This is a genomic window from Mucilaginibacter rivuli, assembly GCF_019391655.1.
Classification (GTDB): Bacteria; Bacteroidota; Bacteroidia; order Sphingobacteriales; family Sphingobacteriaceae; genus Mucilaginibacter; species Mucilaginibacter rivuli.
On record NZ_JAHXPQ010000003.1, the window covers coordinates 576,713 to 634,383 of the forward strand.

At 42.2% G+C, this 57,671-nt stretch carries 48 protein-coding genes (2 of these 48 running past the window's edge); 24 read left to right on the plus strand and 24 right to left on the minus strand.

Translation table 11 applies throughout. From position 1 onward, the window contains the following. Positions 1-33 carry the 5' end (the start) of a glycoside hydrolase family 3 C-terminal domain-containing protein gene (locus tag KXQ82_RS09665; RefSeq protein ID WP_219487994.1) on the minus strand. The gene continues 2,130 nt to the left of window position 1, outside the view, so only the first 33 of its 2,163 coding nucleotides appear in the window; its start codon is at positions 31-33; its stop codon lies off the left edge, out of view. A gap of 153 nt (positions 34-186) precedes the next feature. On the opposite strand from KXQ82_RS09665, the gene KXQ82_RS09670 reads away from it, so the two are divergent. From KXQ82_RS09670 to KXQ82_RS09680, 3 genes are all read left to right on the plus strand, one after another. Then, positions 187-993 (plus strand): SDR family oxidoreductase, encoded by an 807-nt coding sequence (locus KXQ82_RS09670; RefSeq protein WP_219487995.1) that lies wholly within the window; start codon positions 187-189, stop codon positions 991-993. Positions 994-1,191: 198 nt separating this feature from the next. After that, the gene (locus KXQ82_RS09675) at positions 1,192-3,141 is read left to right on the plus strand and encodes an alpha-L-arabinofuranosidase family protein (protein WP_219487996.1); all 1,950 of its coding nucleotides are present in this window, start codon (positions 1,192-1,194) and stop codon (positions 3,139-3,141) included. A gap of 143 nt (positions 3,142-3,284) precedes the next feature. Beyond that, positions 3,285-4,295: a phytanoyl-CoA dioxygenase family protein gene (locus tag KXQ82_RS09680; RefSeq protein ID WP_219487997.1), complete on the plus strand. Its 1,011-nt coding sequence runs from the start codon at positions 3,285-3,287 to the stop codon at positions 4,293-4,295. Positions 4,296-4,394: 99 nt separating this feature from the next. Here KXQ82_RS09680 and KXQ82_RS09685 read toward each other — a convergent pair whose 3' ends face one another. Then, entirely contained in the window at positions 4,395-4,838 is a 444-nt protein-coding gene (locus KXQ82_RS09685) for a cupin domain-containing protein (protein WP_219487998.1), read from the minus strand. A gap of 215 nt (positions 4,839-5,053) precedes the next feature. On the opposite strand from KXQ82_RS09685, the gene KXQ82_RS09690 reads away from it, so the two are divergent. Next, positions 5,054-7,861 (plus strand): M14 family metallopeptidase, encoded by a 2,808-nt coding sequence (locus KXQ82_RS09690; protein ID WP_219487999.1) that lies wholly within the window; start codon positions 5,054-5,056, stop codon positions 7,859-7,861. A gap of 542 nt (positions 7,862-8,403) precedes the next feature. Here the strand turns inward: KXQ82_RS09690 and KXQ82_RS09695 are convergent. Both KXQ82_RS09695 and KXQ82_RS09700 read right to left on the minus strand, forming a co-directional pair. Then, on the minus strand, positions 8,404-9,147 hold the full coding sequence (locus tag KXQ82_RS09695) for a WecB/TagA/CpsF family glycosyltransferase (RefSeq protein WP_219488000.1): 744 nt from the start codon (positions 9,145-9,147) through the stop codon (positions 8,404-8,406). 255 nt (positions 9,148-9,402) lie between these two features. Continuing rightward, positions 9,403-9,615: a DUF6434 domain-containing protein gene (locus tag KXQ82_RS09700; protein ID WP_219488001.1), complete on the minus strand. Its 213-nt coding sequence runs from the start codon at positions 9,613-9,615 to the stop codon at positions 9,403-9,405. Positions 9,616-9,723: 108 nt separating this feature from the next. Here KXQ82_RS09700 and KXQ82_RS09705 point away from each other — a divergent pair, with 108 nt between their 5' ends. The 3 genes from KXQ82_RS09705 (at position 9,724) to KXQ82_RS09715 (ending at position 12,138) form a co-directional block, all read left to right on the plus strand. Then, complete coding sequence (locus KXQ82_RS09705; RefSeq protein ID WP_219488002.1) at positions 9,724-10,302, plus strand: Crp/Fnr family transcriptional regulator; 579 nt, start codon at positions 9,724-9,726, stop codon at positions 10,300-10,302. A gap of 100 nt (positions 10,303-10,402) precedes the next feature. Continuing rightward, on the plus strand, positions 10,403-11,272 hold the full coding sequence (locus KXQ82_RS09710) for a pirin family protein (protein ID WP_219488003.1): 870 nt from the start codon (positions 10,403-10,405) through the stop codon (positions 11,270-11,272). 11 nt (positions 11,273-11,283) lie between these two features. After that, positions 11,284-12,138 (plus strand): pirin family protein, encoded by an 855-nt coding sequence (locus tag KXQ82_RS09715; protein WP_219488004.1) that lies wholly within the window; start codon positions 11,284-11,286, stop codon positions 12,136-12,138. A 121-nt stretch (positions 12,139-12,259) separates the two neighbouring features. Here KXQ82_RS09715 and KXQ82_RS09720 read toward each other — a convergent pair whose 3' ends face one another. Further along, complete coding sequence (locus tag KXQ82_RS09720; RefSeq protein WP_219488005.1) at positions 12,260-12,751, minus strand: molybdopterin-dependent oxidoreductase; 492 nt, start codon at positions 12,749-12,751, stop codon at positions 12,260-12,262. 3 nt (positions 12,752-12,754) lie between these two features. Further along, a complete protein-coding gene (locus KXQ82_RS09725; RefSeq protein ID WP_255563572.1) occupies positions 12,755-13,867 on the minus strand; it encodes a cytochrome-c peroxidase in 1,113 nt (370 codons plus the stop codon). Positions 13,868-14,042: 175 nt separating this feature from the next. Between KXQ82_RS09725 and KXQ82_RS09730 the strand changes: the two genes are divergently transcribed. After that, positions 14,043-16,208 (plus strand): catalase, encoded by a 2,166-nt coding sequence (locus tag KXQ82_RS09730; RefSeq protein WP_219488007.1) that lies wholly within the window; start codon positions 14,043-14,045, stop codon positions 16,206-16,208. Positions 16,209-16,449: 241 nt separating this feature from the next. Here KXQ82_RS09730 and KXQ82_RS09735 read toward each other — a convergent pair whose 3' ends face one another. The 3 genes from KXQ82_RS09735 to KXQ82_RS09745 all read right to left on the minus strand — a co-directional run bounded on the left by KXQ82_RS09735 (position 16,450) and on the right by KXQ82_RS09745 (position 20,639). Beyond that, a complete protein-coding gene (locus KXQ82_RS09735; protein ID WP_219488008.1) occupies positions 16,450-17,085 on the minus strand; it encodes a 5'-nucleotidase, lipoprotein e(P4) family in 636 nt (211 codons plus the stop codon). Between the two features lie 194 nt (positions 17,086-17,279). Next, complete coding sequence (locus tag KXQ82_RS09740) at positions 17,280-20,114, minus strand: carboxypeptidase-like regulatory domain-containing protein (RefSeq protein WP_219488009.1); 2,835 nt, start codon at positions 20,112-20,114, stop codon at positions 17,280-17,282. A 150-nt stretch (positions 20,115-20,264) separates the two neighbouring features. Then, positions 20,265-20,639, minus strand: coding sequence for a DUF3574 domain-containing protein (locus KXQ82_RS09745; RefSeq protein WP_219488010.1), 375 nt, complete (start codon positions 20,637-20,639; stop codon positions 20,265-20,267). Between the two features lie 324 nt (positions 20,640-20,963). Here KXQ82_RS09745 and KXQ82_RS09750 point away from each other — a divergent pair, with 324 nt between their 5' ends. From KXQ82_RS09750 to KXQ82_RS09765, 4 genes are all read left to right on the plus strand, one after another. Next, positions 20,964-21,830, plus strand: coding sequence for a phosphoribosyltransferase-like protein (locus KXQ82_RS09750; protein WP_219488011.1), 867 nt, complete (start codon positions 20,964-20,966; stop codon positions 21,828-21,830). Further along, positions 21,830-22,174 (plus strand): hypothetical protein, encoded by a 345-nt coding sequence (locus tag KXQ82_RS09755; protein ID WP_219488012.1) that lies wholly within the window; start codon positions 21,830-21,832, stop codon positions 22,172-22,174. Before KXQ82_RS09750 ends, KXQ82_RS09755 begins: the two co-directional genes overlap by 1 nt. A 173-nt stretch (positions 22,175-22,347) precedes the next feature. Further along, positions 22,348-23,397 (plus strand): reverse transcriptase family protein, encoded by a 1,050-nt coding sequence (locus KXQ82_RS09760; RefSeq protein WP_219488013.1) that lies wholly within the window; start codon positions 22,348-22,350, stop codon positions 23,395-23,397. 412 nt (positions 23,398-23,809) lie between these two features. After that, entirely contained in the window at positions 23,810-24,967 is a 1,158-nt protein-coding gene (locus tag KXQ82_RS09765; protein WP_219488014.1) for a terminase small subunit, read from the plus strand. A 52-nt stretch (positions 24,968-25,019) separates the two neighbouring features. Here KXQ82_RS09765 and uxuA read toward each other — a convergent pair whose 3' ends face one another. After that, complete coding sequence (gene uxuA, locus KXQ82_RS09770) at positions 25,020-26,216, minus strand: mannonate dehydratase (protein ID WP_219488016.1); 1,197 nt, start codon at positions 26,214-26,216, stop codon at positions 25,020-25,022. A gap of 9 nt (positions 26,217-26,225) precedes the next feature. Then, positions 26,226-27,797: a GH39 family glycosyl hydrolase gene (locus KXQ82_RS09775; RefSeq protein WP_255563575.1), complete on the minus strand. Its 1,572-nt coding sequence runs from the start codon at positions 27,795-27,797 to the stop codon at positions 26,226-26,228. Between the two features lie 275 nt (positions 27,798-28,072). Between KXQ82_RS09775 and KXQ82_RS09780 the strand changes: the two genes are divergently transcribed. From KXQ82_RS09780 to KXQ82_RS09790, 3 genes are read left to right on the plus strand one after another with little or no spacing between them, the layout of a single operon-like run. Beyond that, positions 28,073-28,351 (plus strand): PqqD family peptide modification chaperone, encoded by a 279-nt coding sequence (locus KXQ82_RS09780; protein ID WP_219488018.1) that lies wholly within the window; start codon positions 28,073-28,075, stop codon positions 28,349-28,351. A gap of 8 nt (positions 28,352-28,359) precedes the next feature. Further along, positions 28,360-29,250, plus strand: coding sequence for a serine kinase (locus KXQ82_RS09785; protein ID WP_219488019.1), 891 nt, complete (start codon positions 28,360-28,362; stop codon positions 29,248-29,250). A 1-nt stretch (position 29,251) separates the two neighbouring features. After that, positions 29,252-30,097 (plus strand): sulfotransferase domain-containing protein, encoded by an 846-nt coding sequence (locus tag KXQ82_RS09790; protein WP_219488021.1) that lies wholly within the window; start codon positions 29,252-29,254, stop codon positions 30,095-30,097. Positions 30,098-30,287: 190 nt separating this feature from the next. Here the strand turns inward: KXQ82_RS09790 and KXQ82_RS09795 are convergent, their stop codons facing one another. The 7 genes from KXQ82_RS09795 to KXQ82_RS09825 form a co-directional block, all read right to left on the minus strand. Then, the gene (locus tag KXQ82_RS09795) at positions 30,288-30,425 is read right to left on the minus strand and encodes a hypothetical protein (RefSeq protein WP_219488022.1); all 138 of its coding nucleotides are present in this window, start codon (positions 30,423-30,425) and stop codon (positions 30,288-30,290) included. Positions 30,426-30,520: 95 nt separating this feature from the next. Beyond that, positions 30,521-32,410, minus strand: coding sequence for an asparagine synthase-related protein (locus tag KXQ82_RS09800; protein WP_219488024.1), 1,890 nt, complete (start codon positions 32,408-32,410; stop codon positions 30,521-30,523). Between the two features lie 8 nt (positions 32,411-32,418). Further along, positions 32,419-32,829 carry a lasso peptide biosynthesis B2 protein gene (locus KXQ82_RS09805; protein ID WP_219488027.1) on the minus strand — a complete coding sequence of 137 codons (411 nt, stop codon included), beginning with the start codon at positions 32,827-32,829 and terminating at the stop codon, positions 32,419-32,421. Then, on the minus strand, positions 32,829-33,728 hold the full coding sequence (locus tag KXQ82_RS09810) for a phosphoenolpyruvate carboxykinase (ATP) (protein ID WP_219488028.1): 900 nt from the start codon (positions 33,726-33,728) through the stop codon (positions 32,829-32,831). Before KXQ82_RS09810 ends, KXQ82_RS09805 begins: the two co-directional genes overlap by 1 nt. A 39-nt stretch (positions 33,729-33,767) precedes the next feature. Beyond that, positions 33,768-35,009: a nucleotidyltransferase family protein gene (locus tag KXQ82_RS09815; RefSeq protein ID WP_219488030.1), complete on the minus strand. Its 1,242-nt coding sequence runs from the start codon at positions 35,007-35,009 to the stop codon at positions 33,768-33,770. A 165-nt stretch (positions 35,010-35,174) separates the two neighbouring features. After that, positions 35,175-37,226, minus strand: coding sequence for a tetratricopeptide repeat-containing sensor histidine kinase (locus KXQ82_RS09820; RefSeq protein WP_219488031.1), 2,052 nt, complete (start codon positions 37,224-37,226; stop codon positions 35,175-35,177). Positions 37,227-37,402: 176 nt separating this feature from the next. Beyond that, positions 37,403-38,425 carry an acyltransferase family protein gene (locus KXQ82_RS09825; protein ID WP_219488033.1) on the minus strand — a complete coding sequence of 341 codons (1,023 nt, stop codon included), beginning with the start codon at positions 38,423-38,425 and terminating at the stop codon, positions 37,403-37,405. A 1,126-nt stretch (positions 38,426-39,551) separates the two neighbouring features. Here KXQ82_RS09825 and KXQ82_RS09830 point away from each other — a divergent pair. From KXQ82_RS09830 to KXQ82_RS09845, 4 genes are all read left to right on the plus strand, one after another. Next, entirely contained in the window at positions 39,552-39,893 is a 342-nt protein-coding gene (locus KXQ82_RS09830) for a hypothetical protein (protein ID WP_219488035.1), read from the plus strand. A gap of 255 nt (positions 39,894-40,148) precedes the next feature. Then, positions 40,149-40,889 carry a dioxygenase family protein gene (locus tag KXQ82_RS09835; protein WP_219488036.1) on the plus strand — a complete coding sequence of 247 codons (741 nt, stop codon included), beginning with the start codon at positions 40,149-40,151 and terminating at the stop codon, positions 40,887-40,889. A 71-nt stretch (positions 40,890-40,960) separates the two neighbouring features. Beyond that, on the plus strand, positions 40,961-41,464 hold the full coding sequence (locus KXQ82_RS09840; RefSeq protein WP_219488038.1) for a hypothetical protein: 504 nt from the start codon (positions 40,961-40,963) through the stop codon (positions 41,462-41,464). A gap of 74 nt (positions 41,465-41,538) precedes the next feature. Further along, positions 41,539-42,702 carry a GAF domain-containing sensor histidine kinase gene (locus KXQ82_RS09845; RefSeq protein ID WP_219488039.1) on the plus strand — a complete coding sequence of 388 codons (1,164 nt, stop codon included), beginning with the start codon at positions 41,539-41,541 and terminating at the stop codon, positions 42,700-42,702. On the opposite strand, the gene KXQ82_RS09850 is transcribed toward KXQ82_RS09845, so the two are convergent. The 3 genes from KXQ82_RS09850 to KXQ82_RS09860 all read right to left on the minus strand — a co-directional run bounded on the left by KXQ82_RS09850 (position 42,695) and on the right by KXQ82_RS09860 (position 46,906). Next, positions 42,695-44,479 (minus strand): aromatic amino acid hydroxylase, encoded by a 1,785-nt coding sequence (locus tag KXQ82_RS09850; RefSeq protein ID WP_219488040.1) that lies wholly within the window; start codon positions 44,477-44,479, stop codon positions 42,695-42,697. The two genes, KXQ82_RS09845 and KXQ82_RS09850, sit on opposite strands and share 8 nt — an antisense overlap. 6 nt (positions 44,480-44,485) lie before the next feature. After that, positions 44,486-45,610 (minus strand): 4-hydroxyphenylpyruvate dioxygenase, encoded by a 1,125-nt coding sequence (gene hppD, locus KXQ82_RS09855; protein ID WP_219488041.1) that lies wholly within the window; start codon positions 45,608-45,610, stop codon positions 44,486-44,488. 141 nt (positions 45,611-45,751) lie between these two features. Then, on the minus strand, positions 45,752-46,906 hold the full coding sequence (locus tag KXQ82_RS09860; RefSeq protein ID WP_219488043.1) for a homogentisate 1,2-dioxygenase: 1,155 nt from the start codon (positions 46,904-46,906) through the stop codon (positions 45,752-45,754). Positions 46,907-47,310: 404 nt separating this feature from the next. Here KXQ82_RS09860 and KXQ82_RS09865 point away from each other — a divergent pair, with 404 nt between their 5' ends. From KXQ82_RS09865 to KXQ82_RS09875, 3 genes are all read left to right on the plus strand, one after another. Then, positions 47,311-47,610 carry a hypothetical protein gene (locus KXQ82_RS09865; protein ID WP_219488045.1) on the plus strand — a complete coding sequence of 100 codons (300 nt, stop codon included), beginning with the start codon at positions 47,311-47,313 and terminating at the stop codon, positions 47,608-47,610. A gap of 252 nt (positions 47,611-47,862) precedes the next feature. After that, a complete protein-coding gene (locus KXQ82_RS09870) occupies positions 47,863-48,861 on the plus strand; it encodes a fumarylacetoacetate hydrolase family protein (protein WP_219488046.1) in 999 nt (332 codons plus the stop codon). 3 nt (positions 48,862-48,864) lie between these two features. Further along, positions 48,865-49,734 carry a flavin reductase family protein gene (locus KXQ82_RS09875; protein ID WP_219488047.1) on the plus strand — a complete coding sequence of 290 codons (870 nt, stop codon included), beginning with the start codon at positions 48,865-48,867 and terminating at the stop codon, positions 49,732-49,734. A gap of 3 nt (positions 49,735-49,737) precedes the next feature. Here the strand turns inward: KXQ82_RS09875 and KXQ82_RS09880 are convergent, their stop codons facing one another. Together KXQ82_RS09880 and KXQ82_RS09885 are read right to left on the minus strand one after the other, a co-directional pair. Beyond that, positions 49,738-51,000 carry a PAS domain-containing protein gene (locus KXQ82_RS09880; protein WP_219488049.1) on the minus strand — a complete coding sequence of 421 codons (1,263 nt, stop codon included), beginning with the start codon at positions 50,998-51,000 and terminating at the stop codon, positions 49,738-49,740. Positions 51,001-51,109: 109 nt separating this feature from the next. Continuing rightward, on the minus strand, positions 51,110-52,531 hold the full coding sequence (locus tag KXQ82_RS09885; RefSeq protein ID WP_219488050.1) for an arabinose isomerase: 1,422 nt from the start codon (positions 52,529-52,531) through the stop codon (positions 51,110-51,112). A 94-nt stretch (positions 52,532-52,625) separates the two neighbouring features. On the opposite strand from KXQ82_RS09885, the gene KXQ82_RS09890 reads away from it, so the two are divergent. Further along, on the plus strand, positions 52,626-52,829 hold the full coding sequence (locus tag KXQ82_RS09890) for a DNA-directed RNA polymerase subunit alpha C-terminal domain-containing protein (RefSeq protein WP_219488052.1): 204 nt from the start codon (positions 52,626-52,628) through the stop codon (positions 52,827-52,829). A 30-nt stretch (positions 52,830-52,859) separates the two neighbouring features. Here the strand turns inward: KXQ82_RS09890 and dcp are convergent, their stop codons facing one another. Beyond that, positions 52,860-54,992: a peptidyl-dipeptidase Dcp gene (gene dcp / locus KXQ82_RS09895; RefSeq protein WP_219488053.1), complete on the minus strand. Its 2,133-nt coding sequence runs from the start codon at positions 54,990-54,992 to the stop codon at positions 52,860-52,862. A 171-nt stretch (positions 54,993-55,163) separates the two neighbouring features. Here dcp and KXQ82_RS09900 point away from each other — a divergent pair, with 171 nt between their 5' ends. Continuing rightward, on the plus strand, positions 55,164-57,671 hold the 5' portion of the coding sequence (locus KXQ82_RS09900; protein WP_219488055.1) for an exo-rhamnogalacturonan lyase family protein. 264 nt of this gene lie beyond the right edge of the window; only the first 2,508 of its 2,772 coding nucleotides appear in the window; it begins with the start codon at positions 55,164-55,166; the stop codon falls past the right edge of the window.

Sequence of the window (57,671 nt, forward strand, 5' to 3'; positions counted from 1 at the left end):
AGATATTGCAAAACTTACAACGCGTTTTCTCATTACGGGTATTATTGGATTATGGTTTGGTTTATGCTGTAAAGCTAAACTTTTAGCTATCAATATCAACGTAACTGTTACAAAAAACAGGTTTTAACCTTATTGATAAATTCGCATCTTTACCACTCAAACATCAACAACAAATAACATTTATTTATGGCAAAGGTAATTTTGGTAACGGGCGCTTCATCGGGTATTGGTTTGGCATGCGCAACAGCATTGCAGGCAGCAGGGCATATTGTTTATGGCTCGGCACGCGATGTAAAACGTATAAGTGGCTCTTTCAAACCTATCCAACTGGATGTTACAGATGATGCATCGGTAAAAACAGCTATCGATACCATAATAAAAGCCGAAGGCAAGCTTGATGTATTGGTAAACAACGCCGGTAACGGTGTAACCGGCCCGGCCTACGCTATGCCTGTTGAAAGTGCAAAACAGCAATTTGAAGTTAACTTTTTTGGCGTAGTGCGCATGTGCAGCGCGGTATTGCCACACATGATAGATGCTAAACAAGGCCTTATCGTTAACATCAGTTCGTTAGCCGGATTGTTTGGCTTGCCTTATCAAAGCATGTACGCGGCATCAAAATTCGCTATTGAAGGTTACTCCGAAAGTTTGCGCATGGAGTTATTGAACACCGGAGTAAAAGTATCGTTAATTAACCCCGGCGATTTTAAATCCGATTTTACCCAAAACCGCGCTAAAGTATCTTTCTCACTAAAAAACGAAGCGCTGGAAAAAGAATATAACGCCGCTGTTGCCGCTATGGAAAAAGATGAAAGCGTGGGCTCTGACCCGGCTCTGATAGGCAAAACATTATGCAAAATAGTTGATGCATCAAACCCTAAACACCGCTACCTGGTGGGTAAATTTGACCAAACGATGGTGCCGACGCTGAAAGCCATTTTACCGGGCGGTTTGTTCAATAAGCTAATGAACGATCATTACGGGATAAAATAGGCCTCATCTTATTTTTATAACACCCCAACGAGTATCTGTAAAATTATTTACGGTCTGTAAAGGAGTATTTGCAAAAGGTTAGCCATGGTTAGCCTTTTTGCACATTTGTAGCATACAATCATAAATTGTTAACTTGACAGTTATTATTTTTTAACTACTTTTGTCAAAGTAAAAACCAATTACAAACCGATTACCCACATGCAAAAATTAAAGTACTGCGTATTTATCGCCCTGACCTGCCTTTGCCCTTCCCTGCACGCTCAAAACAAACAGGCAAAACCGATCAGTACCGATCTTTTTGGTGTTTTTTTTGAAGACCTAAGTTACTCGGCGGATGGGGGTTTGTATGCTGAGCTGATACAAAACCGCTCATTTGAATATAGTGCCAGCGATAAAAGAGAATGGCACCCTTTAACCGCCTGGGAATATACAACGCAAGGCTTTGGCTACGGTACCCTATCGGTTGAGAGTGCACAACCCTTAAATACAAATAACCCGCATTATGTATTACTGAACATTGAAGAAGAAGGGCAGCAAGGCATCGGCCTCACCAATTCGGGCTATGATGGGATAGCTCTTAAGGCCAATGAGAAATATAACTTTTCGGTATATATCAATCAGCTATCGGCAAAACCGGTGAGCATGCAGGTGCAGTTACGCGGTAAAAAGGATGCGGTATACGCCACGGCCACCTTTACAACTACAGGTTCGGGATGGAAAAAATACACAGCTACGCTTACCACCGACCAGACTGCCGACTCGGCGAAGCTGGTATTATTAGCCAAAAACAAAGGTAAACTGGGTATAGATGAGGTATCACTCTTCCCGCAAAAAACATATCATAATGAGCAAAATGGTTTACGCGCCGATCTGGTCGAGGCCATTGCAGGCTTACAGCCAAAATTTATGCGCTTTCCGGGCGGTTGCCTGGTGCATGGCGATGGTTTAGGCAATATGTACCGCTGGAAAAACACCATTGGCCCTGTAGAAGAACGTATACAACAACGCAATATATGGAACTACCACCAAAGCGTAGGCCTCGGCTTTTATGAGTACTTTAGGTTTTGCGAAGATATTGGCGCCAAGCCATTACCTGTAGTTTCCGCGGGTGTGAGCTGCCAAAACTCGGGTGGTACGTGGCGTATAGGCGGCACTGGGCAAAAAGGCTTGTCAATGGCCGATATGGCCGATTATATACAAGATGTACTCGACCTGATAGCATATGCCAATGCCCCTGTAACTTCAACCTGGGGTGCAAAAAGAGCTGCTGCCGGTCACCCCAAACCGTTTAATTTACAATATGTTGGTATTGGTAACGAGGATAAGCAAACTGCGGACTTTAGGGAACGCTTTAAAATGATATATGATGTAGTGAAGGCCAAACATCCCGAAATTACAGTTATTGGTACTGTTGGGCCATCCCCATCGGGTGAAGATTATGACTTGGGATGGAAATTTGCCAATCAATTAGCCGTACCCGTTGTTGATGAACACTTTTATGAAAAGCCCGATTGGTTTTTAACCAACAATGCAAGGTATGATAATTATAACCGCGCAAACTCAAAAGTTTATATTGGCGAATACGCTTCGAAAGGAAACGCCTTAATAAACGCCATTGCCGAAGCAGCTTTTATGACATCCATAGAACGTAATGGCGATGTAGTAAAAATGGCATCGTATGCTCCGCTGCTGGCTAATACAAAGCATACTTCGTGGAACCCCAATCTGATCTATTTTGACAATAAGGGCATTTCCCCTACCGTTAATTACTATGTTCAGCAATTGTTTTCGGCCAACCAGGGTAATTTATTTTATCCGGATGTGGTAAGCTTTGATGGTAAAACAGGTAAAGACCTGGTACTGGCTGCATCCTGTGTAAAGGATAGCAAAACAGGCGATATTATCCTTAAAATTGTAAATGCAGGCCCTGGCGCTGCTGTTGCCAAAGCTAATCTGTCGGCTTTTAAAGGATTGGGCAATGATGCCAGCCTACAGGTACTATCGGGCACACCCGACCAAAAAAACAGCATGGCCGAGCCGGGCAAAGTGCTGCCGGTAGCATCAGTTATAAAAACAGGCGCTTTAGCTGCATACACTGTGCCTGCATATTCGCTAAGTGTTATCCGTATCAAAAGCAAGTCCAAATGATCAGAGCAAAAGTCTGCGAAGAAAAATTTAAAGGAAATAATAAACAATACGCTCTTTAATGTAATTTTGGTTAAACCCGGGTATGGTATTGATGGCGATGTAACAGATAAATACCGGGCAAAATAAAACCTATCCGTCATACTATGCAGGCAAATACTATTCCTTCGTCGCACGAAACAGGCAAACTACAGGTTAAACACCTTAAGCGTTATTGGACAAAGGCTTTGCTAAAACGCGATAGTAAACTGGGCTTTGATGAACTTATGGATGAGTGGACCACGGATACTACACTGTTAAACATTTTAGGTATCGGTTTAGAACAAACCACAAAATATGTATTTCAAAACAGCCCGGCATTTGATGAATTTGAAGATTGGATAATAACCGTTACGGGTGGGCCCGATAGTGAAAAAATAAACCGATTTAATCAATTATTTGAAGTTGGAGATCGCCCCCATGCTCCGATCGAAAAAGTATTGAACGAAGAAGACCTTGCCTTTTGGGAAGAGAATGGATACCTCATCATCCGCAATGCGGTAAGCAAAGAAAACTGCGACAAAGCAATTGAAGCACTTTGCCATCATATTGGTATTGAGCGCCATAATAGCGCAACATGGTACAGTCATCTTATTGATAAGCAGGGCATTATGGTGCAATTATTCCAGCACCCTGCATTAGAGCATAACCGCCAGGCTGATACCATACGTAAAGTGTATGAGCAGTTATGGAACCGTACCGATATTTGGCCAACTACCGACCGGGTAAGTTTTAATCCGCCCGAAACAGTTGCATATCCGTTTCAGGGACCGCGCCTTCACTGGGATACCGAAACGGTGCTGCCTATACCCTTTGGTTTACAGGGCTTGTTATACCTGAGCGATACCGCCGAAAACCAGGGAGCATTTACGTTGGTACCTGGCTTTCAGCACCGTATAACATCCTGGATAAACAGCTTACCAGCAGGTGCCGTTCCCGGCGCGCAAGACCTGTATGCCTTAGGCCCAAAACCCATCGCGGCCAATGCAGGCGATTTTATTGTGTGGCACCATGCCTTACCGCATGGCAGCAGCCCTAATACCTCGGCTTTGCCACGTTTTGTACAGTATATAAATTATACCCCGGCTGATGGGAAGCAGGGTAACGTGTGGAGTTGAGAAGATAAGGTATACTAAATTTTTGTTTTGATTGGACAATACGGTAATAAAGTATTCATAAACACCCGATCAAAAAAGCTCATGATCGGGTGTACCCTATTAGTCGAGTCTTCCAACGCAACAGCATTGATAACAGTAAAACATTGTAGCTCCTAAGTTTCCAACTTCAAAAGAATATTTTTTTCCTTGCGGAATAAACATCCAATCTCCGGCATTCAAAACTTTGCCTTGATAATTTATTGAACCACTAACGATGTACCTGATTCCGTCACCTTCATCGTGAGAATGTTCCGGAACACTGGCATTGGGATTACCAACTGATACATAAAGTTGAGATCTCTCAAAGATGAAAGGCAATTGCCATTTCATAAAATTGTCAGGGACATTTTTCACCTTCAAATTATCTAACAATGACTGTATGCCATTATCTTTTGAAGTAATAATTCCTGATCTAAGTGATTTACCCCATGCTTTGATGGCATCATTAACCCTTTTCACACCAAACTCAAAATCTACTGCGTTTGGCTCAAAATCCTTATTCATAAATGAAAAATTATTCCTACTCTATCGATATGCAGTTTTCGGCCCCCTGGTCAAGATTCATATCTTAACATGCCAAATTTGCATATCAATAATTTTAAGGGTCAGGGTATTTTTACGGTATTATTAAAGCAATTTCACCCTTCCCCCACAAAATTATTACAATACAATTTCCCGAAATTCAATAAATTAGTAGCTTAACTGACTATCACATTATCATGAGGAAATTTTACGCTGTTATTTTCTACTGTATGGTTATTGGCGCAAGGCTTAGCGCGCAAACTATACCCACACCAAAAGCATTCTTCGGTTTTAACATTGGCGACGATTACCAACTGGCCAATTACACCCAAACCGAAGCCTATTTTAAAAAGCTGGCTGCATCGCCACGGACAAAGCTGATTGATATCGGTTTAACCGAAGAGGGCCGTCACCAGTTTATGTTGATCATTTCATCGCCCGAGAACATCAAGAATTTGGCTAAATACAAAGCCATTGCGCAAAAACTGGCCCGTGCCGAAGGCTTGACCGATGTGCAGGCACATGCTTTAGCTAACCAGGGTAAAGCCGTAGTTTGGATTGACGGCGGCCTGCATGCCAGCGAAGTGGTTGGCGCGCACCAACTGATACAAACCGCCTACAACCTGATCACCCGTACCGATGCCGAAACCCTACGCCTGCTGGATAAGGATATTGTACTGATGGTACATGCCAACCCCGACGGACAAGAGCTGGTATCAAACTGGTACATGCAGGAAAAGGACCCTAAAAAACGTAATACCAATGTACCCCGCCTGTGGGAAAAATACATTGGCCATGATAACAACCGCGACTTTTATATGATGAATATGAAAGAAACACAGAACATTACCCGCCAGCAATACCTGGAGTGGTTGCCGCAAATTGTGTATAATCACCACCAAACAGGCCCGGCAGGTTCGGTTGTGGCAGGGCCGCCTTTCCGCGATCCGTTCAATTATGTGTATGACCCTTTACTGGTTACCAGCCTTGATGCCGTAGGTTCGGCTATGAACAGCCGTTTGAACAGGGAAGGCAAACCGGGTTATACCCAGCGTTCGGGTACCGAGTTTTCTACCTGGTGGAACGGTGGCTTGCGTACGGCAACTTATTTTCACAATATGGTGGGCTTGCTCACCGAGATCATTGGCAGCCCTACTCCATCGAGCATTCCGCTTGTCCCCGAAAGGCTGATACCTAACAGTGGTACGCCTTTCCCGGTTACGCCGCAGCAATGGCACTTTATACAATCGATAGATTACTCGGTATCATTAAACTACGCCGTGCTGGATTACGCTTCGCGCAATAGCGACGCCATGTTATACAATGCTTACCAAATGGGCAAGAACTCGATAGAGCGCGGCAGCAAAGATACCTGGACACTTTCGCCGAAACGCTCGTTGGCCATTACCGAAGCATACAAGGCTGCGCAAGTGCCTGATTCTACAGCCGGAACAGGTGGCGGCAGGCGTGGTACAGGCGGCGCGGTTACCGTAGGTGGCGGCAGCGGCTTTGGCCGTGCGGGTATCCCGTTAAAATATTATGATACCGTTTTGCGTAACCAAACTTTGCGTGATCCGCGAGGATATATCATCCCTGCCGATCAACCGGATTTTGCTACCGCGGTACGGTTTATCAATACCTGTTTACGCTCGGGTTTGGTGGTTAACCAGGCTACAGCAAGCTTTACCGTTGCCGGGAAGAGCTACCCAGCAGGTTCATATATCCTGAAAACAGCGCAGGCTTTCCGCCCTGAAGTGTTAGACAGGTTTGAACCACAAGACCACCCGAACGATTTCCTATACCCCGGAGGCCCTCCTATCCGCCCTTATGACATGACCGGCTGGACATTGGCTTACCAGATGGGTATTAAGTTCGACCGGATATTGGATGACTTTAACGGGCCGTTTAAACGCATCCCTTACGGGCAGTTACAGCCTATGCCCGCGCAAACTGTTCCGGGTTCAACAACAGGCTATTATTTGAGCGCCAAAGCCAATAACTCGTTCATTGCCGTAAACGAAATGCTGGTTGCCGGTGCGGACGTATACCGCATTACCAACAGCGGCGCAACCGTTGATGCAGGTACTTTTTATGTTGACGCCGCAAGCCCGGCAGCAAAAGCGGCATTAGCAAAAGTAGCCGCCGATTTTGGTGTTACCGTGAACACGGCAACAGAGCGCCCCGCAAACCTGTTGAAACTGAGCCCTGCACGTATTGCCTTATGGGATAATTATGGCGGTTCGATGCAATCGGGATGGGTGCGCTGGTTGATGGAGCAATATCATTTCCCCTATAAAATAGTTTACCCGCAGGAGTTTGACGCCGGCGATTTGAAAAGCAAGTTTGATGTGATCGTATTTGTTGGCGGCGCTATCCCTGCCGTAGCAACAGCGGGCCGTCGCGGTGGCGCGGGTGCAGGTGGCGGAGGCGGTGGTTTCGGCGGCTTTGGCCAGCAGGACGTACCTGAGCAGTTTAAAGCATGGACAGGCCGCATTACCCCCGACAAAACCATACCTCAACTGAAAACATTCTTAGAAGCAGGCGGCAGCATTGTTACCATTGGCAGCAGCGCTAACCTGGCTTATCAGCTTAAATTGCCTGTACACAATGCGCTGGTAGATAACGTTAACGGACAGGAAGTACCCTTTAGCGGCGATAAATACTATGTGCCCGGCGCGGTGCTGCGCACATCAATAGATACAAGCGACCCGGCCAACTGGGGCATGTTCAGCGAAAGCGATGTATTGTTTGATAACAGCCCGGTATTTAAGTTAGATAAGGATGCCGCCAAAAAAGGCGTTAAACCGCTGATGTGGTTCCCTACGGATAAACCGCTGCGCAGCGGCTGGGCCTTTGGTCAGCAATATTTGAAAGATGGTGTGGCCGCATTCAGCGCCAATGTGGGCAGCGGTATGCTGTATACGTTTGGGCCGGAGATCACCTTCAGGGGGCAATCGCATGGTACGTTTAAGTTGTTGTTTAATGAGTTGTATGTGAAGAAGTAAAGTTTTGGAAGTCTTGAGCCCGTAGTCGGTAGTCTTGAGTCTTTTTTGATGTTTATTGATTGATTTGAAGCCCGGTGTGAGATGCCGGGCTTTTTTTGTGGGAGGGGATTCGGTTACCTCAAAATTCCGTATTTTTGCACTACGCTTTTACAGCAAATAGTTCTTAATTTTCGATAAAGAAAACGAGGGTAAATGCCTTGAAATAATTCTTACTTTATCCCCCCTTTCAATGATCGAGTGATTGATTTTTGAATGATTGAATGGGATGGTATGTTTTAAAATTCTTACTTTATCCCCCCTTTTTAATGATTGAAGGATTGATTTTTGAGTGATTGAATGGGATGGTATTTAAAATTCTTACTTTATCCCCCTTCGATTCGCAGGTTGGTTAGCTGTCTCAGTGATTGCCACGCTGTTGCTCGCCATTACATAGTGGTAAATTGGTTTGAAAAATACCTGTTTTTACCTGCTTTTTTAAAACAAAAAAGCGCTCCCGTAAAGCCGGGAACGCTTAATATATGATCAGTTAATTAGGGGCTTGTTTAAGCGGTGATAGCTTTGAATTTTTGGGCCATCATTTGCTGGATGAAAACCGGGCCGTAGTACATATAGCGTTTCCACATGCGTTTTGGTTCTTTAACCAGGCGGATGAACCACTCCAGGTTAAGGTTTATCCAAACCTGTGCAGGGCGCTCTACTGTACCGGCATAAAAATCGAATACGGCGCCTATGGAGCAAATGGTTTTCACATTTAAAGCTTGTTTGTGTTTGGTAGCCCATTTTTCTTGTTTGGGGGCAGTCATACCAACAAATAAAGCATCGGGTTTAAAAGCGTTAACGGCGGCAACCATTTCGGCGTTCTCGGCGTCGGTAAACTCCGGTTTGTAGGCCGGTGAGAATGTGCCAACCTTAATATTCGGGTATTCAACAGCGATACGCTCGCGGATGAGTTTCAATGTTTTTTCGGATGAGCCTAAATAGAAACAGCTTCCGCCCTCTTTGTTCAGTTTCTCCAGCATAAACTGGTGGATATCGGCACCGGCAACTTTGGTGATCTTATCGCCGGTCATCATTTTGGCGGCAGCAACAATGGCCATACCATCAGGCAATAATACATCAGATTGCATTAAAGCTTTTTTAAACTCAGCATCCTTTTCGGCCATTACATAAGAGTATTGGTTGATGGTGTTGATCAGGCATTTAGAATCGAGGTTAAGCTGATCCAATGATGCTGAAAGGACATCGTAGCCGAACAGGGAGATGGTTTGATTTGTTGAAGTTGCCATTGGTAGTTTTGTTTTTCACGATAAGTAAGGCAACAACCGTGCACAATGGCAAACAATAATTTGTAAGAATGAGGTAAAGAGTGATAAAAGCGCGTTTTGAGACTTAAAAAGGGATTTTTATACGTCGCAGTTTTTTGAAATACTATTGAGTTGCACCACAACTATTTCTGGTGAGATTTTATTGGGGAAATTATTCCCTTAAAACAATGAGAAATGGTTGGGGAATTTCCCCATTGCTTGTGGGGAAATATGCGGTTAAACTATTGGATATGTGGTTTTGTAGTGGGCTATTACTTCAGCAAGGGTTACACCGATATTGGCTTTAATCCAGGTCATAAACTCCCGGTTAAAATGGAAATTTTCCGAAATATGCTGCCTGAAAAACCGCCTTACGTTTTGGGTATTTTTGTAAGATTTGGAGATACGGGTTTCCAGCGTGAGCGGGTGTGAGTGCCAGTCGATATCCATAGATCGGCTATTTTATTATAGTACTAAAATAGTTATAATTACATGAAAAGAGTTTCTATCACATTTTATAATTAACGTGCTTACGCTATTTGTTTCTATATTTAAACAATGAATCACGACCTGCTTTTAGCCAATGTAGCCAAACATATTACACTTACGGATGAAGAAAAGGCGTACTTTATATCGCTGCTTAACGTGAAGAAACTCCGCAAAAAGCAATACCTGAACCAGGAGGGTGATATTGCTAAGGGGCCATCGTTTGTTAACAGCGGCATTTTGCGAAGCTACTCGCTGGATAAGAACGGTTATGAGCATGTGATACAATTTGCGCCGCCGGGTTGGTGGATTGGCGATATGGCCAGCATGATAAAACAAGAGCCCGGCAAGTTGTATGTGGACGCGTTGGAAGACAGTGAGGTAATTTGGATATGGAAGGCCGATCTGGACAAGCTGTTTGTAGAAGTACCCAAGTTTGAACGCTTTTTCAGGATACTGGCCGAAAACTCGGTGGCTACTTATCAAAGCAGGCTGGTTAATTACCTGAGCCTTCCGGCGATAGAAAGGTATGCCGGGTTTTGTAAACAATACCCATCGCTGATACAAAAGCTACCGCAAAAGCAGGTAGCATCGTACATTGGGGTTACACCCGAATTTTTGAGTAAGATGCTGAACAATACCGTTATCTGATCGGGACACTTAACCTACATTAAGTTTTTGCATTAACCTATGTTATTTTCCAGGTTAGGGCATGCCTGTACATTTGTACATCAACAAGGAGAAACAACAAATGAAAAAGCAAATAGAAAGAATTATTACCAAACCGGTTAAGCCGGGAATGGTTGGCGACGGGTTCCGTGTGTATAACTACATACCCGGCGCTAATATCACGCAACAGCGCATCAGTCCGTTTTTGATGCTGGATTTTAACGCTGAATTTGACTTTGGCCCGTCGGAGCATTTACGTGGTGTTGATGTACACCCGCATAAAGGTTTCGAAACCGTAACCATTGCTTATAAAGGCAGTGTAGCGCATCACGATAGCGCGGGCAACAGCGGCATCATTAACCCCGGCGATGTGCAATGGATGACTGCCGGTGGCGGTATCCTGCATAAAGAATACCACGAGCAGGAGTTTTCCCGTAAAGGAGGCCCCTTTGAAATGGTACAGCTTTGGGTGAATTTGCCTAAAAAAGATAAACTGACAGCCCCGCATTACCAGGCTATTACCAATGCGCAAATGGGTAAAGTTGAGTTGCCAAACGGGCAGGGTTTAGTGAACGTAATAGCCGGTAATTTTAACGGCACAAAAGGCGCCGCAGATACTTATACCCCGGTAAACCTGTTCGATATTAAATTGAAAAAGGGTGCCGTGGTGAGCTTTAGCTTGCCTGCAAATTACAATACCGCTATATTAGTAATAAACGGTAGCGCTATTATAAACGACCAGAGCGCAAGCGAACACAGCTTTGTATTATTTAAAAACGATGGTGAAGATATCACGGTTAAAGCTTCGGAAGACGCGGTATTGCTGGTATTGAGCGGCGAACCGATCAATGAGCCGATAGCCAGTTACGGGCCATTTGTAATGAACACGCACCAGGAGATCATCGAATCTATGGAGGAATTTAGGGCAGGTAAATTTGGAGTATTGGATTAAATATCATAGCCATGCAAAAAAAGATAGAACATATACTGCTCGGTCGCGATAAGCAGATCACGCCTGAAGAAAGCGTAAAGCAGCCACTGCCGCATAAGGATTTCAGGTTTGCTAACCCTTTTATTGTATTGCACCATATGGGGCCTGAGCAAATTGCGGCCGGCGGGGCATTGCGGATACACCCGCATCCGCACAGGGGCTTTGCGCCGGTTACTTTTCAGCTACAGGGCGAGGGTTACCATAAAGATAACGCGGGGCACGACGGCATTATCAAAGCCGGAGATGTGCAATGGATGTTTGCAGGCAAAGGCTTATTGCATAGCGAAGGCCCTACTGCCAACCTGCTGAAAACAGGCGGCACGCAGGAACTGATACAGCTTTGGATAAACGCGCCTGCCGCCAATAAATCGGACACGCCAAGCTACCAGCAGGCCAACAAAGCCGATTTGCCCAATGTACTGCAACAGGATGGCGTGAACCTGCGTTTGGCAAGCGGCAGCTATGAGGATAAAACGGGGCCGATAAAAAGCCTTACGCCAGTTGTATCTGTTGTGGGCGAAGTTGCCAAAGGCAAGCGGGTGCAGTTTATGGCAACACCGGGTTACTGGACGCTACTTTATGTGGCGCATGGCAGCATCAGCGTAAACTGCGAAACGGTGAATGAGTATAACCTTATCGTTTTTGAAAAAGACAACGAAGAGATCATTATTACGGCTGAGGAAGATACGCAGTTGCTGTACCTATCGGCAGAACCGATAGATGAACCTGTTGCCGCGCGCGATAACTTTGTGATGAATACTGCGGCCGAGATTGACCAGGCTATGCTGGATTATAAGAATGGTGTGTTTGGTGAATTGGATATGTAATTTTAGTTGTGAGTTGGGGAAGCTTATCACATTGGTATGTTGAAAGGACACACCCCTCCCCCCTCTCAAGAGGGGAATCGCACAATCCAGCCCTTTTTAGTGCGAAAACTTGTGATGTAGTCTACTTTGCAAAAGCTACTTTAATACCCGTTACCTGCTTAATGCAGCGTGCAGGTTTCTTTTCGTCCTGAACGATGATGCGGAAGGTGCCATCGCCTTGCGGGAGGGGTTGGCCGTCAATGGTGCTTGCCAGGATGATATTACGGTCGGTAAAATCCTTATCCAGCTCAGCTAAAGCGAAGATGACCTGGTAGCCGTCGCTGGCTTCGACAGATATAAATTTGGTGAGGTTTTCGCCACGGAGGTCCTTTCCTAAAGTGACGCCTGCTTTTTGCAGGATGGTTGCCAGTATTACACCTGAGTAAGAATGATCTTTACCGTCCTTGTCTTTACGTATTACGGTGGTTTGCGGCATTTGGGCCACATCTGTCAGTTTCAGCTCAAGTGGTATGGCTACTTCACCGGTTACCTTTACAGATTGGGCATAGCTGATAACTGTGTTGAATAAGATCCCGAAAAGGGTAAAAAATATAAGATGACGAAATGCTTTCATGGGTTATAGCTTTGTTTTATTTTTTGATAAGCGTGGATCGGAAAAACGCGGGTCGGTTACAAATGTACTATCCGTAAGCATATTTAAGAACGCGATGATCTGCTTTTTCTCCTCAGGATCCAATTTTAACTGCTTACCGCCTATCTCATTGCTTTCCCCACGGAAAACGGAGCTTAATGCGGGTGATTGCAGTACATGGTCGCTGTAATGATCGAGCACCTGGTTAAGTGTTTTAAACCTACCATCGTGCATGTATGGTGCTGTTAGCGCGATATTGCGCAGGGTTGGCACTTTAAAACGGGCGCGGTCTGTAGCTACACCTGTGAGCGTTTCAATGCCCTTGTCTTTCGGGATACTATCTAAGCCGTTATTATGGAACAACTCCATATAGTTTTTGGCACCACCATGGCAGTGTGTACAGTTAGCCCCGCGAATACCTTTATCTGCCTGTGGTGAACGGTTGAACAGTTCCATACCCTTTAGCTCATCGGTTGTTGGCTGATATTTATTGGCCAGGTATTGATCGTATTTAGAGTTTGCCGATATAAGCGTCCTTTCAAACTGGGCAATGGCTTTGATGATACGGTCGCCGGTAATGTTTTCATCGCCATAAACCAGTTTAAATAATGCATGGTACTGTTTATCACTATTTAATTTTTTTGCTGATATGGCGGTATCCTGCCCCATTTCGTGCGGGTTACTCATGGGTATAACTGCCTGTGCTTCCAGGCCCGTTGCCCTGCCATCCCAAAAGAATTTGCGCGCCCAAAGCAGGTTGACTAATGACATGGAATTACGTGAGGTAAGTTTAAAATCAACCCCACGGCTAAATGCCTTCCCATCAGTAAAAGCAAGTTCCTGTTTATGGCAACTCGCGCAGGACAGGGCGTTGTGTGCTGAAAGCTTTGTTTCGTAAAACAGCATCCGACCTAAATAAACCCCTTGCTGTGTTGTAGGGTTATCCGGAGGAATATTGATACGATTGCCAAAATTGGCCGGATATTCAAATTTGTATGGACCGAGGGGTATAGGGTTATCGGTATAACCCAAAATTGAAATAAGCGTAACGGCAATGAATAATAGCGATATCAGCAGTCCTTTCCTATGGCTTTTCAAATAATTGACTGCTTTATATCTCTCGTTTTTTAAAATCATTCCGATAACAAATCGTGTAAAGTTAAGCCTTAGGCAGCTATTTTTAATATTTTCAAAATAGCTTAATAAATAAATTATAACGAAAACAAAATACTTTTAGTAGGGTTATTATTCCATACCCCCCACTAAAAAAATCATGAAAAAATCTACTCCATCAACCGAGGTTGGCAACAAAAAAATGGATGACCTGGCTCCCGACAAAGAGATAGGTACCGGCGAATTTATGACCACCGACCAGGGCCTTAAAATTAACGATGATACCAATTCGTTGAAAGCTGGCGAACGCGGCGCGACGCTTTTAGAAGACTTTATACTTCGCGAAAAGATAACGCATTTTGACCATGAGCGCATCCCAGAACGTATTGTGCATGCACGCGGTTCGGCGGCACATGGTTATTTCCAGGTGTATGAGTCGATGGCGAAATATACCAAAGCGGGCTTTTTGCAGGACCCATCGGTAAAAACTCCGGTTTTTACCCGGTTCTCTACCGTGGCTGGCTCACGTGGCTCAACCGACCTTGCACGTGATGTACGTGGCTTCTCGGTAAAGTTTTATACCGAAGAAGGTAATTACGACCTTGTAGGTAATAACATGCCTGTATTTTTTATACAGGATGCCATTAAGTTCCCAGACCTGATACATGCCGTTAAACCGGAACCACATAATGAGATACCACAGGCGGCATCGGCACATGATACTTTTTGGGATTTTATTTCGCTAACGCCTGAGTCGATGCACATGATCATGTGGGCAATGTCTGACAGGGCACTCCCCCGCAGTTTACGCATGATGGAGGGTTTTGGCGTGCATACTTTCCGCTTTATCAATGCCGAAGGTAAATCGCATTTTGTGAAGTTTCATTGGAAACCTTTGTTGGGTGTGCATTCAGTTGCCTGGGATGAGGCTCAAAAAATATCGGGTAAAAACTCCGATTTCCACCGCCAGGACCTTTGGGAAGCTATTGAGACAGGCGCTTTCCCCGAATGGGAATTTGGTGTGCAACTGATACCCGAAGAAGATGAGCATAAATACCCGTTCGACCTGCTCGATCCTACTAAACTGGTACCCGAAGAATTAGTACCGGTAATGCGCATCGGCAAAATGGTGCTTGACCGTAACCCGGATAACTTTTTCGCTGAAACAGAACAGGTGGCGTTCCACCCCGGCCATTTGGTACCCGGTATAGATTTTACCAACGACCCGCTTTTACAAGGACGTTTATTCTCTTACACAGATACGCAGTTATCACGTTTAGGTAGTCCGAATTTCCATGAGATACCTATCAACAGATCCATCAATACGGTACACAATAACCAACGCGACGGTCATATGCGCCAGCAAATCAATGTAGGCAAAACAAGCTATCATCCTAATACAACGGGTGGCGGTTGCCCTTTCCATGCTAAGGCCGCTGAGGGAGGTTTTACTTCATTCGAAGAAAGAATAGACTCCCGTAAGGTGCGCGCACGCAGCAAGAGCTTTATGGATTTTTTTAGCCAGGCTACGTTGTTTTTCAACAGCCAGTCGGAAGCGGAACAAAGCCATATTGTAGATGCTTTACGCTTTGAATTAGGTAAGCTGGAAACGCCTGCCATCCGCGAACGGATGGTTGGTATTTTAAGCAAAGTGAGCGATGTATTGGCTAAAAAGGTAGCCGAAGGATTAGGTATGCCTGTACCCAAACCCGAAGAACCACTGAACCATAATTATGGCGCGGATGCCAACCCGGTAGATTACCAGGACCAGCCTAAAAAACAAGGCCTTGATAAATCGGCAGCGTTAAGCATAGCTAATACCGTTAAAGATTCGATAAAAACCAGGCAGATTGCATTTCTGACTGCTGATGGCGTGGATGGAGAATCTGTAAAAGCGATGAAAGCTGCTTTGGTAGCCGAAGGCGCACAGGTAAAAATAATAGCGCCGCATGGTGGTTTTATTAAAGATGCCAAAGGCGGCGATGTTAAAGTTGACATGAGCTTTTTGACTGCAGCTTCGGTATTGTTTGATGCTGTGTTTATCCCTGCCGGGGATAAGAGTGTTGCCGCTTTGAGTGGCAATGCTGACGCAGTACATTTTGTAAACGAAACCTACAGGCATTGCAAAGCTATTGCCGCGGATGGTAATGGTGCAGACCTGCTCAAGGAAACTTATGTAGCTGCTAAATTGAAACAGGATAAGGATGCATCAGCGGGTGTGATCAGCAGTGACACAGCAAAAGGATCGTTAGCGAAAGACTTTATTGCCGCGATAGCCCAGCACCGTTTTTGGGAGCGGGAGAAAAAGGATAAGGTTCCAGCCTGATAATAAAAAGGCTCTCCGAGAATATCGGGGAGCTTTTTATGAAAGCATGTTGGAGCTAACGAGAAAACTATTCTCGTCTACAGCTTTATCAATTACTTATTAACTTTCAATACAGAGTTAATCACTGAGTCTTTTTGAGCGGTTGAAAGTTTGTAATTAAACCTGAACAGCGCGCCTTCAAAATCACCGTAGGATGGATTGGGTATCACAATGTATTTATCGCCAAATTTTGCTTTCAGATCTATGGTTGTGGCTGTGCAGGGTGATTATCATACCGGGCATCAAAATCGGGCAGGTTATCGCCACACAACAACACCACATTGTAGCTTTTTAATACCTTTTGGCGACGGCTTTCTTTACTTGATGAGCCTTGTTTAAGCAGCAGGTGAGCTTCGTCAACAAAAGGGAGCTTATATAACTTAAGGTTTTGGGTTGTACCGGGGCGCTCATCCTCATCCCTGTTGGTGATGTAAAATACAGTTACCCCTTTTGATGCCGCGTATTTAAAAAATGAAGGTGCCCCGGGTACGGTATCGGCAATGCCTTTGGCTGTCCATGCTTTCCATGTTTTAAGATCATAATCAAGGTTGGCAATGGCACGTTGAGCATCATAAGGGCTATTGTCAAGCAGGGTTTCATCAATATCGGTAATAACAGCCAGCGGCTTACCTTTCTTCTTTTTTAAAGCCGCATCAAGCCGCAGTTTGGCCATGTTGTATGCCTGGAAACATAGTGCTTTATACTCGGCGGCGCGTTGCTGCCATAATGATGCCCATACCTTGCCATTATTAGTTACCGAAGTATTATTTTGAGCCTTAGCGGTAATACCTGCCGATAGGATTATTACTGTTGAAATGATGATAAGCCTTGATTTCATATAGCCAAATTAACGAAAAGTTATGCATATAGCACAAGCGGATGCCGAAACCGCCATTCAATTTAGTTGGAATTAGCAGCATTAATGGAGTGATAAAAATTCAGGTCAGATAAAAGCCGATCTATCCAAATAAAACATAAAAAGGAAGATGTTTTGTTACATCTTCCTTTTTTAGCAAATATTTCAATAAAAAGCTATTGCGCGTTGCCGCCGATAGTTATTTTTTGAGTTTGGTAGCCTACCCTGCCCTTCAGATCGGTACCTTCTAAAATTACTGTGTAATGGGTTGGCTTATCTGCCGCGTAAAACGATACTGTTGAAGTTCCGTCTTTTTGCGTAATGATGTTTGGTTCCCAATGTATGGTTGAACGCAGATCGACAGCTTTAGCCGGAACATTTTTTACAGCATACCGCGGCCTGTAAAATTGCTTGTATTCAGCAATTGGCAGTGGTTTGTACAGGTATATACCCGTTGCCCGTTTTATAAATGGCCCGTTACCTGCACGGGTGGTTATTTCCAGATAAGCATAATCAGCTCCGTAGCCTGCCGTTGACGATGCTGAAAGCAGATCGGCCGTGTTAGTAAGGTTACGCATATTATAACTGGAGTTAGCACGATAAATCACCTCTACACCTAAAATATCCTGAGCAAGTATGTAATCAAGATACTGTTTCTGATAGTCATGATGCTCATTGGGTATGCCGCCAAAAGGCTCATAAAAGCGATCAAGGTCTACACCATCAAAAACAAACCGTAAACGTTTATCTTTTAGAAAATACTCCATATTGGTTTGTTTTGAGCTATCCTTATAATAGCTTTCCCTAAAGCCTGTTATTTTGGTTGAAAGCACGTCTAATAAAGTCGCTTTGGTTCCTGCATTTACCAATACATCTTCGGTTAGCGTTTGGTCGATACCTTCAGGGCCGTTCAAACTTTGTGAGCCTTTTATCAGTGCCCTGTCCCGTACGTTAACCGCATTGAGCAACTTACCCGAAACACCGTATTGTTGCTTATCAAGGGTTTCTTTATAAGCCTTGTTTGATTTAATATAGTTAAGCACGGTAGCGTCTGTATTTACATTCCACGGATCGAGCAAGGTTACTGTTCCCGATTTTGCCGGCGTTTCGTTTTTATCATCTACAGAAACACCACCATTTACTACTTTACCATTTGCTTTACGTGCCGAAATAATAAATGTGGTATTATCAACCTGTGGCAATTTGTTGAAAGCAAAACGCCCCTCGGCATTGGTAACTGTATCTTTAACAAAATTAGTACTACCTTTTGCCAGCATCAGCACTTTTGAACTGGCAATTGGTTTATTAAACAGGTTAGTTACTGTACCTTTTATAGAAAAATCAACCTCGGGGTCAAACTCGGGCTTAACCGGTTTGTCTATTTTTTTAAGGTCGTACCCAATCCAGCCCTGGGTCAATAATAATGCGTCAAGCGCTTTCCATGCCTGCTCATCATGCGTAAAATAGTAGGTAGGGTCTTCAACATATCCTTTCAGATCAGAAGAAAGCAATAAATGCGATACGATATTATCTGATGCGGAACTCCCCTCCTTTACCTGGTTATCATCGGTTACAGCCATCGAAAAGCTACCTTCCACAGGTTTACCTGTAGCGTCTTTTACAGTGATGTGTACAGGTATGCTATCCCGGGCACTGAAGGTTTTAGCATCGGTATTCAATTCTATTTTGAGGTTATCGTTATGGTTAATAAACGTTATCCTTTCGTTTACCGGTTGCTGGGCCGCATTCAATAATATAAAATGCGCCACACCTGTAGGGAAAAGCGATTTGGAAACCCTTGTCGAAAAATAGTTATTACTAAACGCAAACGTAGCCGCATAGCATACAACACCTCTCGACAAGCCAACAATACTGTATTTACCCTGTGTTGCCTGCTCGGATGTATTATAGAGCGATAGGGTCATGGTATCTTTATCCATTATGTTTTTAACCCTTAACACACTGCCTGTTTTGAGTGGAGCGGGTAAATTCACAGTTTTTTTTGCGCCATCGGGCAAGGTAACCTCGGCGGTATAGGTTTTGCCCGGCTGAGGCGTAATATCAAAGGTGCCTATACCGTGGTGCAGGTTGGTTATGTTTGCCAGTTCGGTATGATCATTATCATATACAACAGCCTGAACATTTATACCCTTACCATCCTCGCCAATGGCTTTGAAGCCTACACGGGCGGGGATACTTTCTATCAGCGAAGCGCTCTCGGGCATAAACTGTATATCTACATCCTGCGGGCGGTTAACCGATATTGGGATAAGCACAGATTTTGTTTTATCCAGCTTATCCTGCGCAACCACATTGAGGTTTTTAAGGGTTGTTTGCGGCGGCAGGTTAAAATCAACTGTCATGGTACCATCTTCGGCGGTTTGCGCGGTATTGCGCAGCAATACCTTTTTACCATTCAGTATTTTTAAATTCATATCGCGCAGGCCGGCCGTTTTGTCATCAAGGCTGGTAAATTTGAAAGCCATTTTAACGTTGTCTTTACCACCTTCTGAATTTATTGTTGGATTTACATTTACCAGCCAGGTATTTATGCCCTGGTTGTTAATATAAAAACTCTGTTTAAAAAAGTAATCATCGCCAAAGTTGCGCATCCAGCTGGTGTAGGCGCGTATGGTATAAGTTCCTTCATTAATATAAGTTTTACTTAAGGGGATGCTGCCCCACGTTAAGCCATACGCTACCGGGAATACAAAGCGTTTAACTACCGCGTTACTATCATTCAACAGCTCAACATACAGGCGGCTGCTTAATGGTGAATAACCGATAGATTCGGTGGTAAGGTAACCTTTAAACCAGGCTGTATCACCTATAGAATAATAAGGTTTATCAAATTGTAAAAACGTTTTTTCTACAGGCATTGAGCCATTGTAGGTGTTAATTTTTGAGATGAGTGTGTTGATACTGTTACCGGAAGGGGCCTGGGAGAAAGCCACGCCGGTAGCAAAAGTAAGCATTAAAATAAGCTTACATACAAAAGTTTTTCTTCGCATTGTTGTACGTAGGTGATAGGTTAAAATGGTTAGACTAAGAAATGATCAATTGGTTTATCCGCGTCAGGGAATGGTGTGATAAAAATACATATTTAGTGATATGTTTTATACATATCATTAAAAAAAACCAATCGGTTGCGTTAGTATTGCCTAAAAGGCGGCTTTCACTTTTTTATCTACCCTCAATACCGATTGCTGCACGAATAGCTTTTTATACCTCTCCCGCAAACTATCGATCTGTTTAGATACCTGTGCCGATGGTTTATGAAAGTAAATTACTACATGTGTTGGCTCGGTAATGAGTTGGCCGGTTTGTGTGTCTTTCCAGTTTCCGGCGGCATCTATTACGGTGCTCCCCTCCTTAAAAACCGCGCTGATGTGCTTCTCTTTAAAATCGGACCATTCTTTATCAGTTAACGCGCCGCCACCGGGTTTATTCATCCCGAAGTAGAGGTCGGTTTCCACCATGCGGTTGGTGGTGCATGATGCGAGAAAGATGCAGATGAACAGGAGTTTGAAACGCATAGTTTAAAGATAGGGATTTGTGGTGGGAATATGTTAAAAAGCATCTTCGGCACACGCGGCACGCGTGCGCCAGCGAGAGATTTGTGTTGGAATGTTGATTTGGTTATCTATTGGCCTGGACTTAAAAGGCACAAGTACCCTCCCTCTTATGGCACGCGCTGCATACTTGCGCCAGGTTAAGGGGCTGCATGGTTGGGGATTTGTGGTGGGAATATGTTAAAGGCATCTTCGGCACACGCGGCACGCGTGCGCCAGCGAGAGGGGGGATGGAAAAAATATTGCTAAATATTATATTATTAAATAAAAGTTGTATTTTGCCAATCGATGGATACGATACAGGGGTACACGATAGAAGAGATACCATTCTTAAAGATGCTTTCTTTAATGCTAGATATACCTTGGTTACAGTTAAAGTCAAAAGAGGTTGTTGAATTGTATAACTTTTGCGATACCACGGCTCAACAAGATTTAATAGTGAGTCTGCTTCGTAGATTCATACATATAAATAGCTCCAAATTAGAGCAGATGGGGCTGGATATCTCAAGTCATGTTGTCAACAATTGGAAATTAACTTTTGACAAAACACTTTTTATCGCAATAGCAGATGAAAAGAAAGATGAGTTGGATGGTTCTCAAGCATATCTAAATTCGTTGAAAAATAAATTCGACGATAATTGGACTAGAGATAATTTCGTTAAATCTATCGGGATTGGTTATCATAATATTCAGGACCGGCAAACAGCTATACTTTTTGATGATTTTATAGGGTCTGGTGAGACCATTAAAAGACAGTATTTGTGGTTTAAAAATAAAATGGCCGATATTGGCAAACCGAATGTTGAAATAAAGATTGTGTCCTATGCCATTATGGAGTCGGTTTATTACAATCTTATTAGTGATGGAATAGTAATCTATAGTCCACTTAAAATCAAAAAAGGAATATCCGAATATGAGGGGTATAACGATGTTCAAAAAACAGAGAGTTTAAAGCTAATGCTGGATTTAGAGGATAAATTGGAGGATACAATAAAGAATATTAAATTGAAAAATTATTCCCTTGGTTATGGCTTAAGTGAAAGTATTTATGCTGTTGAGGGCTATAATATATCGGATAATGTATTCCCGGTTTTTTGGTGGCCGGAAGAAAAAAAGAAATCAAAAAGGAGAACCTTATTTAGACGCCTGAATTGATGAATAATAATTTACATATTAAAATTTTAAAAGGTCTTATTGAAAATGATGGTGCTGAGTATTATTTTTTTCACACTAGATATGCAATTGGACCAGGAGAATTAATTCTTACTTTGAATGATCTTCAATCTTCGTCATTAATAGAAATAAAAAGCTCAAAGGTCTTTATTCTACCTAAAGGGCGAAAGTTTCTGTTGATACATAAGAGAACGTATTTAAATAATGACGAAAAACCTTGGTTAAAAATACCTGAATATATGAAAGGTCAGGAAATGTATAATTCTCCTGATTATTATCCTTTAAATTTTGATTTAAATTATTTAAAAAAATTGGAAAGAGAATAGTACTAGCGTTTATAAGTCGTAGCGACTTTTTTAATAAGGCTGATTTAAACCTCAGTTTTTGTACCAAAAACAAATATTCTAACGAATATTATTTGAATGATTCATTCCATTGTATTTCATTCACATTCAATTAGAATTAATTTCAATGATGTGTAGTACTATTCCTTTCCTTTATGATTAAATGGTCCGAAAAATTAGCTTCAAACACCTCAAAACCTACTGAGTTAACTGAAGCTTTAATAAAGTATTCAAAAAAATTAGAAAAACAAGGTTTTCCAGTAATATTTGATCTAGCCCATTTAGCTTTAATATTGGGAATAGAAAAATTGACTTTAGCATCAATTGTAAATTCTAGCTCTAAATTTTATCGATCTTTTAAAATTCCAAAACGTAGACATAACACATTTAGAGAGATTAATTCCCCTTATCCAGTACTGAAAAAAATACAAGACTGGATAAAAGTGGAAATTTTGGAGAAAATTGAAATGAGTCACCACTGCTATTCTTATAGGAAGAACGTCTCAATAATAGATAATGCAAGTGTTCATCTTGGCAACGAGGTACTTTATAAACTTGATTTGGTAGACTTTTTTGACAACATTAAGGAAGATAGAATTTTATCTATATTTTTAAATTGCGGTTACTCTTATAAGGTGAGTTATTTTCTCACATCATTATGTCTTTTAACCACAAAGCTCCCGCAGGGAGCTAGCACTAGCCCCATTATTAGCAATATAATAGCAAAAAGACTGGATAAAAGACTTTCTGCATTGTGTAGCAAATACAAAATAAATTATTCTCGTTATTCTGATGATATAACAATTTCCGGAAAATTTGTCCCCCCTTTTTTAAGATTAATCATAAAGAATATCATTGCGGACGAAGACTTTATTGTTAACCAGAACAAAGAGATCCTAATCAATGGATTAAATAAGAAAAAGATTGTCACAGGTATATCAATCACCAATAACGTTCTAAAAATTCCTAGGGAAAGTAAAAGAATTATTAAACAAGAAGTTTTTAAATTTCTCAAATATGACTTCATGATTAATCCCAACGAGCAGGAATTTGACCCCTACTTTACAGAAAGGCTTATTGGAAAACTCAATTACTGGATAAATGTAGAAAAGGGCAACGAAAATCCAATTTTTTTATTGAGAAGTGTTATTGAGAAAAATAAACTTTTCATGTCAAGAATTATTCAAGAGGACTTTAATAGCTAATTATCTTATTTTACATCCACTGGTTGAAGTTTGCAACGCTCATCCCCCAATGCCTTAAGCTTAACTAACCGATAACTATACCTTGGTTCGTAAGCAGAATACTTGCTACATTTTAGGACGAAGCTTTCAGTTTCGACCAGTAGTGAGTCAAATCTGACCTCGCATCTCAAATTTTTTAAATGTGTGATAATTATCTGGAATTCAGATATTTAAATCAATACTCGCTTTCTTAAAACAGAATTTATCCCGACCTTTGTGGTAGGAGGTCCATGGTCGATAGTCCATAGACCATGGGAGAAGTCCGCGGCCGATAGACAATGGCCTTCTTTTCCGAGCCTTCTTAACTATCGACCATGATCTATGGACCATCGACTCCAAATCGAATTTTCAAACCAATCAAATCAATAACATTATGGCTATTTTAGAATCCCTATCCTACAAACAACAAAAATTTTGTGAGGAGTATTTACTCAATTTTAATGCTTACCGGGCTGCACTCACCGCCGGGTATACCGACAATACCGCCCGCAAAGGCGACTTGCTGCATGTGCCCAAGATACAGGCTTATTTAAAGGAGGCGATGAACCGCAGTGCCGCCCGTGCGGAGTTAACGCATGATATGCTTTTGCGTGAGCTGATGAAGGTGGCATTTTGTAATATGGGTAATTATTATGATGACCATGGCGACCCGAAGCGCATGCACCAGTTAACGGATGATGAGAAGGCGGCGATCAGCTATTTCCAACGGGCGGATGTGACGGGTGAAGACGGGCATATTACGGGTGAACTGTTCAAGATCAAGCTGCATAATAAAATGGCTGCTATTGATAAGCTGTGCAGGCATACGGGTTTTTATAAAGCCAACTGGCAGCCGAATGTGGTGATACAGCCTGAGGAAACTGATGAAGATGTTGCTTTTGAGGCTGAGAGTGCGAAGACGATGGCGGAGCCTTTTAGCGATGAGGTGAGCGGGGAGTTGCTGGAGCAGAGTTTGGGAGAGATGCAAGAAGTAAGAGGCAAGAATCAAGATGAAGAGTGGGAAGATGATGATTTGGATATCGGCGATGATGTAAATGATAAACTTCTTGTTTCGGGGATTATGAATGTTAATTGTGATTCTGATAAGGTATTCATGAGCTCCTTTCAGTCGGTTGCAAATCCCCTTGCTGGTGGGTCGAGGATTATAAATCCCGACCAACGAAAGGGGTACTTAACGACTCCTTCCCTGGGGAAGGGTGCGGCTGGCGGTGTAATGGCGGGTAGGGGTTGTTTTGCGATGATGCATACTAAATTTACCCCTCCCTCCACCCTCCCGTTGGGAGGGAATCGCGCTATGCCAATGCTTCCTTCAATGTTAACAATAAACGAAACAGGGCTTTACGACAAAAGCCCGGTTGGTGACCCCTCCTTCGCTAATACTCCTTCGCCAAAAGGCTACGGCGTACAAAGCGCTATGGCGGATGTAGATAATATTCTTACTTTATCCCCCCTTGATAGAATCAAGATACAAGAATCAAGAACCAGGAGAAGATATGGCATTGGAACATATCCTTACTTTATCACCGCTTAAAAAAGAGGCAAGAATCGAGAATCAAGAGGCAAGAAAAGAACAATCCATCAAATTATTCCTGAAACAGGGTATGTTTGATGCCCATTTCCAGTCCGCGCAGCTCGGCTAAGCCTTTTAACCTGCCAATGGCCGAATAGCCCGGGTAGGTATTGTAATTATAATCATCGAGTATTTTATGGCCATGATCGGGGCGCATAGGTATGTCAACGTCATCGCGACCTGCATCAGCACGTTTTTTCTGCTCCAATACCAGGTTTTTCATTACGGCGTACATGTTGGTGCTGCCGCCTAAGTGATCGGCCTCGTAAAAGCTACCATCGGGCTCGCGCTGTACATTACGCAGGTGGATAAAGTGAATATCGCTACCTAAGCGCTCAACAATACCGGGCAGATCATTATCGGCCCTCGCGCCAAGCGAACCGGTGCAAAAAGTAATGCCGTTTGATGGCGATTTACAATAGCCTACCAGGTCTTTCAAATCCTGCTCGGTAGAAACCACCCTCGGCAAACCCAGTATAGGGAACGGCGGATCATCAGGGTGGATACACATTTTTATACCTGCTTTCTCTGCTTCGGGCACTATAGCCTGTAAAAAGTAGGCCAGGTTTTGTTTTAGTTTGGCAGCATCGGTTTGAGCGTAACGCTGCAAATGTTCTTTAAATTCGGGAATAGTAAATACATCATCCGTTCCGGGCAAACCGGCCATTATGGTATTGGTGATATAGGTTTTTTGCTCGGGAGTAAGTCCGTCGAGGTATTGTTTAGCAGCTTGTTGTTGCTGTGTGGTAAAGTCCTTTTCGGCACCTTCCCTTTGCAGGATATAGAGGTCGAACGCGGCAACAGCCGCGGCATCATACCGCAGGGCAGACGCGTTATTGGGCAGGCGGTAATCCAAATTGGTGCGTGTCCAATCTAATACCGGCATAAAGTTATAGCATACGGTTTTTAGGCCTGCTTTAGCCAGATTTTGCAGGCTGGTGATGTATTTAGCAATATATTCGTCGCGCTCGGCACCTGCTGTTTTTATGCTTTCGTGAATGTTAACACTTTCTACAACACTCCAGGTAAGGCCGGCTTTGGCAATGGTTTCTTTACGGATGTTGATCTCGTCGGTTGTCCATACCTCGCCTGCTGTGATATGATGCAACGCTGTAACCACGCCTGTTGCACCTGTTTGCCTGATGGTTTGTAAGCTAACCGGATCTGAAGGACCAAACCACCTAAACGTTTGTTCTAAATTGCTAAACATATTATATTGTTATTTTAACCGCTTTAATTCAACAAAGTAAACATCATTCTGGCGCATGGGCAATTCTTTTTCAAAATACCCGGATGCCGTAATATTAACCCTTGCAGTGAGATATGGGGCTCCGTTGTTTTGCTGTTTAATACCGGCAACCTGTGCTTTGGTTAATTGGTTGGGCGAGTGCATATCAAAATAGGTGGCATAAGCATCGTTAACACGATAGCCGGTTTTATAAACCTGCAATGCATATGTTCCGGGTAATAAGTGGCTTATTTTTAACTTTACAGGAGGCAGGGCTTTTGCCGGAACATCGCGCTTATAAAAAACCTGGTCGTTAACCGAATCGCCGGGGTGGGTTATGGTAAAATCCCAAAACAGCAATTGAACGTTACTCTGCTTATCTTTTGCCGCGATGGATGCAGAATCGGGGCTGTTTAATTCAACATCGCCAAGCTTGTTAAGGTATTGAAATGAATAGTATGCCGCCTTTTTAATATCCTGGTAATTAATCAAACCAAAGCCGCCGTGAAAAGGTGTAAACCGCGGACCATTCTCTTCAAAAATATCAGTAAACGTCCAGTACGACATGGAGTTAACATATGGCCCAGCATGTTTTACCTTATCTAAAATATAAGCCGCTTCTACATAATTATCGTGTATTGGGTCCGTTGGCGTATATGATGAACTCCATTCTGTATAGTGCAGCGGCAGGTTTGGCATGGCTGACCTTTCAATTTCTCTTTTCTTTTTGATCATATTGCCGGAAACAGCCATTTTATCCTGGCTTACAATAACACCAACATCACCGGTTTGATCTAAAAAGCCTTGTTTAACACCATAATCATGTGTGCTGATGAAATCTATGGGGACTTTGTTGTTTACGCAAAAATTGACCATATCACTTACCCAGGCATTACCAGCCGTGGCGGGGCCTCCAACCCGGTAATCAGTTGATACCGACTTAATAGCGTTTGCAGTTTCGCGGTAAAGTTTAAAATAATCCTGCTGGTCGCCGCTAAAAAACCCGTTCTTTAAATTGGGTTCGTTCCAAACTTCAAAAAGCCAGCTGGCCACTTCGGCATGCCCGTAACGCTCACGCCAATGCTGTACCAGTGCTTTGATAAGATCATTCCATTTGTTATAATCCTTTGGCGGAGTAATGTTGCCCTTCCACCAAAACACTGTTTTTTTATCGCTTGCCAAAGCATTGGGCATAAAACCAAGTTCAACAAAGGGCTTCATTTTAATGCTTAGCAAAAAATCGAAAAGCTCATCAATATACTGATAGTTGTACATGGCATTACCCGCTTTGTCTTCGCGGTAAACACCCATATCATCGCTCAGCAAGCCATGAAAACGAATATATTTAAAACCACAGTCTTGCTTTACCATGCGTAATTGCCTTTGCCAGTCGGCCCTTAAACCTTCATTTGCACGGCCTGCGCCCACACATTCACGATAGCTGCGGTTTAGCGGGCCTTTTACGTTATTTATATCAACACTTATTGTTTTGGCCGGGATAACCTGGGCCGATACGGCGAACATTGCCGTGGATAATAAAAGCGTTAATATGTATTTCATCATCAGTATAAATTTTACAGAAAATACTTTAGGTATCAAAGCCGGTAGCTATTGATAATTATAAATTCAGATCAATTGGTTTTTGCTCAATAAACTCATAAATATCAATTTATTGAGACGGTGAAATTAAATACAAACTATTAAAAATGCAACCGATTACAATAATTATTTATAATGTTTTGATACTTATCAGATGGCAAAAGCCAGGTACTGTTAATATAGAATTAATTGGTTAAGACGTGGCTTAATGATATATTTGAGATCTGACAATTTAGGTAATGATAACATTAGATACTACCATACAACGCAATACCGATAACCTGCTAACCAGCGAGGTTGGTGATGAACTAGTAATGATGGATATGGATGGCGGTAACTACATAAGCCTGAACAAAACAGGTCGCGTAATTTGGGAACAAATTGAACAACCCGTAAAAGTAGGCGATATGGTAAATAGGCTTACTACGCGTTTCGATATTGATAAGGAAACCTGCGCGGCCGATACATTGGAATACCTTGAAAATATGCTGGCGCAGAAAGTAATTACAGTAGCATAATTAGCGTTATGTATTATTACAGAGGATTCGGGCTTATCATCGCATCGCAAATAATGCTGCCTGAACTTCTTCCTTACACATTAACATCTACGCCCGATGTTCATATCAGCATTGGCAAAACCCCAGAAAAGTTAACAGCGGCGGGTACAGTACATAAAGTGGGTTATGCCATTAACCCTAACGAATATTTACTGCAGTTTTTAAACGTAGCTAACTATTATGCAGCCAATGGCAACAACATTATTGTTGAGCCACTTGCCGGTAGCGATGAAAAAAGCGTCCGTCTGTTTTTATTAACAGGTGTTATGGCGGCCATACTACACCAGCGCAATGCCGTTGCCTTAAACGCTGCTGCCATAAAGCATTTAGATGGTGTTGTACTATTTTGCGGATATGCCGGTTCGGGCAAGTCGGCTATGCTCACCAAATTTATACAAAACGGATACAAGCCTTTTTGCGATGATGTTTGTTTGATACAACACAACGATGTGAAAGCCATGGCGGCTTATCCCACTATAAAAAACTGGGAAAATACTTTCACAGGGATGGGTTTACCCATACCATCCACTGATAATAAAATAAGGCCAAACCTGCCCAAGTACGCCACTTATTTTCATGATGAGTTTGATACAGATGCATTGCCTGTTAAAACTATATTTATAATCCATAAAGACCACATTGCAAAATCTGTTGAAATTAAAAAACTGGCAGGCATAGAGGCCTTTGCCGAAGTGCACAACAATGTATACCATCGTTTACAGATCTACCCGATGAAAAAGGAAGCCATACACTTTCAGGCCATATCAAAACTGGTGGCTAACATCAATGTTTACCAGGTAACCCGTAGCAGCAATACGGGTTTTGACGAATTATTTCAGACCATACAAAAGCACTTATAAGATGGAGAGCGATAAAAAGATAGTTTGGCTGGCATCGTACCCCAAAAGTGGCAATACCTGGTTCAGGGCATTTATTACTGCATTATTGAATAATGGTGAGGTTGATATTAACAACCTGGCAACTGATGGTATATTCTCGTCGCGCCGATTGTTTAATGAGCAAACCGACCTGGAGTCGAATTTATTGTATGATGAAGAAGCAAAACAAATGCAGGGAAATGTATTTAATCATATTTGTGCTAAAGCCAAGCAACGGCACCTTTTTGTAAAAATACATGATGCCTATACTTACAATTCTGATAATTTGCCTGTTATACCTACTCAAAATACACTTTGTGCAATTTACATCATCCGCAATCCGCTGGATATTGCCGGCTCACTGGCAAACCATAAAGATGACACTTTGGATGACAGTATCGATTTTATGAATAATAAACAAAGCGTTTTTGGTAAACAGGAAGATGAAGTAAACACAAGCCTACAATTCAGGCAACCACTGCTGGATTGGAGCGGGCATGTAAACAGTTGGACAGCTAAACTACCTTTTCCGGTAATGGTAATTCGTTATGAGGATATGCTTGCCGATGCCTTTGAAACCTTTAAGCAGGCATTACTTTTTATGGGAATAAAAACCGATAAACAACAACTGGAAACCGCCATAGCAGCCAGCAGCTTTGAGCAGCTAAAGCAAAAAGAAACCGATTATGGTTTTAAAGAACGGATACGTAATACCTCATTCTTTCGCAGTGGTAAAGCCGGTAATTGGAAAAACGAGTTAACCAGCCAGCAGGTAAGCGCTATAACCAGCCAGCATCAAAACACTATGGCTAAATATGGGTATATTTAATATTAAGGCTGTATATAATCGAGGCAAAGGTTAGCTTTAAAAAACGCATCCTATTCGGCACCTACTTTCTTTAATTCTTGTAAAGTTTGTTTTTAATACCACCTAATTACCTTTTTAAAAAATATCAAGCTAATAAAAAAAGCCCAAAGATGGGCTTGTGTATTAACTTTCAAAAAAAGATCGCTTTTAATTAGCTCAAAGCACTACCATCACCGCCCATAACTGTACTACCTAAAGTATCCTCTACAGCATTTGTTACAAATATTTCGGGTTTGCTCCAGTTTTCTTTAACCGGTTGATCGTTGTTTTGTGTGATTATGTTTTCCATGGCCTAATGTTTAGTAATAGTTTAACTGTTACGAATGTAAAGAAATATTTACTCCAAAGCAAATATTTACTTTTAAACAACCATAAACCTTAACATTATTCAAACAGATAACCCTTACTCTTTAAATATATTAAGCAATCAGTTACTATACCCGCTTGCATTATCCTTATACCGGTTACTGATGTTGGCGAAGAAAAACCCGCAAATGGTACTATATCATCAAAGTGCCTGATTATAGCATCTTTGCTTATGTATTTATCAAACACAAAGGCCTTTTCGGGATCATCCATCATACTGAAAAGTTTAGCCTTTGCCATAATTGTACGTTTTGCATAATCGGGGCTGTAAGGCGATTTATCTCTGCGCCACTGTATGGCAGGTGGTAGTATATCATGCATAGCATGGCGTATCAGGCTGCGCCTGTAACCATTTTTATTGAACAGATGTACCGGTGCTTCTATCAAAAACTCCATAATGTCTTTATCAAACATCATGTCACAGGTTGCCATGTTATAATGTTCATTGCGATTAGCAAACAAGCCATTAAACCTACTTATTTGACCATCGCTCACCATTGCCTGCATGGCGGCAGATTGGCTGGATTGTTGCTCCGAAAATAACACATGTGTATATTGCGCTGCAAAGCCGGGCTGTAGCGTAGTGTGTTGTTGCCAATTAATGTCACGGGGTTTAATTTTACGCAATTGATGCCACAATGTTGTATAAAACAGGTAATCGCTTTTAAGCAATTTTAAGGGGTTAATATCATATACTTTTGCCAATTGCTTTAACAATTGCATAGAGGCTTTATACTTGCCTTGCTGCATCAATAAATAAATTATGGAGTTACCCTTCCACGAAACCCAAAAATCACCGCCGAAACCTGTAAATAAGCTACGGATATTTTTTTCTTTCGCCGCTTCTGCAATCGCCATATCCATATAAAAAAAAACATTCGGAATAGCTTCATTTATATCAAAAGCTTTGGCTAAATTATCAAGTGGTCCAACCCCGGGCGCCTCTACAAATGTTTGTATAATATTAGGGCAATGCTTATTTACAATATCAATGTAGCGCCGCTCATCTTCCTCAATGCCCCCATGCCCAACCGGCAGTACTGATGAAAACGCGTATAATGGCTTATTCTTTTTAGCCAACAATTCTGATAATATACAGGCCACGCTACTCGAATCCAATCCGCCACTCAGGGTTATTCCTACAGGCACTTCAGGGTTTAATCGTTTTGATACGGCTTTATACATTAAATCGCGCAGGCAGTTTATCCACTCTTCATCGTTCTTAAAATTATACCGCCCAGCGGGTTGCAACGCCCAATACTTTTCTTTTTTGATGGTGTTATTCACCATGCTCAATTTAATTCCCCCGCAAAGGGCAAATACCTCTTTATTATAGGTTTGCTCACTATTACTTTGCCTGAAATGGTAGTTTATAATATGCTCGTCATTAAAATAATGGGGAGTGCCTTTAGCGGCTTCAACACCTTTAATTTCGCTGCAAAAAATAAAAACTTCGGGAGCATCATAATAATACAACGGGCGAAAGCCTACCTGGTCGGTTGCTAAAAAAAGCTGTTGCCTTATCTTGTCCCATACGGCAAAAACAAACTCGCCCTGCAGGTGCTCAACACATTGTGCTCCCCAATGCTGGTATGCCTTTAATATGAGAAAACTATCAGCCTCGGTTCCCCATTGTTTTTTATCCAGGCTTAATAAACTATATAGTTCATCGCGGTTATCAATACGTGCATTGGCCGTAAAAATAAGGTCGCTGGTTTCTATGGGCAATTGTTCATTTTGCTGCTGGGGATAAACGGTTAATTTACAAAAACCAAAAACTACGTTTTTACTTTGTTTTATCCCGTCACCATCGGTAACCCGGTGAGCCATTGCCTGTTTTATTTTGTTGATACTCGCTTGCTCAACAGGCTTCTCCCTTTTACTGATGATACCGTAAATAGCACTCATTATATTTATTAACTTGTAAAACTACTCAATACTGTATATCTCTCTAAATTGCCGCCACCAGTTACTATTTTATCACCGCTTTTTAGCCAAGCGTGGGCATTTAGTTTATTTGTAACGGTGTCTTTATATACACCAAAAAACATGGTGCTTATTACCCCTCGCCTTTTGAGCATCATTTTAGCCGCAAGCGCCTGCTCAAAGCATTTTGTACGCCAGGGCGAATAACAGCACGCCCTGCCAAGGGCTGTTTTTACCAGTAATGAAAGGGTATCATTACCAAACGCCTCGGTTGCATGTAATTTACCAAAAAGCGGGCTTATCTTTTTAAACGGGAAAAACACCAGCATAAAACGCGCCGTTGCCAAAAAGCACCACGCTTCGGCAAATAGCAGTTGTTCTTTAGCGGGTCTTTTCTTCATCAGCCTAATAATAAATTTTCCACATATTCAACCAACGCATCAACATTACATACTTCAGGCCTGGTTACCTGGTAAATTATGCAATTATTTGACAATGCAGATATGATTTGGAAAGTAAGGGCTTTTAACTCGTTATTATGGATCAGCATTTTACGATAAACCTGTTTTGTAAGCTCGTTAAACGCCTCCGCGTTTTTTAGCTGTCGCGATTCAATTTGGTTAACCGGTCCTTTTTTTAATATAAATATCTTTTTTACCGGGTGGCTACCTGTATCAAACTGCTCATGAAAAAAGACACCATATTTATTCATCCCTTTCCTTATCGCGAAAGACTGGTCACTAAACTGACCATGATTCAGTTTTTCCTGTGCATCTTCCCAAAGCTTGATCATTGGGTACGATGCTGATGTTTGCAGATCAGGGCTAAGTACTACCACATCATCGCTAAAAGGTGTATATCCTTTTTTTATAAGGCCGGCAAGGGTGGTTGATTTCCCCGCAGTAGAATCACCGGTGATAAACGCCAGTTCGCCATGATGCAATATTGCTGAAGCATGCATGGGTAGCATTTTGCGTTGCAGCAAAGCACCCGCTATTACCGAAGCCAATATGTGTAGCCTGAGTAATCGCATGTCAACATCTTTGTCCACAGGTTCAACAATAATAGTCCGGCCATCTGTTGCCAGATATCTTGCTATGCCTTTTGCCTCTAAAAACAATTGATTATCGGTAATAGTAAGTGCTAAATGATGCCATACTATCTTTTTACCTTCAACAGGGGCGATGATTACTCCCTGGTAAATATTAACATCAGCAATATCAAAGCTGGCCGCAACCAACTCCGGAAAATCAATATCGGATGTAATGTTCAGACCAAAACCGCGGTAGTTGTATTTCAATTTTTCTGATAAATTGGTAAGGTGATGTTTGAACAGATGCTATTCAATAGAGCTAAGCGGAATTAGTTTTCGCTTACGCTCGGATGTATCAAACGGTTTTATTATTGACCGGAAAGGCTTCATAAAATAGTATACAAAAAAAATTGATTTTGGCAATTTAACCAATTCAAAATCTCTGCTGGCAGGTATAAAACGATGAATGCCTGATATCCAATAAAACTTCATCCTTTGCAAAAACGAATCTTGCAGCAATAAACGGTTGTGCATCCAATCTAAAATATTACTGCTCGTTTCTGATGCCATAATACGATTGCCGCAAAGTTGTTTTGCAAAATACTTAACCGCTTTTACATTGGAGAATGCTGCCTCTGTTTTGGGCAAGCAAATACCCATTAACTGCTCTGATAGCTCATTACTTACAGCCAGTATTTTTTGCAATCCAATATCTGCAAATTCAATATTTAATTTATCGCAATAAGTCTTTATACCCGGAATAGATAACGCCTGGCTAATATCAACAATGTTTTTAAGATACTTAAATGTATCCTTTATGGTATGGTGTATAAGTACCGAAGCAAAGTGTGCATTTTGAGTTAAAACGGCAACGTCTGCTTTTAACAGTTTCACCGGCTCCCCTGTTTCATAAATGAAGGCGTTTACTTTATCGTTAACATTCAGGTAAGTTTCGGCAATGGCCCAGTGCAATTCAATGTGAAACTCGCGCTGCCCATTCTTATACTTATTAAGGTTATAATCTTTATAATATGAATGGTACTTTGTTCCCAGGTAATTATATACTTCATCCAGTTCGGGCAGGTAAGCATCCAGCTTCAATACATCAATAGCTTTGGATAGATCCGCTGGTTGAATAATGAGATCAATATCGCTGCTCTCCCTTGAAACCAGATCGCCAAAAAACTGTTTTGAAAATGCCGTGCCTTTATACGGAACAGCCTGAACGCCATGCTTTTTTAAAAGCATAATAATACGTTCTGTTTCAATAGCCTGTTTCCAGTTTAACTGTGTAATTTCGGCCTGTTGTTTGTAAATTAAAACTTTTATATCATTTGGCAGATCAATGCGATGTAGCAAGGGATAAATGACAGGGCGAATGCGGTGCTGCCGTGCCAGCCGAATAAGTGAATACCAATCAATATTGTTGGCACTTACAAATTGCTTTAGTTCGGAGTTAGTAGCTGTTCCAAAAAAAACGCGACAACATAAAATAATAGCAGCCATTTCGGTGCCATGATCATTTTTAATGTTTTCTATCGCAATCATTGTAGCAGTATATTAACTAAGGGGTAATATGCAAACAAGTTGAGGCAGTTGCATATGGATAGGCTAAATTAACTATTTTCGATAAAACCCACACTAAAAATAAGCACAACAGGAAATTTTTTTTACTAAAACTACAATTCAACCATAAAGAATTGCTAAACAGTCTTATTTTACCTGAGGCAATTCTATATAGAATATAGTCCCCACTCCTACCGTGCTTTTGAACCAAATTTTACCCCGATGCATTTCGATTATCTTTTTAGAAATAGATAAGCCAAGCCCAAAAGGCTGCTCGCCATTGGTGCCAAATTTTTTTGCCGCGGTAAACATCTCGAAAATACTGTCTTTTTCATTTTCGGGTATGCCAATACCGCTATCTGCAATTGCGATAAGTATATTTTTGTTATTTAGGGTAATACTAATTTTAATATCGCCACCTTCATGACTGAATTTTATGGCATTAACTATCAAATTGTTAAATACACGCCATATTTTTTCGTGGTTAACATTAGCCATTATAACTTTGTCATCACTCTCAAATATCAACTTCTGGTGCTTCTCGTTGGCCTTAAATTGCAGTAATTCAACCGAATCAAATAGTAACGACCTCAGATCGATGTTTTGTTTTACAATTTGCTCTGTTTCATCTGCAAGGCCTGTTTTGAGCAATTCGTTTATCATCTCCATGGTGTGTGTACCGGTCGTCTCTATTAGTTTAAGCATATGCTTGCTATCTTCCGAAAAATCTTCATCCTCAAGCAGCATGGAAGCAATACCCGTCATACCCGATAGCGGGTTTCGCAGGTCATGGGCCATTACCCGCATAATACGAATATAATTTTTGTTTACCCGTTCAAGTTCGGCCAGGGTTACTTGCAGCTGCTCGTTTTTAAGTGTTGTTTCCTTTTGATTTTTTTTAGATCTGTTTAAGTTACGGGCAATTAACACAATGATAATTACAGATAAAATGATAGCGATGCCGATGCCCAAAAAGTATATTTCTCTAACCTTATCTTTTTGTTCAAGGTTGACCAACGCTTGCTTTTGCTGAAACGTTGCCAGTTCGCGCTCAACGTCAAGCTTATACAACTCAGTCGAATTACGCTCAAGCGAATCGCGTAAACTTATGTATTTGCTCTGATACAGATATGCTTCGGCAGGCTTGTTAAGATGGGCCATAAATTTAGCGTATGATCTGTTCCATCTTGTTTCCAGATCAAAATTTACACGATAAAAACGATTAAGTAATAACCTGGCGTTGTTATAAGCCTGTGCAGCTTTTACATCATTGCCAAGCGCTACGTACAGATCGCCCAATTTTAATTGTGGTGGTATGCCGGACCCATCAGTATTTGGATTTGGTATAGCTATAGATGCTGTAAGGTACTTTTCAGCCTCTTTCAAATTACCCAACTTCAAATTAACACCGCCCAGGTTATCATATAATACAGCCTTGGGGCCATCGGTATTGCGCTTTAAAAAAAGGTTACTATTACTTGCTTTATTTATCAGTTTTAAATCGAGTTGATAGTAGTACTCGGCGCTGTCAAGCATGCCCGCTCTTTCATATGCATACCCCGCATTGTTTAGCCAGCCTTGTTCTTTTAAGAAAAGTTTCTCGGCTGTATACCGTTCGTGGCAGCTATCAAGCTTAGCAAAACTTGCGGCCCAGCACCTGCCGGCCAGCCTGTAGTTGCTTTGCTTAAAATAAATGGAGCCCAGCTTACTGAAAAGATCGCCATTATCACATACTCCAATACCAATTATATTTTTTGCCTGGTAGTAATAATTAAGCGCACCTATAAATTTCCGGGCGGATAGGTTTACATCGCCTTTCATCATTAAGGCTTTATAATATTCCGCAGGATACTTTTCGACTTTGCTTTGCTCCGAAAAAAACAAAAAGGCGCTATCTGCGTAAGCAACAGTTTGGCTATTGTTGCCGGTATCCTGGTAATACTGGCTCAATAAACAATAATAACTTACAATAAGGGGGCTTGAAGTGTGTAACGAGCCACGCATTTTTTTTGCTATTAAAATAGCGCTATCGCCCTTGCCTGCATACTGCAGACTATCGCATTGCTGAATTTTTGCTTTCAGCCCATTCGCGTCTTCATTTTTATCGCCAGAGCATGAGTGCAGTAAAACAACAACAAGCGCAACAATATATATCTTTAAAATATTTACAACGTAAAAACCGCGGGGGCGATGATACATGATATGAATAGCAAAGTAATTTAAACAGACTTTTGTTTATCGGTGTGAATTTAACTAAAAATATGATATTATCATTATTATTTACCTTTTAAAGCAAAAACATTAACCAAAGCAGCTTTGAACTAAATATTTTTCATCTGTTTTATCCTTTTTTTGATAAAACATTATTATTCCGATCAAACCTTAATACTTTGCTTTTTACGATTGATAAATGGCTTCTCGATAAATATCCACGAGCAGTAAGCCAGAATATACGTAGCCAGTATTACCAGGGGTAAACTAATATGCTCCTGCAATTTTAATTGTACTGCAAGGGTTAGCAACAAGCCATGATAAATATATATACCATATGATATATCGTTACCGCGCAGCAACTTGTGTGCAAAACCCGGTAATGTGTAAGCCATAGATAATGCCGTAAAGCCCAAAATGATATTCTGCGCAAAAACGAACAGAACAGGGTTAAAATAACTTTTTAAAGTTAAACTGATGGCGAGATATGCAACTAACCAATACAGTGCCTTATTGTATATAAACTTTGATTTGTAAATACGTAACCGCTGAAAAATAACGCCCAACAAAAACATATAAAAATGCGGCAGGAATGAATACTGTAACAGCTTGTGGATGGTATGGCCAAAATCTATAAACTGGTAGCTTAAGTAAATGCTTACAAATACTATAAAAAGCGTGTAAAACCAATAGTTCTCCTTATTTTTTGGTGCGAAGTAATAGCATATGGGCAGCACAAGATAAAACTGGAGTTCTACAGGAATTGTCCACAAGCTACCGTTGTAGGAGCCAAAGCCATAGTTATTTAAAAAACCAGGGGTATATATAATGCCAGTCAACTGTGCCGGCAACCATGCAAGGGCTTGCACATTTAAAAAACTAACGCCTGTTAGTGATATGGCTATTATGGTTAAAAATACAACACCCCATAAACCCGGGTAAATACGTAAAATACGGTTACGAATATAATTACGAAACTCTTTATTACGCTCGAACGATGCCGAAATTAAGTATCCGCTGATTACAAAAAATATGGCAACACCCGGAAAGGAGAACATCATGTCGATAAGAAGAGGATTGCCTGTAGCATCAATATGATCGTGATAATGATCAGCAATAACTTGTGTGGCGGCCAGCAGCCTGAGCAAATCGAAATTATTTATCCTGAAGTCCTTTTGTTGTTCCATTAATAAGCGTTTGCACAATTTAACCTCGATATACGTAAGGCCTAAAATAATGAGTTTGCAAGATATTGATATTCGGAACATTTTGCCAGTAAAAACAGAACCAACTGCCATTTTTGTTTATTTGATAAAACAGGAAGGATTATTAGCAAAATGATAATAATAGCTATTACTTTTTGAATTAAATTTTACATTTCTTCAATTCAGCACCTAAAAAACTGGCATAGGTTATTTTTCACCATATCATTGAGCTGAAAGGTTGATTTTAAAAAATGGCAGACTTTTGGCAGATTATTTTAAGCCTATTTGGCAGGTATTTCACCAATGTCACACAATATGACATTTTGTCGTAAAATATTTTTCAAATTGTTAAGAGTGATAAAGTTGAATGATGAGCGACCACTTTAGTTAACAAAGATGATCCGATGAAAAATTCTGCCGGCAAAAAAGATGGTTTTTAGATGTTCGTTTTTTTGAAAATATCCAAAATGGAGATTTCACCCCAAATTCATTATTTTTTTACCATCGATGTATATTTTATCAAAAAAAATGGAGTTTTTATGTTTTTGAATGTGTTTTTAGAGGTAAAAAGTGAAAAAGTTGATATAAAAATCAAAAACCGAGATATTTTTTAACCCTTTTGCCAAATTATTCAAGTTTTAAAATCACTGTTTTTTACCTAAAACAGTGATAAATGATGCCCGATTTATTGTGGCATATTATTAGCACATGCCTCATTGTATCGGGTGAATTTGTTCGTGGTGAACAAAGTGATCTTGAAGAAAAAATTTAGAAACATTTAAAATTAAAAAATCATGACAACTGTATTAGAATTTGTAGTATTATTTGGTGTTATTTTATTACCTCTTTTTGCAACTCCAAACAGAACACATACTCACAAAGCAATGAATAACTAATATAAAGCTTTTAACAGTTTTATTAAAAAAGCGCTCCGGTTACCAGGGCGCTTTTTTTGTATCTTCTAAATTTAGCAGTAAGATACTTCATAATAGTAAGCAACTTATAAAGTATAATCAAAGTTTGCTACGCTAAGAACAGGTAACTGATTTTGCGATTATTGTAATTAATGGCCCAGACCCATTTAATTATGATACCTTTGAGCCATAGCATGGAAGAAAGACAATATTTAACTACCTGGAAAAAGTACATCCCCGTTATTCGCTTGCATTTAAAAAGAAGCCTTACCGAAGACCAGAGCTTTAAATTAAACATTACCGATTTTGAATCGGCCGGCGATCGTGGTAAATCGGGCTACTCGTTCAATATCGCGATAGAAAATGGAAAGGTAACCAACAATATCGGTGGTTCTGCTGTTGCGCGCGACTTGTATGAAGCTTTGAAAGCTGACGAAGCCATTAAAGCTATTTTGCAAGATAAAGCCGTAAAGATAAGTGTTGGTAAAACCTTTGTGCTAAGTATTAAAACTACACATCTTTCTTCGTACAGGTAAATCCTACTATTCTGCATATCGGCTTAATTGTGCTTAAAACACAATGCGGCATACCTGTGCATCATAAATCCGCCGGTTTAATCTCTAACATTATATATGCTGTATCTGATCAGCAAATACCACAGTGCTTTCCCTATTAGCGTCTTTATAAAAAAAAGATAAAGGATGTAACAAAAAAAATACATTTTCATTTTCTCTTCATTTAGCTCCGGTAGTTTAGCATCATAATATCAACCCCTTATTAATTTAAACTATATGGAACGCAAAAATTTTTTAAAACAGTTTGCCATTGCGGCTACCGCAGGCCCCATGGTATTAGAGGCCTGCAAAAAAACATCATCAACAGATAGCTCGACGGCATTAAGCAGCTCAACATCGGGCAGTACCAGTACCGTAGCAGGCGAAATACCTACCGAAGTTGAGGGGCCCTACCCTTACGTTGGCGGCGAAATTACCAACCCTTTGCAACGTGTTGATATTACCGGCGGGCAAACAGGCGTTGCATTAGCGCTTACACTAACGGTGGTTAATGCAAACAAAAGCAATGCTGTGGTACCCAATGCCAGGGTTGATATATGGCACTGCAATAAAGATGGTTATTACTCGGGCTATGCCAACCAAAGCAGCGTTTTGGGTACACAAAGCTATGTGGGCCAAACCTGGCTGCGCGGCTACCAGGTAAGCGATACCGCGGGGCAGGTTAAATTCAGCACCATATATCCGGGTTGGTATTCGGGCAGGGCTACGCATGTACATATCGAAATATTCATCAATAACGTTTTGGTTAAAACCACGCAAATGGCATTTAACGAAACGGTATCAAACACAGTTCATACCAGTACGCTTTATGCCGCTCATGGCGTAAATACAACAAGCAACCTTGCCGACAGCATTTTGGGCAACTCGGCAGCCGACCTTGCCGCCGAAACGCTTACTCTGGCGGGCAGTGTTACTGCCGGTTATACAGGTACGCTAACTCTCGGGCTCGCACTTTAATCCAATCATATTTATACCTGTTAAAGCCGGTACTCATTCCGGCTTTAACTTCACCTTTCTTCTGCAAACACATGGCAACAGCACTGATAAAATTAGCTTACAGGCATATTATAGACGCTTCGGCGAAGACGGACTTTGACCGTAAGGTATTTCACACCACCTACCAGGAGTTTTTAATGAAAAGCCAAACCTACAATATGGAGCGTAAGTTTAGCACTTTTGATGAGATGAAAAGCAACGATGGTCGTGCCAACTCGTTGCATTATAAGCTGGCTATAGCGGCTAATCATCATGTGGAAGAGTTAAAAAATGTGATGCCTGCCCTGCATGACCATATGGGTAATACCCTCAAATTTGAAACGCCGGATTTTAAATTGCTGGCTTCGGATATTGCTGATATTAACGCGCACAAAGTTGCCATTAACTTCATTACGCCGCAATTAACGCTGTTTAATACGATAAGTGAATGTATGATATTGGCAGTTGGTGAACATCGTACTACAAGCACCCCGGTTGATACGTTTATGCTTACGTTACAACCCGGCCTTTCGGTGATATCGTACCAGGAGATTTGACGTTAAATTAGCTTGCTTAACCGTGAATAAAACTTATATTTGATAATAGTAAAATAATTTAACGGATAAGTAATTTGACCAACCTTTCCCCACAAATACAGGCTGATATTAAAGCTATTAGCAGTATTTCTGTAGTCCCTACAATCTTAGATATGGTATGCCATACTACAGGCATGGGCTTTTCGGCTGTGGCACGCGTTACCGATACGCAATGGGTTTGCTGCAGCGTACATGATAAGATAAACTTTGGGATTAAACCCGGTGGCGAACTTAAACTGGAAACAACCATTTGCCACGAGATACGTCAAAGCGGAGACGGCGTTATAATTGACCATGTTGCTTTGGATCCATATTTTTCTACTCATCATACTCCGGCGATGTATGGCTTTCAAAGCTATATTTCGATACCTATCTTCCTTAAAGATGGCAGGTTTTTTGGTACGCTTTGCGCGATAGACCCCAACCCTCACAAACTAAGCAACCCCGAAACTATAAACATGTTCAAGCTGTATGCGGAGCTTATAGCTTTCCACCTGCATGCTATTGATGAACTGGTCGAAGAACGCCGCATAGCTGATCTGCGGGAGCAATTTATAGCTATTTTGGGGCATGATCTACGAAATCCAATCAGCGCCATATCAACCAGTTCGCAATTGTTGCTGCGCAGCGCTGCGGATGATAGAACTAAACGCCTTGCAGGGATAATAAAAGACAGCTCGGTACGGATGGCTGCACTTGTGGAGAATGTAATGGATTTTGCCAGCGCGCGCTTGGGTGGCGGGCTCACTTTAAAACAAAATCCAGAGGATGACATTGCAAAAGTGCTTAACCATGTAATAGAAGAACTACAGATCATTAACCCTGATTGTGTGATAAAAACGGACGTGAATTTAGCACAACCAGTTAACGCGGATAGTAAGCGTATAGCACAGTTATTTTCAAACCTATTAGCTAATGCGTTAACACATGGCAAGGCCGGTACTCCTGTAAAAGTAAAAGCTATTTCAGAAAACGATGTTTTTGAATTGAGCATCACCAATTTTGGAGAGCCGATAGCAGTGGATGTGCTACCTCACCTGTTTCACCCTTTTGCCCGCGGTGATATTAAAAAAGGCGACGAAGGTTTAGGCTTGGGTTTATTTATATCCCAACAAATTGCAGAGGCGCATGGCGGTAAAATTGCGGTAATATCAACCGAAAAAGAAACCAGTTTTACGTTTTCGATGCCGCTTAATTAACTAAATGCTTTTTCTCAACGGGGTGCTCAATTAAATACAGGCCGTCTTTTATCAGCTTTTTCAATTCAGGTTGGATTTCCATTTTTTGGTGAAGCGCAGTGCTTATTTCTTCGGATAGGTTGTTATAAATCTTCTCGTGGCATAGCACCTCCAAAATCTCTAAACTACACAGCCAGTCATCAGGGTTTTCGCTTTTTAGTTTTTCCCACACCTGTGGTAGGGTATCATATCTGTTGTGGTTTTGGCGACAGTTACGTACTTGCTGATATAGCTTGTGCAAGGCTAAAGTGCCTGCATTATAAGTTGGGTGGTAGCTTTGCGTTTTGGGTGCGTAGGCAATATCCTCAAAAGCATCCTTATCGGCAGCGCCGCTAAATACGGATACGATATTTTCGCCAACAGCCATATCATAAACGCCCCAGCTTGGGTCGAATAGCAGTTCATCATCCTTCCCGGTAACGGTACAATTTTTAAAGGTGATGACGAGCAACCTGGCATTTTGACACACCATACCTGCCACCGTTCCGCTTACATTAATGCCCGATGCAAATGGCAATATTGTGGTGTTGCCTTCAATTATACCAAGGCGTTTTAAGTCTGAGGCATCAAACTCTTCCAATGGTTTTTGCTCATTTATCAGCTTACCAACGGGCGAGCTAAATCCATCTTTATGATATGTTTTACCATGCCCGCTTAATTGTTTGTTTTGGTATGATAAAGCAGTTGGCCCCGTAGTTTTAATCAGTGCAGGCTTGTCGCCATCCAATATCATCGAAGTAAATACTCCCGACACCTGCAAACCCGAACTGTAAACCGCTGTACAGGTATTTTTACTATCGATGCCTTTTTGAATGCCATGCGCACCGCCTACCCTGAACGACATGGTATTGGCAAATTCTTCCAGCACATCTATCAGGTTATGGAAGTTTTCGGTTACAAAAAGCTGCGGTTGGGGCTTGGTAATATCATAAGGATAATTCACCGTGTATTTATTGTACCAAAGTTTGGTAACATCCGGATCCATACATGTTGCGCTTTCGCCGATGGATGATAGCAGGCCCGCGCCATATATTTTGGGATTTTCGAGCGTCCCGATAAGGCCGTACTCCACAGTCCACCAGTGCAGGCGACTTAACAGGGCCATTTCAGATGGCTCACCCATATTTCGCTGACACCAATCTACTTTGCCTTCGGCTTGCTTAAGTTCAGGAGTATCGGCATCGGGCATTTCTTTGAGTATAGATAGCGCGCGGATAGCCTCGTACAATTCATAATCCTGTGCGGAGTACATGGCCTTGGCTCCTATCGAACCAAAATAACTTAGATACCCGTGATAATCCTTATCGGCAATAATAGGCGCATGGCCGGCTGATTCGTGAATAATATCCGGAGCGGGCGTATACTCAATATGCTTTAAGGTACGGATATCGGCAGCTATTACCAGTACCCGGTAAGCCTGGTACTCCATAAAAGCAGCAGGCGGTATAAAGCCATCCACCGTTACGGCTCCCCATCCTATTTTACCCAAAGCATCATTCATCTCTTGCAGGCTCGGTATCTTTTCGATGGTCAGCCCCGCTTTTTCTAATCCGGGGATGTAGGGATAATAGGCAATATCCTTCAGATAACTATAATTTTGCCGCATTACGTAGCGCCACACGGCATGGTCAACAGGCGTATAATGCTCGTAGTGCTGCGGCACGATGTATTGGCGCAGGTGCTTTGGCAAAGCTTTTACCTGCGGGTTATTAAAGTCGTTAAAATCGGGTTCGGCCATTGTGTATTATAAATTACCCCTTAACTCCTGTTCATGCTCTATCGCTTCGAACAAGGCTTTAAAATTACCTGCTCCAAATGATTTGGCCCCTTTACGCTGGATGATCTCGAAAAACACAGTGGGCCTGTCTTCTACCGGTTTGGTAAATATCTGTAACAGGTAACCTTCATCATCCCTATCCACTAAAATACCGAGCCGTTTCAACGGCTCTACATCCTCGTCTATTTTACCGACGCGAGATTCCAGTTCATCGTAATAGGTTGTGGGCACACTTAAAAACTCGATACCACGGCTTTGCAGATCGGTTACGGTTTTAACAATATCGTGAGTTGCAAGTGCTAAATGTTGTACACCTTCGCCTTCGTAAAACTCCAGGTACTCCTCTATCTGGCTTTTCTTTTTACCCTCGGCCGGCTCGTTGATCGGGAACTTTACGTAGCCGTTACCGTTACTCATTACCTTGCTCATCAGCGCCGAATACTCGGTAGATATCATTTTATCATCAAACGTGAGAATATTACGAAAACCCATGATCTCCTCATAAAAATTAACCCACTCGTTCATTTTATGCCAACCAACGTTGCCTACGCAATGGTCAACATAAAGCAAGCCGGTATCGGTTGGGTTGTAGTGGGATGTGATGGGTATATATCCCGGAAGAAAAGTTCCCGTATAATTTTTACGTTCGATGAAGAGGTGCACGGTTTCGCCGTAAAGGCAAATACCGCTGGTGCGCACTTCGCCATGCTCATCGCTGATGGTGGTGGGTTGCTGGTAAGGTGTTGCGCCGCGTTTGGTGGTTTGCTCAAAGGCATCGTATGCGTCATCAACCCAAAGGGCGAGGATTTTCACACCGTCGCCGTGCTTTTTAATGTGTTCGGCAATGGGATGCTCTGAATGCAGGGGGGTGGTTAATACCAAACGAATTTTACCTTGTTGTAATACGTATGATGCACGGTCGCGCACACCGGTTTCGGGCCCGGCGTAAGCGAGGCTTTGAAAACCGAAGGCCGTTTTATAATAATGGGCGGCCTGCTTTGCATTGCCTACGTAAAACTCAACGTAGTCGGTGCCGTTAAGGGGAAGGAAATCGGCTGAGCTTGTTTTATTTTGAAGAATTTGTGTTTCCATGGGGTTGTGTTGGAAAGTTGTAAAGTTTGAATGTTGTAATGTTCCTTTAAAGTTTGAATGTTAAAAAGGTTGAAAAGTTGTAAGGTTTGACTTATGTGATGCTGCTTTGGCTTAATAACATTCCAACCTTACAACAACTTTCTACATCCAGCTTTTGTAATAACTGCCATCCTCAATCGCCAAAGCATCCTCGGTCAGCATCAGCGGATGGAAGGGATCTATCATCACGGCCAGTTCTTCGGTCTTCTCCTTCCCTATTGATTTTTCGACCGTGCCGGGGTGTGGGCCATGTGGTATGCCACCGGGATGCAGGGTTATTTGCCCTTTTACCACGCTTTTGCGGCTCATAAAATCACCGTCTACGTAGTAAAGTACCTCGTCGCTATCCACATTGCTGTGGTTATACGGGGCCGGGATAGAATCGGGGTGATAATCGTACTTACGGGGCACAAAGGAGCATATCACAAAATTATTGCCCTCAAAGGTTTGATGCACGGGCGGCGGTTGGTGCACACGGCCGGTAATAGGCTCAAAATCATGTATAGAAAAAGCCCATGGGTAATGGAAGCCATCCCAGCCCACAAAATCGAATGGATGTGTGCCGTAAATGTATGGGTATATTAAGCCTTGTTTTTTGATTAGGATCTTGAAATCGCCATGCTCATCGTGGGTTTGCAGATCGGTCGGGCGGCGGATATCGCGCTCGCAGTATGGCGAATGCTCCATCAGTTGCCCGTAGGTATTGCGGTAGCGTTTGGGTGAGCGTATCGGGCTAAAACTTTCTACAATGAACAGGCGGTTATCTTCGGTATCAAACTCCATTTGGTAAATGGTGCCGCGGGGTATCACTAAATAATCGCCGTAAGCAAATTTGATATTGCCAAAGCCGGTTTTTAACGTACCCGAGCCTATGTGGATAAACACCACTTCGTCGGCCTGCGCGTTTTTAAAAAAGTAATCCGTCATGCTTTTGAGTGGCGCGGCGAGCGAGATGTGCAAGTCCTGGTTAACCAGAACGGGTTTTCGGCTTTGCAGGTAATCGTCTTCGGGCTTGATATTGAAGCCAATAAGGCTGGTATGTTTAAGGTGCTTGGCGCGGGCTATTTTGGGTTCTACTGGGTATGGTTCGCCCAATTCTTTAACCAGTGTTGGCGGATAGCAATGGTACACTAAAGAGTACAGGCTCGAAAAGCCCTCGGTGGATACCAATTCTTCGGCGTAAAGCTGGCCATCCGGTTTTCTAAAAACGGTGTGCCGCTTATGCGGGATGTTACCTAAAGTGTGGTATATAGGCATAGTATAAATAATGGTGTAATAAAAATGCTGTAATTATCCTTTGACAGGACAGATAGAAAGAGGAAAAGTTTTAGCGGGAATACTGCGCGAAAACGATTTTAGACAGCATGGCGAAGCGGAAGGATAATTCCACATCATTTGATATGATCACTTGCTTTAAGTATTGGTACTTATTGGCGTTCATAATAGTTATACAACAAATTTATGCTATAAAAGTTTATGATGCAAGTATAAAATTTTGCTAAGATTAATATTGGCGAAATTTGTGGATAAGGGTGGGGATTTGATAATTTGGGGGAAAATGCGTATATTGTAGTGTTTAGTTAGAAAGATGGGAGAAGGGAACAGTTAGGTGAAATATTTCTTACTTTATCCCCCCTGCTCATTTTAAACCGCAATTATTTATGGACTTGAAAGCTGAAAAAGTATTAAAACTCAATTTTAAAAACACTTCTAAAAATACGCTCCATATAGTTTTAGAGCCAGGGGCTTATGTTGAAAGTGTTCCTGTTAATGAAACTTTAACAATAACTATAAATACTAATTCGTCTGAGAATTTAGTTGATTTATATGATGTCGAATACGGGGACCAACTGTTGACGATTTTCTTCGAATATCCTTTTAAGATTGGTTCTTGTAACGTAACTATTGAAATGAAAAATGAGGTGATTTATAAATATGATTTGCCAGGCAAAGACAGTTAACGTTGCTGAAAACAAATGGGAGTTGAAATATTTCTTACTTTATCCCCCCTGCCTTGAAGTTAAACCCTCGCAAAGACGCTAAGTCGCAAAGTTTTTTTCTTAGCGTCTTCGCGACTTTGCGTGACGTTTACTAATGATATAGTAATGTCATTAGTTCTTTGAAAATACCCACTTTTACCCCCCCTGTCCATTACTCATTTGCACATACGCACATTTGCACATACATTTGAATTAACCAATTCTGACCCATTTATGAAATTAGTATCGTACAAAACCGAAGACGATGAGCACCTTGGCGTGTTTGTGAACGGACATATTTATAACCTGCACTCCTGCAATAAGCTTATTCCGGATAATATGAAGGAGTTTCTGGAAGGCAACGAGGAAATTATGCTGCTGGCCAAAAAGGTACATCACGATATTAATTACGGTAAGATAACTGCCCGCGAAGAGATATTTTACGAGGTGATAGCACCGGTACCGCATCCTGCTTCTTGTCGCGATGGGTATGCCTTCAGGCAGCACGTAGCGGCGGCAAGGCGCAACCGTAAAGTGGACATGATCGCAGAGTTTGATCAGTACCCGATCTTCTATTTCACTAACCATAACAGCATACAAGGCCCCGGCGAAATTGAATGCATGCCCGATCATTTTGAAAAGCTCGACTTTGAGTTGGAAGTAGCTGTTGTGCTCAACAAAAAAGGCCGAAACATTAAAGCCGCCGATGCCGACGATTACATTGCGGGCTTTATGATTATGAACGATATGAGTGCCCGCACCCTGCAACTGGAAGAAATGCTGCTTAACCTTGGCCCTGCAAAAGGAAAAGATTTTTCGACCGTAATTGGCCCCTGGCTGGTTACGCCTGATGAACTGGAACCGTTGCGGGTTGAACCTAAACCGGGACATATCGGCCACGCCTACGACCTGAAGATGAAGTGCCGGGTAAACGGTATAGAGGTATCTAACGGCACCATGGCTGATATGGATTGGACCTTTGCCGAACTGATAGAACGCTGCTCATACGGTTGCGATGTGCTGCCCGGTGATGTGATAGGTTCGGGAACAGTTGGTACGGGTTGTTTTTTAGAACTAAATGGTACCGGCTTGCTTGCCGACCCTGATTATCCTGTTCAATGGTTAAAAGAAGGCGATGTAATTGATATGGAAATAACAGGACTTGGTATATTAAGCAATACCATCCACAAGGCAAAAACAGATTGGTCTATACTGGCACAAAAAAAGAAGTAAAATATGCTCACACTGAACGTTAAAGACCTTAGCACGCCCGATCTGCATAATTACCTTCAACATGCTATAGCGCCGCGGCCCATTTGTTTCGCGTCAACTATTGATGGCGGCGGCAGGGTAAACCTGAGCCCGTTCAGCTTTTTTAATATGTTTAGCAGTAACCCGCCGGTATGCGTTTTTTCGCCCTCGCGCCGAACGCGTGATAATACAACCAAACATACTTTACAGAATATATATGAAGTACCCGAAGTAGTGATCAATATGGTTAATTATGCCATGGTACAGCAAACATCATTAGCCAGTGTAGAGTATCCGAAGGGTGTTAACGAGTTTATCAAGGCGGGCCTTACCCAGTTACCATCTCAATTAATAAAGCCACCACGCGTAGCCGAAGCACCCATACAATTGGAGTGTGTAGTGAATGATGTGATTGCTTTAGGTGGTAAAGGCGGCGCAGGCAACCTGGTAATGGCCGAAATAAAGCTGATACACATCAGCGAAAGCATATTGAACGAAAACCGCACAATTGACCAGTTAAAAACCGATTTTGTGGCCCGCATGGGAGGCGATTGGTATTGCCGCGCCAATAAAGATAATATGTTTAAAGTGCCTAAGCCAAATACAGAAATAGGTATGGGGATAGATGCTTTGCCACATCATATCCGCAACTCAAAAATACTTACAGGTAATAACCTGGGGCAGTTAGGCAACCTGGCCGGTTTACCTGATGGTGCAAGCGTTAAAGCTTATCGCGATAAGCATATGGGCAAAATACCTGTACTTGCCGATAGTTTACACTTTGCCGCGCAAGAGATGCTGAATACAGGCAATACAGCCGAAGCCCTGTTGCTTTTATTAACGCAGGAAAAATAGATCTTACCCCGCCGATTCGTTAGTGCTATCAGCTACTTTTTTGATAACCGCATCTAAATCAAGGGTTGTTAGCTTAATATATTCAAATAACTGGCGGTGCAGTTCGTCCTTAATTTCGCCGGGCTCAATTAACTGTATGAGGCCTAAAATAGTAGCTACAGGTTTGCGTAATTCATGCGAGTTGATATCAGCTATTTGCTGCAGCCGCTTGTTTTGTTCTAATATCTTTATCTCCTGTGCTTTTAGCGATGTAATATCCTGCAAAGCACCCACTATCCTGATGGCCTTGTGGTCGGCATCGCGTATCATATAGCCCCTGTCCATAACATAAGCATAGCTACCATCGGCCTTTAAATATTGATACTGCTCCTGCCAAAACTGCCGTTCAGGGTTTTCCATTGCCGTGCTCAGGGTTGCTATTACACGTTCAGCATCATTATGGTGCACCCTGTTTTGCCACAGCGAAAAATTCTGGCTTACCTCGCCCGACTCGGCCGGATAGCCAAAAATGGTTTCGTAGCCTTTGCCCCAATACAATTCGTTCTTTGTAATATCCCAATCCCAAATGGCATCAAAAGTAGCTTTGGTTACATACTCAAAGCGTTCGTTAAGATTGGCCAGTTCAATATTCTGGTTAAGGATAAACTCCTGATGCTCAATAATAGACCGTGCATTTTCTTCGGCTGATATTTTTTCGAAAGCATAGTTTTTACGGGTATAACGGATGGTAAAGTAAATGATAGCTGTAACAAAAAAATAGCCTGATCCGGTATCAATATATCTGTCGGCCTGGTTTTGATAATAAGATACAAATAAGCGCGGGTATTGAAACTGGAAAAACAGTAAAACAGCCACCACTAAAAAATTAACGATAACCAAAAGGCGCTGCCTGCGCGCAGGCGATATGGCTATAACCAGCAATACATGTGTTGCTGAGTATATAAGTGTGGGGCCGTTTATACCCGAACTGATAAAAAAATGACTAATAACCAGGCAGTTACCTGCTATTGAAAACAACAATACATTGCCTCCTAACTGCCTGTTAATACGTGAGATATATAAAAGATAGATATTGATGAACAAAAAGGTAAAGGCAAGTATTGAGCCCTCTGTTGAACCGATATGGTATTTAAACCAAATATTGTACGATAAAGCTAAGGCCGTAATAACAAGAACAGCATGGTAAATACGAAACTCAAGAGGAAACTCTTCGCGGTTACCAATAATTCTTAACCATAGATCGTAAAAACGGTGAAATAATTTCAATTTTAATCAATAAAGAGGCGAAAGGTTTAAAATTACCATTTCAAACCTTATAAAGCTATGCAATTATTTTATTTTTTATTGATATTAACGAAAATAAATACCGTATTACTTAACAAACTTTAACCACCTCGATAGCAAGCAAAGAGCCTAATTTCTCAATTTTTGAGCCGATATGACCCACCCCAACGGCACAATGATGAGCAGGGCCCTGCGCGTTCCAATTATTAACGAAAGCACGCGCTCCTATCGGGAATTTATAGCGGCTATTGGTATTGCCTATCTCTAATATGGGCCCCGCAACAGATTCACCCTCGGCAACCAATAGCATAAGTTTATTGCCTTTCTCAACAACCGAAAGCAAGGTTACTGCGCCATTCTTTACAGACATTTCTACAGATAATCCGCCACCTACTTTACCATGATAAACATATAGCGGGCGCACTTTGGTTTTACCTTCGGCAATGGCAATATGGCCAGGGCCATCATGTCCCATCAATACTACATCTTCATTAAAATCCATAGCATAGTACTCGGTAAATGAGCCACCTGCTCCAAAGCTGTCCATTATTTTCATAGCCTGGGCATTTTTTATTTCGTACTCGCCAGCTACAGGGATACCGCGTGCGGTTAATAAGGAGTTGCCTAATATGATAGAGCTTATGGTATCCTCGTTATCAAAATTGCCGGTACCCTTATAAAAATAAGCCATTGAACCCAGCTTATATTGCTCGACCAGTTTATCCAGTGCTATTGATGTTGAGGCTGCACGTTCCAGTTCTGCAATTGAACAATCAGCCTGTACATCAAATGCATCGTAAAACAATTTTATCCTTTCGGCAACCGCACCTTTAGATACCTGCTTTCTCATCGCGGCAAGCTCATCAACTTCCAGCAGTTCAATATGCCCGCCAAAAGTTGCGTATTGCAGGGTAAGGTCGCTGTAAATATCGAGCATACCGCTATAGTAATGGCCCATGCACCCCATGCGGTTGTAAGCCATAATATGAGCCACTTTTGCTGCATCAAGCCATTCGTCAACCTCATCCCAACATTCAGGGTCGTTATTCAACATTCCCGTTATCTGGTGAAATTTAATACCGGTACGGTTAAATACATTAGCTATTTCGGGCACGGGGCAAGCAGAGCAAAAGGCCAGCCATTCGCCCGTCATTTTAGTACGGTTAGCCATGTTATTGAACGTTGTGTAATCAATAGCCGCTTCGGGAGCCAGATTTAAGATGATAACCGGTACTTTAGCACGCTGCACAACAGGTAAAACGGTTGACGACAATGCGTAGGTTGATACATACAGGAACAGGATATCTACATCTTCAGTGCGGAATTTGCGGCCTGCTTCAAATGCTTTTTCAGGATTATCTATCAATCCTAAATTAATAACCTCATTACCAGGTTTACTTAGTTTTTGATGTACTATGCTAAGATAACCTTCAAGACGTTCTTTTAAACCTTCAAACTGGGGCCAGTAAGCATCTAAGCCTATCCCGAATAAACCTACTTTTAATTGCGACATGTGTTATAATTGATTGATGTAAAATTAGTGCATAAAATAAGTCACAACTGTCATTGCCTCACCTGCTTTTGGTGAAATATTTTATTTTAGTGATATGAAAGTTAAACCCGGCACCCTGCCCTTCGGCAAATTATCCCAACCCGCGCAAAGGGCATTGGCCAATGCCGGAATCGTATTGGTTGATGACCTGACGAAAATAACTGAAGCAGAGCTAATAAAATTACATGGAATTGGTAAAAATGGCTTGCAAACCTTAAAAACCATTATGGCCGAAAAAGACATAACATTTAAGGCATAAAAAAAGCGCCCGAAACACGGGCGCTTTAAATTACAAACCTTTGGCTTTCAACATGGGTTTAATATCCGGATCATGACCGCGGAAAGCTTTGAATATCTGGGCAAGGTCTTTTGTGTTACCTTGAGATAAGATCATATCGCGGAAACGCTGACCATTCTCACGTGTTAAGCCCCCATGCTCTTCAAACCATGAATAAGCATCTTCTTCCAGCATTTTTGTCCAGGTATAGGCGTAATAGCCCGATGCATAACCATTGGCCCAAATGTGCAGGAAATAGCTTGACCGGTAACGCGAAGGCACTTCGGGCAAAGAAAGTCCGGTGCGTTGCAATGCCGCTGTTTCATATTTATCAGCATCTTGCAGCGGGTCGGCAGCTTTTAGCTCATGCCATTGGATATCCAGATCAGACGCTGCCAACACCTCGGTAAAAGCGTAACCCTGGTTAAAGGTAGCAGCCTTTTTTATCTTATCTAATAAAGCCTGCGGCATTGGTTTTCCGGTTTGGTAATGCACGGCATAGTGATTGAATATCTTCGGATCGGATGCCCAATGCTCGTTGAATTGTGACGGGAACTCCACAAAATCGCGGGCTACGTTGGTGCCCGATAAACTTGGGTATTGTTGGTTAGCAAAAAAACCATGTAAGCCGTGGCCAAACTCGTGGAACATGGTTACAGCATCGTCAAAGCTGATGAGTGCCGGTTGGCCCGGGGCAGGTTTGGTAAAGTTGCAGATGTTATAGATAACGGGTTTTTGGCCCAGTAATTTAGATTGGTTTACGATATTGCTCATCCATGCACCACCCGATTTGTTATCGCGTTTCCAATAATCGCAATAAAATAAACCTATTTGGCTGCCATCTTTATCCATCACATCAAAAACTCGTACGTCTTTATCCCAAACGGGCAGGTCTTTGCGTTCTTTAAAATTTAAGCCATACAATTGGTTAGCGGCATAAAATACACCATTCTCTAATACCTTACTGATCTCGAAATATGGTTTAACCTGGCTCTCGTCCAGATCGTATTTAGCTTTACGCACTTGTTCCGAATAAAAGTTCCAATCCCATGGCTGTACTTTAAAATCACCCTTTTGCGCATCTATTACTTTTTGTATATCGGCAGCTTCGGCTTTGGCTTTGGCGGTTGCAGCAGGCACCAATTTTTTTAAAAAGTCATCAACCGCTTGTGGTGTTTTAGCCATTTGGTTTTGCAGCGCCCATGCCGAGTAATTAGGGTAACCTAACAATTTTGCCTTTTGGGCACGCAATTGTGCAATACGGGTAATGGTAGCACGGGTATCGTTGGTATCACTTTTTTCGGCACGATTATATGATGCCTCGAACAATTTTTGGCGCGTAGCCCTGTTAGTTAAAAATTGCAGGTTAGGCTGCTGGGTAGTGTTTTGTAAGGATATGATCCATTTACCATTAAGCCCTTTAGCTTTGGCAGCCTGCGCGGCGGCATCCATGGTTCCTTTTGGTAAACCTGCCAATTCAGTCGAATCGCTGATGATGAGAGCGCCTGCCTTTGTTGCACCTAATAACTGGTTAGTAAATTTAGCGCTCAATGAAGCCTCTTCGCCATTTAGCTTTTTTAACGCGGCCTTATCATCTTCGTTTAGTTTAGCGCCGGCCATTACAAAAGTTTGGTAATAATACTCTACCAAACGGTCTGATTCGGGATCAAGTTTTAACTGCTCTTTTTGCTGGCAAATGGCATCAACACGTTTAAACAGTTTTGTATTGAGAAAGATGGCATCCGTATTGGCAGCCAGTTTTGGTGCTTCTTCTTCCTGCACTTTTTGCAGCGTTGGATTAGTATTGGCACCAGTAAGTAAATTAAAAACACCGTTTACACGATTAAGCAGTTCGCCGGTTTTTTCCATCGCCACCAAAGTATTCTCAAAAGTTGGAGCATCGGGATTATCGGCAATTTTTTGAATTTCGGCAAGTTGGCGCTTCATGCCTTCTTCCATGGCGGGTTTAAAATCGCCGTCTTTTATTTTGGTAAAATCGGGCGCCTCAAAAGGCAGCGTACTTTTTACAAGGAATGGGTTGTTGGTTAGCGAATCGGCACCAGTGGAGGTGCTTTTGTTACCGCTATTACACGAGCTTATTATTGCAGCCATAGCAATACATGATAGAACAGATAAAGATTTCATATCTGATAATTTAGTTAAATGAAGTTTCAGTTAATAGGTGTAAAAATCGAAGTTAGCGAATAAATTATCAATGTTGGTAATAAACAAGTTACCAATGTACTCAATATTATATTTTACATTTGTTCTACCTATCACCTATACTTTTTCAAATCTTATTGCAAAATCATTATTATGCGATTTAATATTTACATAAAGTTGGTGCTCTGTGGTATGGCTTCTGTTTTAATAAATGGCCCGGCAGCGCAAGCCCAAAACAAACCCGAACCTGTAAAATTATCATGGCTAAATACTGCCCCAACAAAGCCAACAGGAGTAAGCTGGGGAGTACCCTTCCCGCAAGGTGCATTAAAAACTCGTGAGCGTTTTATATTAACCGCTACTGATGGTAAAGTAACAGCCGTACAGGCATGGCCCTTAGCCTATTGGCCCGATGGATCCATTAAATGGAATGCTTTTGCCACCGTTGCCGATTCATCTTTAAAAGGTGCTACACTTTCCATAGCGCCCCCGGTTAACAGGCAAACACTGGAATCGCAACCATCAATGATCAAAAGTATAGCGGGCAATAACATCCATGTAAGTGCGGGCAGCCTGGAATGTGATATTGCCAAAACCGGCAATGTGCTGATACCATCAATAACTATTGCAGGGAAAGTGGTAGCAACCAATGGCATACTGGAATGCATTATGCAAAACAAGCCTGATGCTGATATTGAAAACACCGCTGTTAAGCAAAAGCTCATCAGCAAAATAAAAACGGTAATGTTTGAGCAGAGCGGCCCGATACGCACTACCATACGTATTGAAGGCAGCTTCACCAACGAGCAGGGAACCCTGAGCACCATGCCTTTTATTGTGCGTTTGTATTTTTATGAAGGCACGCAGAGTATCCGCGTGGTGCATACTATTATTTATAATGGCGACCAATACAAGGATTTTATTAAGGGTTTGGGCCTCACATTTACTGTTCCTTTCCGGGAAGAGTTACAAAACCGACATTTGCGCTTTAGCGGCGAAGGCGATGGTATCTGGGCCGAACCTGTACAACCACTGAACGGCAGGCGACCAAGCCAATACTCATACGAGCAAGCAGCAGGCAAGCCTATACCCAACGTAAAAGATGCTCCCGATCAAAAGGCCTTATACGATAATATGGCCAGTTGGAACGACTATAAACTGGTACAAGGCAGCGCTGATGGTTTCAACATTCAAAAACGTACAAACGGCGCAAGCAGCTACCTTGATGTAATTGGTGGCAAGCGGGCAACAGGCCTTGCTTTTGTTGGGGATGTAAGCGGCGGGCTGGCCTTATCGCTTAAAAACTTCTGGCAATCTTACCCTGCAGCTTTGGAAGTTACGGGCGCGCATACAAAAGAAGCTAAGATAAAACTGTGGATGTGGTCGCCGTATAATGATGCGATGGACCTGCGCCATTATGATACTACTGCGCACGATCTGAATATAACCTATGAGGATGTGCAGCCCGGCTACAGCACCCCATACGGTGTGGCCCGCACCAGCGAGATCATGATCAGTCCGTATGGCGGCATGCCCACCAACCAGCAATTAGCTAATGATGTGGCCATCACAAATAATACAACCCTGTTGGTATCAACACCGCAATACCTGCACCAGGTTGGTGCATTGGGAATATGGAGCCTGCCCGACAGATCGACCAAAGGAAAGGCCTGGATAGAAGACCAACTGGATAAAGCCATTACCTTTTACCAGCAGGAAATTGACCACCGCGAGTGGTACGGCTTTTGGAACTATGGCGATGTGATGCACTCGTATGATGCAGCGCGCCATTCGTGGAAATATGATATGGGCGGTTTTGCCTGGGATAACACCGAGCTATCTACCGATATATGGCTTTGGTATAGTTACCTGCGCACCGGAAGGGCCGATATATTTAAAATGGCCGAAGCCATGACCCGACATACCAGCGAGGTTGATTGCTACCATTTAGGCCCGATGGCTGGTTTAGGATCGCGCCATAATGTGAACCATTGGGGCGATGGATCGAAAGAGGTACGCGAAAGCCAGGCTGTACTGCGCCGTTACTATTACTATCTCACCACAGATGAACGTACAGGCGACATGATGCATGAAACGGCCATGAACGCCGATAGCGGCCTTGCGCATGTTGATCCTTTGCGGGAACTGTTGCCTAAAAGCCAGTACCCTACCCATGCGCGCTTTGGCCCTGATTGGGTAGCTTTGGTTGGTAACTGGATGACCGAGTGGGAACGCACAGGCGATATTAAATGGAAGAACAAAATATTGGTTGGTGTGAACGATTTTGCTAAAATGCCATATGGTTTTTACTCGGCCAAAGGCAGGGATGCGGGTATGGGTTATGACCCTAAAACCAACCACATGTACCAGCTTGATCAGAAAGATATAGGTTTTCTAGCCCTCGCTACAATGATGGGCGGCATGGAAATGGCATGGGAGCTTACACCCATACTAAACAACAAAGACTGGAACAGGCTTTACCTGCAATATACATCACTGTATGGCGCACCGCTTGAAGATGTACAGGCCGCCTTTGGCCCTGATGTGAAGGCGCAGTTAGGTATACCCCAATCGGACTTTGCACGGGAGCCTGCGTATGCATACTATCTAACCAAAGACCCTAAGTTTGCGACACGTGCCTGGGATACATTTTTGCAAACC

Bases quoted from the DNA above. Each gene is read 5' to 3' on its own strand.
- KXQ82_RS09670 (WP_219487995.1), top strand. From the start codon at position 187: ATGGCAAAGGTAATTTTGGTAACGGGCGCTTCATCGGGTATTGGTTTG.
- KXQ82_RS09675 (WP_219487996.1), top strand. From the start codon at position 1,192: ATGCAAAAATTAAAGTACTGCGTATTTATCGCCCTGACCTGCCTTTGC.
- KXQ82_RS09680 (WP_219487997.1), top strand. From the start codon at position 3,285: ATGCAGGCAAATACTATTCCTTCGTCGCACGAAACAGGCAAACTACAG.
- KXQ82_RS09685 (WP_219487998.1), bottom strand. From the start codon at position 4,838: ATGAATAAGGATTTTGAGCCAAACGCAGTAGATTTTGAGTTTGGTGTG.
- KXQ82_RS09690 (WP_219487999.1), top strand. From the start codon at position 5,054: ATGAGGAAATTTTACGCTGTTATTTTCTACTGTATGGTTATTGGCGCA.
- KXQ82_RS09695 (WP_219488000.1), bottom strand. From the start codon at position 9,147: ATGGCAACTTCAACAAATCAAACCATCTCCCTGTTCGGCTACGATGTC.
- KXQ82_RS09700 (WP_219488001.1), bottom strand. From the start codon at position 9,615: ATGGATATCGACTGGCACTCACACCCGCTCACGCTGGAAACCCGTATC.
- KXQ82_RS09705 (WP_219488002.1), top strand. From the start codon at position 9,724: ATGAATCACGACCTGCTTTTAGCCAATGTAGCCAAACATATTACACTT.
- KXQ82_RS09710 (WP_219488003.1), top strand. From the start codon at position 10,403: ATGAAAAAGCAAATAGAAAGAATTATTACCAAACCGGTTAAGCCGGGA.
- KXQ82_RS09715 (WP_219488004.1), top strand. From the start codon at position 11,284: ATGCAAAAAAAGATAGAACATATACTGCTCGGTCGCGATAAGCAGATC.
- KXQ82_RS09720 (WP_219488005.1), bottom strand. From the start codon at position 12,751: ATGAAAGCATTTCGTCATCTTATATTTTTTACCCTTTTCGGGATCTTA.
- KXQ82_RS09730 (WP_219488007.1), top strand. From the start codon at position 14,043: ATGAAAAAATCTACTCCATCAACCGAGGTTGGCAACAAAAAAATGGAT.
- KXQ82_RS09735 (WP_219488008.1), bottom strand. From the start codon at position 17,085: ATGAAATCAAGGCTTATCATCATTTCAACAGTAATAATCCTATCGGCA.
- KXQ82_RS09740 (WP_219488009.1), bottom strand. From the start codon at position 20,114: ATGCGAAGAAAAACTTTTGTATGTAAGCTTATTTTAATGCTTACTTTT.
- KXQ82_RS09745 (WP_219488010.1), bottom strand. From the start codon at position 20,639: ATGCGTTTCAAACTCCTGTTCATCTGCATCTTTCTCGCATCATGCACC.
- KXQ82_RS09750 (WP_219488011.1), top strand. From the start codon at position 20,964: ATGGATACGATACAGGGGTACACGATAGAAGAGATACCATTCTTAAAG.
- KXQ82_RS09755 (WP_219488012.1), top strand. From the start codon at position 21,830: ATGAATAATAATTTACATATTAAAATTTTAAAAGGTCTTATTGAAAAT.
- KXQ82_RS09760 (WP_219488013.1), top strand. From the start codon at position 22,348: ATGATTAAATGGTCCGAAAAATTAGCTTCAAACACCTCAAAACCTACT.
- KXQ82_RS09765 (WP_219488014.1), top strand. From the start codon at position 23,810: ATGGCTATTTTAGAATCCCTATCCTACAAACAACAAAAATTTTGTGAG.
- uxuA (WP_219488016.1), bottom strand. From the start codon at position 26,216: ATGTTTAGCAATTTAGAACAAACGTTTAGGTGGTTTGGTCCTTCAGAT.
- KXQ82_RS09775 (WP_255563575.1), bottom strand. From the start codon at position 27,797: ATGATGAAATACATATTAACGCTTTTATTATCCACGGCAATGTTCGCC.
- KXQ82_RS09780 (WP_219488018.1), top strand. From the start codon at position 28,073: ATGATAACATTAGATACTACCATACAACGCAATACCGATAACCTGCTA.
- KXQ82_RS09785 (WP_219488019.1), top strand. From the start codon at position 28,360: ATGTATTATTACAGAGGATTCGGGCTTATCATCGCATCGCAAATAATG.
- KXQ82_RS09790 (WP_219488021.1), top strand. From the start codon at position 29,252: ATGGAGAGCGATAAAAAGATAGTTTGGCTGGCATCGTACCCCAAAAGT.
- KXQ82_RS09795 (WP_219488022.1), bottom strand. From the start codon at position 30,425: ATGGAAAACATAATCACACAAAACAACGATCAACCGGTTAAAGAAAAC.
- KXQ82_RS09800 (WP_219488024.1), bottom strand. From the start codon at position 32,410: ATGAGTGCTATTTACGGTATCATCAGTAAAAGGGAGAAGCCTGTTGAG.
- KXQ82_RS09805 (WP_219488027.1), bottom strand. From the start codon at position 32,829: ATGAAGAAAAGACCCGCTAAAGAACAACTGCTATTTGCCGAAGCGTGG.
- KXQ82_RS09815 (WP_219488030.1), bottom strand. From the start codon at position 35,009: ATGATTGCGATAGAAAACATTAAAAATGATCATGGCACCGAAATGGCT.
- KXQ82_RS09820 (WP_219488031.1), bottom strand. From the start codon at position 37,226: ATGTATCATCGCCCCCGCGGTTTTTACGTTGTAAATATTTTAAAGATA.
- KXQ82_RS09825 (WP_219488033.1), bottom strand. From the start codon at position 38,425: ATGGAACAACAAAAGGACTTCAGGATAAATAATTTCGATTTGCTCAGG.
- KXQ82_RS09830 (WP_219488035.1), top strand. From the start codon at position 39,552: ATGGAAGAAAGACAATATTTAACTACCTGGAAAAAGTACATCCCCGTT.
- KXQ82_RS09835 (WP_219488036.1), top strand. From the start codon at position 40,149: ATGGAACGCAAAAATTTTTTAAAACAGTTTGCCATTGCGGCTACCGCA.
- KXQ82_RS09840 (WP_219488038.1), top strand. From the start codon at position 40,961: ATGGCAACAGCACTGATAAAATTAGCTTACAGGCATATTATAGACGCT.
- KXQ82_RS09850 (WP_219488040.1), bottom strand. From the start codon at position 44,479: ATGGCCGAACCCGATTTTAACGACTTTAATAACCCGCAGGTAAAAGCT.
- hppD (WP_219488041.1), bottom strand. From the start codon at position 45,610: ATGGAAACACAAATTCTTCAAAATAAAACAAGCTCAGCCGATTTCCTT.
- KXQ82_RS09860 (WP_219488043.1), bottom strand. From the start codon at position 46,906: ATGCCTATATACCACACTTTAGGTAACATCCCGCATAAGCGGCACACC.
- KXQ82_RS09865 (WP_219488045.1), top strand. From the start codon at position 47,311: ATGGACTTGAAAGCTGAAAAAGTATTAAAACTCAATTTTAAAAACACT.
- KXQ82_RS09870 (WP_219488046.1), top strand. From the start codon at position 47,863: ATGAAATTAGTATCGTACAAAACCGAAGACGATGAGCACCTTGGCGTG.
- KXQ82_RS09875 (WP_219488047.1), top strand. From the start codon at position 48,865: ATGCTCACACTGAACGTTAAAGACCTTAGCACGCCCGATCTGCATAAT.
- KXQ82_RS09885 (WP_219488050.1), bottom strand. From the start codon at position 52,531: ATGTCGCAATTAAAAGTAGGTTTATTCGGGATAGGCTTAGATGCTTAC.
- KXQ82_RS09890 (WP_219488052.1), top strand. From the start codon at position 52,626: ATGAAAGTTAAACCCGGCACCCTGCCCTTCGGCAAATTATCCCAACCC.
- dcp (WP_219488053.1), bottom strand. From the start codon at position 54,992: ATGAAATCTTTATCTGTTCTATCATGTATTGCTATGGCTGCAATAATA.